Source organism: Achromobacter sp. MFA1 R4 (assembly GCF_900156745.1).
Lineage (GTDB): Bacteria > Pseudomonadota > Gammaproteobacteria > Burkholderiales > Burkholderiaceae_B > Achromobacter.
Genome location: NZ_LT707065.1, coordinates 2,325,814 through 2,381,808, shown reverse-complemented (window position 1 = coordinate 2,381,808; position 55,995 = coordinate 2,325,814). Strand labels below are relative to the sequence as shown.

Genomic DNA, 55,995 nt, shown 5'->3' with positions numbered 1-55,995 from the left:
ACAACGGGTCCGCCTGTCATCACGGCGATTAAACCGTGAATCATAACTTATAATTTCCCCGGAAATAGCGCATAAATGCAGGCTATTCAAGCTTTGTAACGGGTTCGGCGTATGCATACTGCCCGGTCCCGCCCCTCGGCCTTCGCTTATCGATTTTGCAATCCCCCATGGCGCTCAATGACACAGATGTGGCCCGCATTGCCCGGCTGGCCAGAATCGAACTGACCCCCGACCAGCGCACCGTCGCGCAGGCCGAACTCAACGGCATCCTCCACCTGATCGAACGGCTTCAGTCCGTCGATACCCAAGGCGTCGAACCCCTGGCGCATCCCTTGTCCGCCCACGAGGACATCGTATTGCGCCTGCGTGAAGACGCCGTGACCGAAGCCGGTTCGGAAGCCCGCCGCCAGGAACTGCTGGCCAACGCGCCCGACGCCCAGGACGGCCTGTTCCTGGTTCCCAAGGTCCTGGAATAAGTCATGACGAAACCTGCCCTGCACACCCAATTCGAGGGGATCGCCGGCCTGCGCGCGGCCCTCGCCCAGCGCGAAGTCAGCGCCGTCGACCTGGCGCAAAGCGCCCTGTCGGCCGCCGAAGCGGCCAGCGGCCTGAATACCTTTTTACATATTGACGCCGAATTGACGCTGGCCCAGGCGCGCGCGGCCGATGCCGCCCTGGCGGCCGGCACCGCGGGTCCGCTGGCCGGTATCCCTATCGCCCACAAGGACGCGTTCGTCACGCGCGGCTGGCGCACCACCGCGGGCAGCAAGATGCTCGAAGGCTACGTCAGCCCGTTCGACGCCACCGTCGTGGAACGCCTGGGCGCGGCGGGCGCCGTGTCGCTGGGCAAGCTGAACTGCGATGAATTCGCCATGGGGTCCGGCAACGAGAACTCCGCCTACGGCGCCGTGAAGAACCCGTGGGACCACGCTGCCGTGCCCGGCGGCTCGTCGGGCGGCTCCGCCGCCGCCGTGGCCGCGCGCCTGGTGGCCGCGGCCACCGGCACCGACACCGGCGGTTCGGTGCGCCAGCCCGCCGCCCTGTGCGGTGTCAGCGGCATCAAGCCCACCTACGGCACCGTCTCGCGCTACGGCATGGTGGCCTTCGGCTCCAGCCTGGACCAGGCCGGTCCGCTGGCGCCCAGCAGCCGCGACCTGCTCGAGCTGCTGGACGTCATCAGCGGGTTTGACCCGCGCGACGCCACCAGCCTGGAAAAATGCGACGGCGCGGTCAATGCGCCCGGCCGCGTGCGCCGCGACTTCGACGCGGCCCAAGGCCGTTTCGACGCGGCCGGCAGCCAGCCCCTGAAGGGCCTGCGCATCGGCGTGCCGGAAGAATATTTCGGCGCGGGCCTCGCCCCCGACGTGGCGGCCGCCGTGCAGGCCGCGCTGGTGCAGTTCGAGGCGCTGGGCGCCGTGCGCGTGCCGGTCTCGCTGCCGCGCACCGAACTGGCCATCCCCGCCTACTACGTAATCGCCCCCGCCGAAGCGTCCAGCAACCTGGCCCGCTATGATGGCGTGCGCTACGGCCATCGCGCCAAGCAGTACGGCGACCTGAACGAAATGATCAGCCGCTCGCGCGCCGAAGGCTTCGGCGACGAGGTCAAGCGCCGCATCCTGATCGGCACCTACGTGCTGTCCCATGGCTACTACGACGCCTACTACCTGCAGGCCCAGCGCCTGCGCCGCCTGATCGCGCAGGACTTCCAGCGCGCCTTTGCCGGCCAGTGCGACGTCATCATGGGCCCGGTCACGCCCACCGTCGCCAAGAACATCGGCGACAACCGCGACGACCCGACCGCCGACTGGCTGGCCGACGTCTACACGCTGGGCGTCAGCCTGGCGGGCCTGCCCGCCATGTCGGTCCCCTGCGGCTTTGGCGGAGAGCGCGGTTTGCGCCCCATCGGCCTGCAGATCATCGGCAACTACTTCGACGAAGGCCGCCTGCTGGCCATCGCCGACCGCTACCAACACGTGACGGACTGGCATCAGCGTGCCCCTGTCCAGCAAGGCTGAGAACATGAACTGGGAAATCGTCATCGGCCTGGAAACGCACACGCAGCTTTCCACGGACTCCAAGATTTTTTCGGGCAGCAGCACGCGATTCGGCGCCGCGCCCAACACGCAGGCCAATGAAGTCGACCTGGCCCTGCCGGGCAGCCTGCCGGTCATGAACCGCGGCGCGGCCGAACGCGCCATCCGCTTCGGCCTGGCCGTGGGCGCCAAGATCGCACCGCGCTCGGTCTTTGCGCGCAAGAACTACTTCTACCCCGACCTGCCCAAGGGCTACCAGATCAGCCAGTACGAACTGCCGGTAGTGGTGGGCGGTTCGCTGTCGTTCTTTGTCGGCGAAGAGGAAAAGACCGTCAACCTGACGCGCGCCCACCTGGAAGAAGACGCGGGCAAGTCCCTGCACGACGACTTCAGCCTGTCCAATGGCGGCCCGGCCAGCGGCATCGACCTGAATCGCGCCGGCACCCCGCTGCTGGAGATCGTGACCGAGCCCGAAATGCGCTCCGCGGCCGAGGCCGTGGCCTACGCCCGCGCGCTGCACAGCCTGGTCGTCTGGCTGGGCATCTGCGACGGCAACATGCAGGAAGGCTCATTCCGCTGCGACGCCAACGTGTCGGTGCGCCCCGTGGGCCAGAAGGAATTCGGCACCCGCACCGAGATCAAGAACGTCAACTCGTTCCGCTTCCTGGAACGCGCCATCATCTATGAAGCGCGCCGCCAGATCGAGCTGATCGAGGACGGCGGCACGGTCGTCCAGGAAACCCGCCTGTACGACGCCGATCGCGACGAAACCCGCAGCATGCGCAGCAAGGAAGACGCGCACGACTACCGCTACTTCCCCGATCCCGACCTGCCCACGCTGGTGATCTCCAGCGAATGGGTCGACGAGGTCCGCGCCGCCATGCCCGAGCTGCCGGCCGCCCAGCGCGCCCGCTTCGAGTCCGAGTACGGCCTGCCCGCCTACGACGCCGCCCAACTGACCGTCAGCCGCGACCTGGCCGCCTACTTCCAGGCCGTCGCGAACGCGCTGCCGGCCGGCCAGGCCAAGCTCGCGTCCAACTGGGTCATGGGCGAAGTCGCCGCCGCGCTCAACAAGGAAGAAAAGACCATCGCCGAATCGCCCGTCGCGGCGCCGGCGCTGGCGGCCCTGATCGGCCGCATCATCGACGGCACGATCTCCAACAAGATCGCGCGCGAAGTCTTTGGCGCCATGTGGGCCGGCGAAAACGGCGGCGACGCCGACGCCATCATCGAGGCCCGCGGCCTGAAGCAGATCAGCGACACGGGCGCCATCGGCGCCATGATCGACGAGGTGCTGGCCGCCAACCCGGCCATTGTCGATGAGTACCGCGCGGGCAAGCAGAAGGCGTTCAACTCGCTGGTCGGCCAGATCATGAAGGCCGCCCGCGGCAAGGCGAACCCGCAGCAGGTCAACGATTTGCTCAAGCAGAAGCTGGATAGCTGATCGACGGGCCAGCCCGTCACCACGGGGCCGGCGCAATATCAGACCAATCCGAAGGCCGCGGCATCTTGTCGCGGCCTTTTGTTTGGCCAAGAATGGTCAGGTCGAATTCGCCGGAAACTTGGCCATGAATTACATCGAGATCAGCAGCAGCGACTTGCTGCACCGATTCACCGATTACCTGCAGGCCCTCAGCCAGGGCCAGCACTTCATCATCGCTGTTGATGGCGTGCGACGCGCCAGGCTTACGCCCGTCCTGCCCGATACGTCGCTGGACGCCCACGACGCCCTGGAAGCCATGAAGCGCCTGCACACCGCGCCCCCTGTCTCCCACGAAACGATCCGTTCTTGGATAGAAGAAGGGCGGGAATGAATACCATCCATCTGGTGCCAGACGCGTCGGTCGCCCTTGCGTGGCTGCTTGACCGCGTGGACGTCCACGAGTCGCTACTTGCGCGGCACCTGCTGGAAGTCGCCCACGGCTCGCAAAACACCGTGCCGCACATCTGGCGCGTGGAGGTCGCGAATGGCGTGCTTCGGGCCGAGCGCAGCCCGCGCATCTCTAAAGACCAAGTCACCGCGTTCAATCATCTGCTCGATGACCTGCCCATTTCTCCTGACCACGACGACGCGGTTTCCAGCATCGCGCGCACCTGTCAGCTCGCCCGCGCCCACGGCTTGACTGCCTATGACGCCAGCTATCTCGAACTCTCCCTCCGCCATCAGGCCTGCCTGGCCACCTTTGACCGCAAACTGGCGGACGCCGCACGTGCCAGCGGCATCGCGGTGTTTGGGCAGCCCCATGGCGTCGCCGAGCCCGTCGCGTCTTATGCTTCCCAGTGAAGAAAGGGCGGCTCACGGCCGCCCCAAGCACTGCACTTTCAGGCAGTGCGCTTACTTCACCCCGTACTTCGTCCGATAGGCCTGCACGGCATCGCGATGCTCGGCAAACGCCGCGTCGTCCTGCAGCAGCGCCATGATGTCCGCCAGCGACGCAATCGCCACCACCGGAATGCCGTAGGTCTTTGCCACGTCCTGCACGGCCGAATGCGGCGACAAGGCGTCGTCCGGGCCCGCGCGTTCCATGCGGTCCATGGCGATCAGCACCGCGGCCGGCTCCGCGCCAGCCGCGCGGATGATTTCAACCGACTCGCGCACCGAGGTCCCTGCCGTGATCACGTCGTCGATGATGACGACCTTGCCCTTGAGCGGGGCGCCGACCAGCGTACCGCCTTCGCCGTGGTCCTTGGCTTCCTTGCGGTTGTAGGCAAAGGGCACGTCATTGCGGCCCTGCAGGTCCGGATGGCTGGCCAGCGCCACGGCCGTCGCGGTCGACAGGGGGATGCCCTTGTAGGCGGGCCCGAAAAGCATGTCGAACGCCACGCCGGAGTCCAGCAGCGCCTGCGCATAGAACTGCGCCAGCTTGCCAACCGAGCGGCCGCTATTGAAAAGGCCGGCGTTGAAAAAATAGGGACTCATCCGGCCGGACTTGACCTTGAAGCTGCCAAAGCGCAGCACACCCTCGTTCAAGGCGAAGCGGACGAAATCCAGGGCGGTGACGGAGGACGGGGCGGCGGGCATGCAAGTAGATCCGGTAAGGGGAAGACCCCGCATTTTATCCGCTGTCGGCGCACATCCGGACCATCGCCGCCGAGTCGGTTAAATTCCTGGCATTGTCCGCCACCGGCGGCCGCATTACAGGAGTTTCGCTTTGCTGCGCATCACGTCGATCAACCTCAATGGCATCCGGTCCGCCTTCAAAAAGGGCCTGCAACCGTGGATGGAAAAGCACGCCGCCGACGTGCTGTGCCTGCAGGAGATCAAGGTTTCGCACGAGGACCTGACTGACGACCTGCGCCATCCGCCTGGTTATACCGGCCACTTCCACCATGCCGTGAAAAAGGGCTACAGCGGCGTGGGCATCTACCTGCGCGATGCCGCCGAGCGCGTGAACCACGGCCTGGGCTGCGAGGAATTCGACCCTGAAGGCCGCATCATCCGCGCCGACTGGAAGGACCTGTCGATCATCAGCGCCTACCTACCCTCGGGCTCCAGCGGCGACGAACGCCAGCAGGCGAAGTACCGATTCCTGGACCGGTTCGGCCCTTGGATCGACGCCCTGATGCACGAACACAAGACGACCGGCCGCGAATTCGTCATTTGCGGCGACTGGAACATCGCCCACAAGGAAATCGACCTGAAGAACTGGAAGGGCAACATGAAGAATTCGGGCTTTCTGCCCGAAGAACGCGCCTGGCTGACTGACGTCTTCGACAAGCGCGGTTTCGTGGACGTGTTTCGCACCATCGACGACCGGCCCGACCAGTACACCTGGTGGAGCAACCGGGGCCAGGCCTGGGCAAAGAACGTGGGGTGGCGTATCGATTACCAGATCGCCACGCCGGGCATCGCCGCCAAGGCACGCAGCGTCGCCATCTACAAGGACGAACGCTTCTCGGATCACGCGCCCCTGACGATCGATTACGACACGACCTTGCGAGCCTGATTTTTCTCAAGAAATTAATGGGGACACAATTCGTCCCCATTCGCCGCAATGCCACCCGTGCGGGCTCGCCAGCGGCATGCCGCCACGGCAAACCATCGGCCGCTCTCCTATGAGCGTATCGGCCGTTAAAACGGGGACATATTAATTTCCCCTGAAAATTCAAGCCTGACAAGCATCGGCGACCGCTCCCCCCCGATATCCGGGGATACTCCCGCATTATTACGTCCCCATTTATAGGCGTGCAAAAATCCGTTTGATATCAATGCGATGGCGCGATTTTCCGCTTTGCGCAGGGCAACATTTTGCCCCTACAATCTCCGCACCAATTAGGTGCAGTCTTGCACCAAAACAAACTGATAGCGCCCCAATCTGGCGCAATTTCCGCACCTATTCGAAGCACCCCCGAGGAGATCATGGTGAAAGTGCAGAGTCTGGACGACTTCCTGCGTGGCGTCGCCGCGCGCGACCCGCAGCAACCCGAGTACATGCAAGCCGTCCAGGAGGTGATGGTCAGTCTCTGGCCTTTCGTCGAAAAGCATCCCCACTATGCCGAACACGCCCTGCTGGAGCGCCTGGTTGAGCCGGAACGCGTCATCCAGTTCCGCGTCTGCTGGACCGACGACCAGGGCCGCGCCCAGGTCAACCGCGCCTTCCGCATCCAGCACAGTTCCGCGATCGGCCCGTTCAAGGGCGGCATGCGTTTTCATCCCTCGGTGAACCTGTCGATCCTGAAGTTCCTGGCCTTTGAACAGACCTTGAAAAACTCGCTGACCACGCTGCCCATGGGCGGCGGCAAGGGCGGCTCGGATTTCGATCCCAAGGGCAAGTCCGACGCCGAAGTCATGCGTTTCTGCCAGGCGCTGATGATCGAGCTGTACCGCCACCTGGGTCCGGACACCGATGTGCCCGCCGGCGATATCGGCGTGGGCGCGCGTGAGGTCGGCTTCATGGCCGGCATGATGAAGAAGCTGTCCAATTCGACCGCCAGCGTCTTCACCGGCAAGGGCCTGACCTTCGGCGGCAGCCTGATCCGCCCCGAAGCCACGGGCTACGGCACCGTCTACTTTGCCGAGGAAATGCTCAAGCGTGTGGGCAAGTCCTTCGACGGGCTGCGCGTGTCGGTGTCGGGCTCCGGCAATGTGGCGCAATACGCCATCGAGAAGGCGATGTCGCTGGGCGCACGCGTGGTCACGGTGTCGGATTCGAGCGGCACGGTCGTGGACGAGGCGGGTTTCAACCACGAAAAGCTCGTGGCGCTGATGCACATCAAGAATGACCTGCGCGGCCGCCTGGACACCTACGCCCGCCAGTTCGGGCTGCAGTACGAAGCCGGCAAGCGTCCGTGGCACGTGCCCGTCGACGTCGCCCTGCCCTGCGCCACGCAGAATGAACTGGAACTGGCCGATGCGCAGACGCTCATCAAGAACGGCGTGCTGTGCGTGGCCGAAGGCGCCAACATGCCCGCCACGCTGGACGCCGCTAAAGCCTTCATCGCCGCGCGCGTGCTGTATGCGCCGGGCAAGGCCAGCAACGCCGGCGGCGTGGCCGTATCGGGTCTGGAAATGGCCCAGAACTCGGCCCGCCTGTCGTGGACCCGCGACGAAGTCGACGCCCGCCTGCACGCCATCATGCGCGACATCCACGAAAACTGCGTGCGCCACGGCCACACCGAGCGCGAGTACGTCAACTATCTGGACGGCGCCAACATCGCCGGCTTCGTCAAGGTCGCGGACGCGATGCGCCAGCAAGGCCTGTATTGAGCCGGGCCCGTTGATCCGGGCCCGTTGACCCAGGCCCATTCATCCGCGCCCGCGGAGCCCGCACCGCCCGACGGCCCATCCCGGCTTCTCGGGCGGTACATAAGGAAAGGCCGACTCGTGAACTGACCCCCGAAAGTTGGACGTAGATCCAACCTTCGGGGGTTTTTACATGGCGAAGTACGACGTGCATTTCAAATTGGACGCGGTTAGGAGATACCTGGCGCAAGAGGGGGGCAGCAAGGCGATCGCTGCCTCATTGGGGATTGACCATTCCCACCTGCGGCGATGGATCGCGGCATTCCAGAGCCATGGGCAGGCCGGTCTGGCAAGGAAGCACAGCCACTATGACGCGCAGTTCAAATTGCGTGTTTTGAGCCATGCCCGCCGAGAAGGGTTGTCCGATCGCGAGGTGGCCGGGCTCTATGACATTCGCGGTGCTGGCTCTGTAGGCAGGTGGCGGACTCAGTATGATGGACACGGAATGGGCGCGTTGGAGCCCAAGTCGAAAAGAAGAAAGGCCATGCCGCACAAGCCCCCGCCCGAACCCGTATCCGAAGAGATGACGCTGGAAGAACTCCAAAAGGAGTTGGCGTATCTGCGCGCGGAGAACGACTATCTAAAAAAAATGAAGGCCTTAATCGAAGCGGAAAAGACCAAAGCGCTCGCTGGAAAGCGCAAGTAGTCCAAGGATTAAGGCCCAAGCATCCGCTCGAACTGCTGCTACGAGCGGCGAAGCTCTCGCGCAGCACGTTCTACTACCATTTGAAGGCGTCGGCCGCCGTGGACTCGTACGCCGAGCTCAAGCAGCGCATCGGCGCGGTCTACGCACGCCATAAGGGCCGCTATGGCTACCGCCGGATCACGGCGGAGCTGCGCCAGGCGGGCGAACTGGTGAACCACAAGACGGTGCAGAAGCTGATGCAGATGCTGGACTTGAAGTCGCTCGTGCGCGCCAAGAAGTACCGCTCCTACCGAGGCCAGTCGCACCACGTGGCGGTCAACGTGCTAGCGCGCGACTTCGAAGCGGAGCGTCCGAACCAGAAGTGGGTTACCGACGTGACCGAGTTCAACGTGCGCGGCGAGAAGCTGTACCTGTCGCCGGTGATGGACCTGTATAACGGCGAGATCGTGGCCTACGAGACCAGCCGCCGGCCGGTGTTCAAGCTCGTGGGCAGCATGTTGAAGAAGGCGCTGGCGCGGCTGCGGCCGACGGAGCGTCCCGTGCTGCACTCTGACCAGGGCTGGCAATACCAGCAGCCCATCTACCGGCGAATGCTGGCGGCCCGGTCCGTGACCCAGAGCATGTCACGCAAGGGCAACTGCCTGGACAACGCTGCCATGGAAAGCTTCTTCGGCACGCTCAAGGCTGAGTTCTTCCACCTGAACCGCTTCGAGAGCGTCGACCAGTTGCAGGCCGGCATCCGACAGTACATCCGTTACTACAATCACGATCGCATCAAGCTCAAGCTAAAAGGCCTGAGCCCGGTGCAATACCGAGCTCAGGCCTTCGGGCTTTAGCTTCTGACGTCCAACTTCTGGGGGTCAGTTCATCGCTGAGTCGGCCTTCTTTTTTTTGAGACGGCAGGCGCAAGGGGCGTTGCGCCGGCATCCGCGCCCACTGCGCGGCCTTGCCCGCCCGCGCAGATCAGTGCTTCATGGCGCCGTGGTCGTGGCTCATGCCGGGATTGTGCGAAGCCGGCTTGACCTTGAACTCCACGGCGACTTCGCCCGCCTTTTCGAACTTGAGCGTGGCCGGCACAGTGGCGCCATCCTTGAACGGCGCCTTCAGCTTGATGAACATGACGTGGTAGCCGCCCGGGCTGAGCTTGACCCCGCCGTCTGCGGGCAGCGGGATGCCGCCTTCCACCTGGCGCATCCGCGACACGCCGCCCTCGGTCTGCACGGTGTGCAGTTCCACGCGTTCCGCGGCGTCCGAGGTCACCGACAGCAGGCGGTCCGGCGCCTTGGCGTCGTTGTCGATATCCATGTACCCCGCGCCGTTGGCCTGGCCCGGCGCGGAGGCGCGAACCCAGAGGTCATCGACCTCGATCTGGCCTGCCTTGTAGTCCTTGGCCCACGCCGTGCCGGCGGTGCACAGGCCAATAGCGGCAATGGCGACAAACTTGCGGAAGTGCATTGGTGTCCTCCTGAGACGTTAACGACGCCTGACCAGGCTGCGCGCGGCTGACAGAACCGAGTCGGTCAAGGCTTCCATCGCCTCGGAGTTTACCCGCCAATGCTGCCAGTAGAGCGGCACGTCTTCCCAGGCGCGGCCGCGCAGCAGGACCAGTTGACCGGCGTCAAGGTGCTCCTGCACGAGCGGCAGCGGGTTCATCGTCCAGCCCAATCCGCCCAGCGTGGCCTGCACGAAGGCCCGCGTGGAAGGGACCCACCACACCGGCGGCTCCCACGGCGCGGGGTCCGCGATCTTGTGGGCAAAGCGCGCCTGCAGGGCGTCCTTGCGGTTGAACACCAGCACGGGCGCCTGCGCCAGGGTCTGCGCATTGACGCCCGAAGAAAAATAGCGCTTGTGGAAGTCGGGCGTGCACGTGGCCACGTAGCGCATGCTGCCCAGCGCGTGGATGCGGCAACCCTGCACCGGATCGGCCAGCGTGGTCACGGCGCCCAGCACCGACCCGTTGCGCAGCAGCGCGGCGGTGTGGTCCTGGTCTTCGGACAGCATGTCCAGCGTGGCGCGGGTGCGTGTCGAGAACTGCAGGGCGGCATCGACGAACCAGGTTTCCAGGCTGTCGTGATTGACCGCGATGGGAATGCTGGCGTGCGGCACGTCGTCGTCGGCCACGCCCAGCCGGTTCAGCGCGTCGTGCTCCAGCAGCGCGGTCTGTTCGGCCAGCTGGACCAGCACCTGGCCGTCCGCGGTGGCTGCGGCGGGCACGGTGCGCTGGACCAGCAGCCGGCCCATCCGGTCTTCCAGCGCCTTGATGCGCTGCGACACCGCCGACGGCGTCACGCTCAGGGACAACGCCGCCCGTTCGAAGCTGCCTTCGCGCACCACCGCCGCCAACGCGCGCAGGTTCCCGTGGTCGATTTTCATCGGATTAGAAATACTTAATATAGTGAAGGAAAATTAGCTGTATTTCATACACATGGCAAGGGAAAATGACGCATTGCCGAACGCTCCCCGCGTCCGGCCAGCCATCAAGGCGCCGCCACAGGCGTTGCAGTCACAGGTAATCGCATCATGTTCGCCACCTTGTCATCCCCCGCATTCCTCACCGCCTGGGTCAGCGGTACCGCCACCGGCCTGGGCCTGTTCGCCGTGGTGGGCGCGCAAAGCGCGTTCATCCTGCGCCAGGGGTTGATGCGCGCGCACCTCCTGAGCGTCGTCGCCATCTGCGCGCTGATCGACGCCGTCTTCATTTTTGCCAGCGTGTCCGGACTGCAAGCCCTGACGGCCTGGTTCCCCTGGCTGACGACCGCCGTGTTGTGGTTTGGCGTGGCCTTCCTGACCTGGTACGCGGCCCAATCCGCGCGCCGCGCATGGACCGCGACGGGCGGCCTGGCCGCGGCCCGCGACGTCGTGCCCTCGCGCCGCGCCGCCGTGCTGGGCGCCCTGGGCTTTTCGCTGCTCAACCCGCATTTCTGGCTGGACATGGTGGTGGTCGGTTCGCTGGCCCACGGTTTCGAGGATGCGCGCATGGCCTTCGCCGCGGGCGCCTTCACGGCCAGCCTGCTGTGGTTGGCGGTGCTGGGCATCGGCTCGCGGCTCTTTGCCCCTTTCTTTGCCAGCGCCACGGCCTGGCGCGTGCTGGACGGCATCATCGCGGTGGTCATGGCCGGCCTGGCGCTCAGCCTGGCGGTCAAGGGCGTCTGACTCTCTTACCGCCCCTGCGCGTCACCGCCCTCGTCCGCTCGGCACGGGCGGGACGCAAAAAAAGCCCGGCTGATGCCGGGCTATGTCTTCGAATCGCCGGTTCCCGCGGCGCGGCCGCCTGGCCGGAGAGCCAGCGCGGGCGGCGCGCGCCAAAGGGCGAGGTCGGCCTCAGACGATCGTCAGCGTCACGTCGATGTTGCCGCGCGTCGCGTTCGAGTACGGGCAGACGATGTGCGCCGCCGCCACCAGCTTTTCCGCTTGCTCGCGGTCCAGGCCCGGCAGCGAGATCTTCAGTTCGACTTCGATGCCGAAACCGGTGGGGGTCGCGCCGATGCCGACGTTGCCGTTGACCGAGACGTCCGCGGGGATCGCGATCTTGTCGCGGTTGGCGACGAACTTCATGGCGCCCAGGAAGCAGGCCGCGTATCCGACGGCGAACAGTTGTTCCGGGTTGGTGCCCGCGGCGCCGGCGCCGCCCAGTTCGCGCGGCGTGGTCAGCTTGACGTCGAGGTTGCCGTCATCGCTGACGCCACGGCCTTCACGGCCGCCGGTTGCGGTGGCGCTGGCACGGTAGAGGACTTTTTCGATGGACATGGTGCGTTTCCTTTTGGATGAAAAGTGGGACTGCTTGCCTTCTCGGGACCCATTCCCGGTTCGGCGGTTACCGCTGACTTGCCATTGCAATACTGCCATTTCAGTATCGCACGATCATATCGTGCGCTACTTATTAGACCGGACGATGACAGGCATCGTCCTGACCTCTCAAAGACTTTCGACCAGCTTCTCCCGCAGCGCATGCAGCGTCTTCATCATGCCCTGCGCCTCGTCCAGCGAGCACTGCGCGGCCGCGGCGACCGAATGGGGCACGGCTTCGGCCTTTTCCCGCAGGTCGCGGCCCTGTCTGGTCAGGCCCACGATCACCTGGCGTTCGTCGTCCACGGCGCGCTGGCGCGTCACCAGGCCCGCGGCCTCCAGGCGCTTGAGCAGCGGCGTGAGCGTGGCGGAGTCCAGGAACAGGCGGTCGCCGATATCCGTCACCGTGATCTCGTCGCCCTCCCACAGCACCAGCATCACCAGGTACTGCGGGTAGGTCAGATCCAGCCCGCGCAACAGCTTGCGGTACACCTTGTTCATCGCCAGCGAGGTCGAGTACAGGGCGAAGCACAACTGGCTGTCCAGCAGCAGCGGGTTGAAAGCGCCTTTGGTCTTGGTTCTGGATTTCATGGCGCAATATTAAATAGCGCGCGATTTATCGTCAAGCCCTTTTTTGCGTGCCAGACAGCGCGGCTCAGGCCGCCTGCTCTCCTTCCGCCCCGCCGCGGTCCGAGCCGTAGAGCTTCAGGCCGTCCAGGTCCAGCACCCGCACCGCCCCATATTCCACGTTCAGCAGGCCGGCTTCCTCGAGCTTGCGCAGCGCCTGATTGGCGCGCTGACGCGAAACCCGGGCCAGATAGCCGACTTCTTCCTGCGTAATGGTCAGGCGCATGCCCATCCCGGGATACAGCAAAGGGTTGAAGAGCTCGGCCAGACAGCGGGCGACGCGCGCATCGGGGTCCAGCAGGCGGTCGTACTCCGCCTTGCCGATGAACTGCGCGACGCGCTCGTTCAATTGGTGGAGCAGATAGCGGTTGAAGGGAATACTGGTATCCAGCAACCAGTCGAAGGTCGTGCCGGGCAGGCGGGCCACGACCGAATCGCGCAGCGCAACGATGTCGTACTTGCGGACCTCGCGCTTGAGCAGCGACCCCTCGCCGATCCAGCCGCCGGCGGGCACGCCGGTCAGCGAAGCGACCTTGCCTTCGGAATTGCCGACCGACACCTTGACCAACCCCGCGAGTACGCCGATCCAAGCCTGTGCGAGTTCGCCTTTGCGCTCTATGATCGACCCGGCAACCACCTGCTGCACGGAAAGGTCCCGCTCCACGCGCGCTTGCTGTTCGGCGTTGAGCACGCGAAACCAGGCGGCGGCGAGTTGCAGGGAGTCGGATAGCTGCATCGGGAATACCCTAAAAGGTCCTTGAATGTCGCGATGGTGACAGTTGGTAGCAACCCAACCTTATACCTTAACTGCTGCCGTAAATCTAAAACCAACTGGTCAAGCTCGCCGACGCCACCGCCGTTTCATTACGGGCGCCAGGCGCGATGCGCCCAAACCGGAGGAGACAACGTGGCACATTCATCGCCCGCATCTGCACAGATGCCGGCGGCGCCGGACACCTTTCCGGCGCTGCTGCTCGCGCATGCCAACGTTCGCGGGTCGCGGCCCGCGATACGAGAGAAAGACCTGGGTATCTGGCAAACCCTGACCTGGTCCGAAGTGGCGGAGCACGTCCGTCACGTCGCGAACGGTCTCGCATCGCTTGGCATCCAGCCCGGCATGCACGTGGCCGTCATCGGTGAAAACCGTCCCCGCCTGTACATGGCCATGATGGCCGCGCAGTCGCTGGGCGCGATCCCCGTGCCGCTCTATCAGGATGCGGTCGCGCAGGAGATGGTTTACGTGCTGCAGGACGCGGAGGTCAGCGTCGCGGTCGTCGAAGACCAGGAACAGGTCGACAAGATGATCGAGGTGCGCGAGCAATGCCCCGCCCTCAAGCACGTCGTGTTCGACGATCCGCGCGGCCTGCGCCATTACGCCGACCCCATGCTGCTCTCTTATGAGCGCCTGGAAGAGCTGGGCCGCGAATTCGCCGCGCAACACCCTGATTTCTACGCGCGCGCCGTGGCCGCCGTGCAGCCGCACGATGCCGCGGCGATGTTCTACACGTCGGGCACGACGGGCAAGCCCAAGGGCGTGGTGCTGACCCACCATGCGCTGATCGACCGCGCGCGCGCCGTCTCCGACATGGAAAAGCTGACCGACCAGGAAGACGTGCTGGCGTACCTGCCGCCCGCGTGGATCGGCCAGAACATGTTCTCGTACACGCAGCTGCTGGTGACCGGATTCACGGTGAACCATCCCGAGTCGCCCGACACCGTGTCGATCGACATGCGCGACATCGGCCCCACCTATTATTTTGCGCCGCCGCGCGTGCTGGAAGGGCTGCTGACGCATGTGATGATCCGCATGGAGGACGCCGGCTGGCTCAAGCGCAAGCTGTTCGCCGCCTGCATGAAGCTCGCGCGCCGCGTGGGCGCGAAGATCCTGGACGGCGAATCCGTGAACGCCTGGGACCGCATGCGCTACGCGGTAGGCAACGTGCTGATCTATGGCCCGCTGCGCAACGCGCTGGGCATGAGCCGTGTGCGCGTGGCCTACACGGCCGGCGAGGCCATCGGCCCCGACCTCTTCGTCTTCTACCGCTCCATCGGCATCAACCTCAAGCAGCTGTACGGGTCCACCGAGACCTCGGTGTTCGTCTGCGTGCAGCCGGACGGCCACGTGCGCGACGACACGGTCGGCCCGCCCGTCGCGGGCGTGGAAATCCGCGTCGCCGACAACGGCGAGATCCTGGTCAAGAGCCCCGGCCTTTTCAAGGAGTACTACCGCAACCCGGACGCCACCGCCGAGGCGCGCAGCGCCGACGGCTGGTTCCACACGGGCGACGCGGGCTATCTGGACACCGACGGGCAACTGAAGATCATCGACCGCGCCAAGGACGTGGGCAAGCTCGCCAACGGCAGCCTGTTCGCGCCCAAGTACATCGAGAACAAGCTCAAGTTCTTCCAGCACATCAAGGAAGCGGTCGCGTTCGGCGCGGGGCGCGAAGACGTGTGCGCCTTCATCAACATCGACCTGGAAGCCGTGGGCAACTGGGCCGAGCGCCGCGGCCTGCCCTACGCCGGCTACACCGACCTGGCAGGCAAGGACGAGGTCTACCAGCTCATCGCGGAATGCGTGGAACAGGTCAACGCAGACCTGGCCACCGATCCCAAGCTGGCGGCGTCGCAGGTGAGCCGGTTCCTGATCCTGCACAAAGAGCTCGACCCCGACGACGACGAGCTGACCCGCACGCGCAAGGTGCGCCGCGCCTTCATCGCACAGAAGTACGGCGTGCTGATCGATGCGCTCTTTGGCGGCAAGCAGTCGCAGTTCATCGAGACCGAAGTGAAATTCGAAGACGGACGCACCGGCAAGATTGCAGCGGACCTGAAAATCCGCCCGGTCAAGACGTTTCCCGCCATCACCGCCCGAGCCGCGTAGAGACCATGAGCAACAACGACCGCGACCAGCGTATCGGCGATGTCATGCTGGACATGCAGAACATCTCCCTGTCCTTCGGCGGCGTCAAGGCGCTGACGGACATCTCCTTCAACGTGCGCGAACACGAAATCCGCGCCATCATCGGTCCCAACGGCGCCGGCAAGAGCTCCATGCTCAACGTCATCAACGGGGTCTACACGCCGCAGCAGGGCGGCATCCAGTTCCGGGGCGAGCGGTTTTCGAAGATGAACCCGCGGCGCGCCGCCGAAATGGGCATCGCGCGCACGTTCCAGAACCTGGCGCTCTTCAAGGGCATGAGCGTGCTGGACAACATCATGACGGGCCGCAACCTGCGCATGAAGAGCGGCCTGCTGGCGCAGGCGCTGCGCCTGGGACCGGCCGAGCGCGAGGAAATCCAGCACCGCGAGTTCGTCGAGAACATCATCGACTTCCTCGAGATCCAGGCCTACCGCAAGACGCCGGTCGGCCGCCTGCCCTACGGCCTGCAAAAGCGCGTCGACCTGGGCCGCGCGCTGGCGATGGAGCCGCGCCTGTTGCTGCTCGACGAGCCGATGGCCGGCATGAACATCGAAGAAAAGCAGGACATGAGCCGCTTCATCCTGGACGTGAACGACGAATTCGGCACCACCATCGTGCTGATCGAACACGACATGGGCGTGGTCATGGACATCTCCGACCGGGTGGTGGTGCTGGACTACGGCAAAAAGATCGGCGACGGCAAGCCGGACGAGGTCCGTGCCAACGAAGACGTGATCCGCGCCTACCTCGGCGTGTCGCATTAAGGCGGACAGACATGGGATTTTTTCTAGAGACCTTCCTCGGCGGCCTGATGAGCGGCATGCTGTACGCGCTGATCGGCCTGGGCTTTGTGCTGATCTTCAAGGCGTCCGGCGTCTTCAACTTCGCGCAGGGCGCAATGGTGCTGGTGGCCGCCCTGTCCATGGCGCGCTTCTCGGAATGGCTGCCGCAGTGGCTGGGCTTTGACAACATGATCCTGGCCAACGTGCTGGCGTTCATCGTCAGCGCCTTCGTGATGTTCCTGCTGGCGGTGGCGATCGAACGCTTCGTGCTGCGCCACCTGGTCAACCAGGAGGCCACCACGCTGCTGATGGCCACGCTGGGCATCAGCTACTTCCTGGACGGCCTGGGCCAGATCACGTTCGGCAGCTCGGTGTATTCCATCAATGTGGGCATGCCCAAGGATCCCCTGTTGGTCCTGGACTCGGTGTTCGAGGGCGGCCTGCTGATCAACCTGGAGGACCTGACGGCCGCCGTCATCGCGGCGCTCCTGGTGGCGACGCTCGCCCTGTTCTTCCAGTACACCTCCACCGGCCGCGCGCTGCGCGCCGTGGCCGACGACCACCAGGCCGCGCAGTCCATCGGCATTCCCCTGAACCGCATCTGGGTCATCGTCTGGAGCGTCGCGGGCCTGGTCGCCCTGGTGGCCGGGATCATCTGGGGCTCGAAGTTCGGCGTGCAGTTCACGCTGTCCACCGCTGCGCTGCGCGCGCTGCCGGTCGTCATCCTGGGCGGCCTGACGTCGGTGCCGGGCGCCATCCTGGGCGGCCTGATCATCGGCGTGGGGGAAAAGCTGTCCGAGGTCTATCTGGGGTCGCTCGTGGGAGGCGGCATCGAAATCTGGTTCGCCTACGTGCTGGCGCTGGTGTTCCTGCTGTTCCGTCCGCAAGGACTGTTCGGCGAGAAGATCATCGACCGCGTCTAAGCCCGCGGCTCACCAAGGATAAAACATGTTCTATCGCGAAAACGGCCAATTCAAGACCAGCTATCGCGCTGACCAGCAGATCTTCCCGATCCGCCAGGATCGCGTCTTCATCGGGTTGCTGATGGCGGTGGCGTTCATCGCCGTCCCGGCGCTGGCCAGCGACTACCTGCTGCGCGCCATCCTGATCCCGTTCCTGATCCTGGCGCTGGCCGCCGTGGGCCTGAATATCCTGGTCGGCTACTGCGGCCAGATCTCGCTGGGGACCGGCGCATTCATGGCGGTGGGCGCCTATGCCGCCTGGAACTTCGGCGTGCGCTTTCCGGGCATGCCGCTCGTCCTGCAGATCCTGCTGGGAGGATGCTTTGCCACCGTCGTCGGCGTGATCTTCGGCATACCCAGCCTGCGCATCCGCGGCCTGTACCTGGCGGTGGCGACGCTGGCCGCGCAATTCTTCGTGGATTGGGCGTTCCTGCGGATTCCGTTCTTTACCAACTACTCGTCCTCGGGCAGCGTGTCGGTGCCGCCGCTGACGGCCTTCGGGCTGCCGGTGCAGAGCGCCATGGAGAAGTACCTGTTCGTGCTGATCCTGGTGGTGGTCTTCAGCCTGCTGGCCAAGAACCTGGTGCGGGGCGCGATCGGCCGGCAATGGATGGCGATCCGCGACATGGACGTGGCCGCCTCGGTCATCGGCATCCGTCCCATGTACGCCAAGCTGACGGCATTCGCGGTCAGCTCGTTCATCGTCGGCGTGGCCGGGGCGTTGTGGGGCTACATCCACCTCGGTTCGTGGGAGCCGCTGGCATTCGACCTCGGGCGCTCGTTCCAGCTCCTGTTCATGGTCATCATCGGCGGCCTGGGCTCGATCATCGGCAGCTTCTTCGGCGCCGCGTTCATCGTGCTGATTCCCGTGGCCCTGTCGAACATTCCGCACATGCTGGGCCTGCCGCTGTCGGTGGACACCGCGGCCCACATCGAACATATGGTTTTTGGCGCGCTGATCGTGTTCTTCCTGATCGCCGAGCCGCACGGCCTGGCGCGCCTGTGGAGCATCGGCAAGGAAAAGCTGAGGATCTGGCCGTTCCCCCACTGATCGCGTTTCGTTTTGACTTCCGTGGATCCGTCGCGGCACGACCGCCCCGGATCTGCGTCCCGAATACCCGGCTCCAGACCGGGCCAATCCCGGTGTCCCAGGGTCTACTACCCAAGCACCACGCAGGAGGTAAATGGAGATGAAGCGTCTTAACCTGAAGTTGGCGGCAGCCCTGATGGCCGCAGCCGGCGCCGCAAGCGCCGTGGTCACGCCGGCGATGGCGGCCGAAGAGCAGTTCGTTCCGTTGCTGGTGTATCGCACGGGCTCGTTTGCGCCGCTGGGCATTCCCTGGGCCGACGGCAAGCTGGACTACCTGAAGCTCATCAACGAGCGCGATGGCGGCGTGAACGGCGTCAAGATCACGTACGAAGAATGCGAAACCTCCTACGCCACGGACCGCGGCGTGGAGTGCTACGAACGCCTGAAGGGCAAGGGCACTGGCGCGTCGGGCTTCGACACCCAGTCCACCGGCATCACCTTCGCGGTCAGCGACAAGGCGATCATCGACAAGGTGCCGGTCGAAACGATGGGCTACGGCCTGTCGCAGTCCGTGGACGGCAGCGTGTTCCAGTGGAACTTCCCGCTGCTGGGCACGTACTGGACCGCGGCCGACGTGATGATCCAGGACATCGCCAAGAAAGAAGGCGGCATGGACAAGCTCAAGGGCAAGAAGATCGCCCTGGTCTACCACGATTCGCCCTACGGCAAGGAGCCGATCCCGCTGCTGCAGAAGCGCGCGGCCAAGGAAGGCTTCGAACTGCTGCTGTACCCCGTGACCGCCCCCGGCGTGGAGCAAAAGTCCACCTGGCTGCAGATCCGCCAGGCCCGCCCGAACTACGTGCTGCTGTGGAGCGCCGGCATCATGACGCCCACCGCCATCCGCGAGGCGCAGGCCAGCGGCTATCCGCGCGACAAGATGTACGCGATCTGGTGGGCCGGCTCCGAAGGCGACGTCAAGGATCTGGGCGATGTCGCCAAGGGCTACAACGCCATCACGGTCCACAACAGCGGCGCCGACACCGACAAGGTCTACGACGATCTGAAGAAGTACGTATACGACAAGGGCCAGGGCTCGGACAAGACCGGCAACACCACGCTGGGCACCATTGCCCATACGCGCGGCATGATGATCTCGATGCTGCAGGTGGAAGCCATCCGCGCCGCGCAGGAGAAGTTCGGCAAGGGCAAGGCGTTGACGCCGGAACAGGTGCGCTGGGGCTTCGAGAACCTGGACCTGACCCAGGAAAAGCTCGACAAGCTGGGCTTTGGCCAGATCATGCGTCCGGTCAAGACCTCGTGCGCCAATCACATGGGCGACGACTGGGCGCGCATCGTGCAGTGGGACGGTTCCAAGTTCAAGGTCGTTTCCGACTGGTATCAGTCGGACAAGTCGATCCTGGACCCCATGGTCAAGGAATCGGCGGCCAAGTACGCCAAGGAAAAGAACATTACCCCCCGCAAGTGTGAGTGATGCCCCTGGAGCGCCCGTCGCGACAACGCGGCGGGCGCGCAACGCATGTTGATATGAACCGGCGGCCGCCTTGACGGCCGGCCGCCGCCACGCTGCAGGAATGTTTATGAACGACGCCAATATCGCCGCCGCCGACGCGCCCCAGGTGCTGCTCGATGTGAACGGCATCGAGGTGATCTACAACCACGTGATCCTGGTGCTCAAGGGGGTATCCCTGCAGGTGCCGGAAGGCCGCATCGTGGCGCTGCTGGGCGCGAACGGCGCAGGCAAGACCACCACGCTGCGCGCGATCTCGAACCTGCTCAAGGGCGAGCGCGGGGACGTCACCAAGGGCCACATCCAGTACCGCGGCCAGCGCATCGAAAGGTTGACGCCCGCCGAGCTGGTCAAGCGCGGCGTCGTGCAGGTGATGGAGGGCCGGCATTGCTTTGCCCACCTCACCATCGAGGAGAACCTGCTGACCGGGGCCTACACCCGCAGCATGAGCCGCGCCGACACCAGCGCGGCGCTGGAACGGGTCTATCAGTACTTCCCGCGCCTGAAGCAACGCCGCACCAGCCAATCCGGATACACCTCGGGCGGCGAGCAGCAGATGACCGCGATCGGACGCGCGCTGATGGCCAATCCCAACATGATCCTGCTGGACGAGCCGTCCATGGGCCTGGCGCCGCAGATCGTCGAAGAGATCTTCGAGATCGTGCGCGACCTGAACCAGCGCGAGCGCGTGAGCTTCCTGCTGGCGGAACAGAACACCAACATCGCGCTCCGGTACGCCGATTACGGCTACATCCTGGAAAACGGGCGCGTGATGATGGACGGCGCCGCTTCCGACCTGGCGCAAAACGAGGACGTCAAGGAGTTCTACCTGGGCATTTCCAGCGGGGAACGCAAGAGTTTCCGAGACAACAAGTTCTATCGCCGCCGCAAACGCTGGCTGGCCTGATTCCCGACGCGCGCAAGCCAGCGCTTGCCGCATGGCGCTGGCAACGGCGCCGCAAACCGGCACACGAGAAGGTGCGATCCCATGTCCGAGTTTTTCGATGACCTCGAAACCCGCGCGCCCGAGCAACGCGAGCGCGATCTGATGGCCGCCCTGCCTGGGGCGATTGCGCGGGCGGTCGCGCGCGCGCCGGCCATTGCCGAGCAACTGCGCGGCGTCGACCCCGCCATGATCACCTCGCGCGAGGCCCTGGCCCGGCTACCCGTGCTGCGCAAGCATGAACTGCTGGAGCGCCAGCAGCTCAGCCGCGACGACGCAAGCCGTGCCCCGGGCCCCGAAAAGGCCTTCGGCGGCTTTTCCGCCATCGGCTGGGGCCAGGCCATGCGCGTGTTCGCCTCACCCGGCCCGATCTACGAACCGGAAAGCGCGCGGTCGGATTACTGGCGCTTTGCCCGCGCCCTGTACGCCGCGGGCTTTCGCGCCGGCGAGCTGGCCTACAACTGCTTTTCCTACCACTTCACGCCGGCCGGCTCGATGATGGAAACCGCGGCCCATGCCGTGGGCTGCACGGTGTTCCCGGGAGGCACCGGCCAGACCGAACAGCAGGTGCGCGCGATCCAGGACCTGGCGCCTAGCGGCTATACCGGCACGCCGAGCTTCCTGAAGATCATCCTGGAAAAGTCGGACGAACTGGGCGTGAAGCTCGATTCGCTGCGCCGCGCGCTGGTTTCAGGCGAGGCCTTTCCGCCGTCGCTGCGCGACTGGCTGGCCGCGCGCGGGATCGACGGCTACCAGGCCTACGGCAGCGCCGACCTGGGCATGATCGCGTTCGAGACGCCGGCCCGCGAGGGCCTGGTGGTGGGCGAGGACATCATCGTGGAAATCGTGCGTCCGGGCACCGGCGAGCCCGTGCCCGAGGGCGAAGTCGGCGAAGTGGTCGTGACCACGCTGAACCCCGATTACCCGCTGGTGCGCTTCGGCACCGGCGACCTGTCCGCGGTCATGCCCGGCATCTCGCCCTGCGGACGCACCAACACGCGCATCCGGGGCTGGATGGGACGCGCCGACCAGACCACCAAGGTGCGCGGCATGTTCGTGCATCCGTCGCAAGTGGCCGACGTGGCGCGGCGGCACCCGGAGATCCTGCGGGCCCGGCTCGTCATCAGCGGCACCACCGGGTCGGACCGCATGGTGCTGAAGGTCGAAACGCGGGACCAGAGCGAGGCGCTGGCCCGGCGCATCGCCGACTCGGCGCGCGACGTGACCAAGCTGCGCGCCGACGTCGAATGGGTGGCCGAGGGCGGCCTGCCGAACGATGGCAAGGTCATCGACGACATCCGGACGTACGAGTAGCGGGGCTAGGCGCGAGGGGCGGCCGCGTCACTGGCGCGGCGCTGCACGCGCTCGATAACCGAGTAGATCAGCATGCCGGCGATCATGGCCGCCACGAAGACGGCGGCCTCGCCGATGCCCGCCGCCGCGGCGACCAGCGCCGGCCCCGGGCAGAAGCCCGCCACGCCCCAGCCCACGCCGAACGCCAGGCTGCCGCCGGCCAGGCGCCAATCGATCCGCGTGGCCTGCGGCCAGCGCAAGGGTTCGCCCGACAGGCTGTGCGTGCGCCGCCGCAGGAACGCGTAGCCGATGCTGGTCGCCAGCACGGCGCCGCCCATCACGAAGGCAAGCGTGGGATTCCACAGGCCGGCCAGGTCCAGAAAGCCCAGCACGCGCGCGGGATCGGCTAGCCCCGAGACGAGCAGGCCCAGACCAAAGACGAGACCGGCGGCGAAAGCGTAGAGCGCGGCCATGTCAGGCTCCCACGACGTGCCGCAGCACGTAGACCGTTGCAAAGCCCGCGGCCATGAAGATGGCCGTGGCGGCGATCGAGCGTCGCGATCCCCGCGACAGCCCGCACACGCCGTGTCCGCTGGTGCATCCGGAGCCGTAGCGGGTGCCCAGGCCGACCAACAGGCCCGCCACGATCAGGCGCGGCGTGCTGGCATCGACGGTGATGGCCGGCAGTTCGGAGAACGCGCGAAACAGCCAGGGCGCGGCGCACAGCCCCAACAGGAAGGCCAGCCGCCAGCTCCCGCCGCGCTCGGGCGTCAGCAACCCGCCCAGGATGCCGCTGATGCCGGCGATGCGTCCCGCGCCCAGCATCAGCAGCACCGCGCCGGCGCCGATGAGCAGGCCGCCGGCAGTGCCGGCGCCCGGGGTGAAGGCGGACCAGTCCACGTTCATTTGAGTGACTCCATGGCGCGCCCGCAGTACAAACTGGAGAGCGTCTTCATGACCTGGCTGACCTCGAAGCTGGCCATCTGGTAGTAGATGTACTTGCCCTCGCGACGCGTCGCGACCAGCCCTTCGTCGCGCAGCACGCCCAGCTGTTGCGAGAGGGTCGGCTGGCGGATGCCGGTCAACGATTCGAGCTCGCCCACATTGCGTTCGCTCTGGACCAATTGGCACAGCAGCAGCAGGCGGTCTTCATTGGCCAGGGCCTTGAGCAAGGCGCAAGCCTGGGTGGCGGATTCGCGCAGGGCGGCGAGTTCGCAGTCGGTAAGGGGGGCATTCATGATGGGCGGGGCGGTTGCTTTGATTAGCGAAAATGACCATATCATTATATTTTCAAATAAACTATATGCAAATATTATTTAATGTCGTAAATTGATCCTGCCGGGGCGCCCTTGCGCCCCGCTCAAGCCCCGCTCAGGCCCCGCGCCAGTCCCTCACGCGAAGACTCATGAACCCGCAGATCCAGGCATTTTTCGACTCCGTCACCGGCACCGTCACCTACGTCGTCCACGAACCCGGGCCCGGCGGCGCCTGCGCCATCATCGATTCGGTGCTCGACTACGATCCCAAGTCGGGCCGCAGCAGCACGGCCAATGCCGACCGCGTGGCCGACTACGTGCGCGAGCACGGGCTGCGGACCGTCTGGCTGCTGGAAACCCACGCCCACGCGGACCATCTATCCGCCGCCCCCTACCTGCAGCGGCAGCTGGGCGGCGTCATCGCCATCGGCCAGAGCATCCGGACCGTGCAGGGCGTCTTCAAGAAGATCCTGAACCTGGAACCCGAATTCCAGCTCGACGGATCGCAGTTCGGCCACCTGTTCGCCGACGGCGAGACATTCCAGATCGGCACGTTGACCGCCACCGCCATCCACGTGCCCGGACACACCCCGGCCGACATGGCCTACCTGATCGGCGACGCGGCGTTTGTCGGCGACACGCTCTTCATGCCGGACGTGGGCACGGCGCGCTGCGACTTTCCCGGCGGCGATGCGCACCTGCTGTACCGGTCGATCCGGCGCCTGTTGAGCCTGCCGGACGCCACGCGGCTGTTCATGTGCCACGACTATCCGCCGGAAAGCCGCGAGGTCGCCTGGGAAACCACCGTGGCCGAGCAGCGCCGCGCCAACATCCACGTGCGCGACGGCGTGAGCGAGGACGAGTTCGTCGCCATGCGCACCCGGCGCGACGCCACGCTGGGCATGCCCACGCTGATCCTGCCCGCGATCCAGGTCAACATCCGCGCGGGACATTTCCCGCCCGCCGAAGACAACGGCGTGAGATATCTCAAGATTCCCGTCAACGCGCTTTGAGCCGCGGCGCGGCGCACTTGCGCCGCGCAGCCATATCCCGCAAGATCGCCCGATCGCAGCAACCCGATCCGACGTATCCATGTTCGCCGAAGCCGAAGCCGACCCGACCCTATCAAAAGATGAATTCAACGCGCTCGAAGAACGGCTGCGGGTCGCGCTGGTCAACGCGCAATACGAACGGCTCAAGCAGGCCGACAAGACCCTGCTGGTCGTGGTGGCGGGGATCGACGGCGCGGGCAAGGGCGCCACGGTCAATCTGCTCAATGAATGGATGGACCCGCGCCACATCCGCACGCTGGCCTACGGCCCGCGCGAAGGCGACGAACTGGAGCGCCCACCGCTCTGGCGCTACTGGCGCGACCTGCCGCCCAAGGGCAGCACCGGCATCGTGTTCGGCTCCTGGTATGCGCCGCTGCTGATCGAAGCCGCGCGCAAAAAGCCCAATGCGGACGCCATCGAGGCGCACGCGGCCGCCATCATGCGCTTCGAGACCATGCTGGCCTCGGAGGGCGTGCAGATCGTCAAGCTGTGGTTTCATCTGTCGGCCAAGGCCCAGAAGGCGCGCGCGCAGCGCCTCTTGGCCAGTCCGGAGACCGCCTGGCAGGTCAGTCCGGTGGATCTCAAGGTCAACAAGAAATTCGACCGCATCCGGGCCGGCGCCCACGTGGTGCTCAATCACACCGACTGCGGCCATGCGCCCTGGGTGGTGATCCCCAGCGCGGACGAAAACCTGCGAACCGTGCGCACGGCCGAGGCGGTACTGCTTGCCATGCGCCGCCGGGGCGTGCCGCGCCTGCCGCCGGCCTTCGTGGCGCATTCCAGTTCCACCCGCATCGTCGACCGACTGGGCAAACTGGACTACGACGCCAAGGAAGACAAGGACGACTACGAGTCCGAACTCGGCCTGCTGCAGGGCCGGCTGGCCTGCGCCGCCCGGTCCGACAAGTTCCGCAATCGCTCGCTGATCCTGGTGTTCGAAGGCCAGGACGCCGCCGGCAAGGGCGGCGCGATCCGCCGCGTCACGCATGCGCTGGACGCCCGGCAGTTCGACATCACGCCGATCTCCGCGCCCACCACCGAGGAAATGGCCCGGCCCTATCTGTGGCGCTTCTGGCGCCGCCTACCCAGCCATGGCCGCATCGCCATCTTCGACCGCTCCTGGTATGGCCGCGTGCTGGTCGAGCGCGTCGAGAAGCTGATCCCGCCCGCCAAATGGCGCCGGGCGTACGCCGAGATCAATGACTTCGAAGAACAGCTTGCCGCCAGCGGCGCGCTGGTGCTGAAGTTCTGGTTGGCGATCACGCCCCAGGTGCAGCTCGAACGCTTCCGCGAGCGCGAGAAGTCGCCCTTCAAGAATTTCAAGATCACGCCTGACGACTGGCGCAACCGCGACAAATGGCGCGAATATGCGTCCGCCGCCAACGAGATGATGATGCGCACCGATGTGGCGCACGCGCCCTGGCATCTGGTGTCGGCCAACGACAAGCGGTACGCTCGCCTGCAAGTGCTGCGGCATATCGTCGAAGCCATGGAAAACCAACTCTGACCATCGCCAGGAGGCCTCGCGCCATGAGTACCGCCGAAATCCGTCCCATCGTCGCCGCAGACTTCGACGCATGGCTGCCGCTATGGAAGGGCTACCAGGACTTCTACCGCGTCAGCATCGACGACGCCGTGACCCGCAACACCTGGGCGCGCTTCCTGGACCCCGCCGAGCCCGTCCACGCCGCGCTGGCCTATGAAAGCGGCCGCGCCATCGGCATGGTGCACTGGATCTACCATCGCTCGACCTGGACCGCCGGCGATTACTGCTACCTGCAAGACCTCTACGTGGACCAGGACGCGCGCGGCACCGGCGCCGGCCGCAAGCTGATCGAACATGTCTATGCCGAGGCCGCAGCCGCCAACTGCGCGCGCGTGTACTGGCTGACGCACGAAACCAACGCCACCGCCATGCAGCTGTACGACCACATCGCCGACCGGTCCGGCTTCATCCAGTACCGCAAGGTGTTGGCTTGAGCGCGCGCGATCCCAACTGCCCGTTGTGCCAGGAAGACGGCGGCACGTTGCTGTGGCGCGGGCCGCACCTGCGCATCATCGAAGTCGATGACCCTGACTACCCGGGCTTCACCCGGGTCATCTGGAACGGCCACCTGCCCGAGATGACCAGCCTGTCCACGCACGGGCGCGACCTGCTGATGCGGGCGGTGTACGTGGTCGAGGAAACCCAGCAATCGATCCTGACGCCCGACAAGATCAACCTGGCTTCGCTGGGCAACATGGTGCCGCACCTGCATTGGCACGTGATCCCGCGCTGGCGCGGCGACCGGCATTTTCCCGACCCGATCTGGGCGGCGCCGCGCATCGCGCCAGGCACGGAGCCGGCAGCCTGGAAGGCCCGGCAGGCGCAGATCGCGGCGCAGTTGCCGCGTTATCGCGACCGCCTGGTCGAAGCCATGAACGCCCTGCTCTGGCATTGAGCCGCCGGGCGCGGCAAAGACCGCCGCGCCCCCGAAATCGCGTCAATTGCCCCCTGATTGCGCGAAATTCCCCGCAATAAGCATGAACATGCCGACCGTTCAGGTACCATTCAGGTTTCTGACAGCCAAGCCAAGCACCTAGTCCATGCAGCACACTCCCGCCACGCCCGGGGCGCCCCGTCCGCAGCCGCCCGCCTCCTTCCTCCTGGCCTTCCTGCGCTCCGAAGCGCTCGGCGGCTACGTACTGATGGCGGCCGCGCTGGCTGCCCTGGTGGTCGCCAACAGCGGCGTCGCGCCGGCGTACTTCGACCTGCTCGGCACCAAGGTCGGCTTTGAGGCCGGGCCGGTGGTGCTGAAAGAAACGGTGCTGCACTGGATCAATGACGGACTGATGGCCGTCTTTTTCCTGCTGGTGGGCCTGGAGATCAAGCGCGAGATGCTGGACGGGCAGTTGCGCGGCGCGGGCCGCATCGTCCTGCCCGGCGTGGCCGCCCTTGGCGGCATGGCGGTGCCGGCGCTGGTCTACCTGGCGGTCAACCTGGGCAGTCCCGGCACCCTGCGCGGATGGGCCATCCCCGCCGCGACGGACATCGCGTTCGCGCTGGGCATCCTGGCGCTGCTCGGCAGCCGCGTGCCAACGTCGCTCAAGATATTCCTCACCGCGCTGGCCATCCTGGACGACCTGGGCGCCATCGTCATCATTGCGCTTTTCTATACGTCACAGCTCAACCTGTTCGCGCTCGGCATGGCGGGCGCGCTGCTGGCCGGCCTGTTCGTCTTGAACCGCGCCGGCGTCCTGCGCCTGACGCCCTACCTGCTGCTGGGCGCGGTGCTCTGGTATTTCGTGCTGAAGTCCGGCGTGCACGCGACGCTGGCGGGCGTGGCGCTCGCGCTCGCGATTCCCCTGCGGCGGCAGCACCAGGGCGGAACCCGCGTCCCTTCGCCCCTGCACACACTGGAACATGCGCTGCACAAGCCCGTGGCCCTGTTGATCGTGCCGGTGTTCGGTTTTGCCAATGCGGGCGTCTCCTTTGCGGGCATGGGACTGGAAAGCCTGGCCGAGCCCGTGCCGCTGGGCGTGGCGCTCGGCCTCTTCCTGGGCAAGCAGCTCGGCGTGTTCGGCTTTGCCTGGCTTGCCATCAAGGCCGGCATCGCCGCCCTGCCGCGGCACGCCACCTATACCCAGCTCTACGGCGTGGCCCTGCTGTGCGGCATCGGCTTCACCATGAGCCTGTTCATCGGCGCCCTGGCCTTCACCGACGCCGCCACGGTCGACGCCACCAAGATCGGCGTGCTGACCGGGTCGCTGGCGTCCGCCCTGGTGGGATTCGCGGTGTTGCGCATCGCCCGTGCGCGAGATCAAGAATCGGACGCGCGCTGACTGCCTGGCGCGAGGGCTTGCAGTAGACTGGCTGCAACCTCGGCCGCAGGAGTCCGCATGAAATCGTCCCGCATCATCGTGCAGCGCGTCTATGAAGGCACCGGTCCGCAAGGACACTACCTTGCCCTGGTCGACCGCATGTGGCCGCGCGGGCTGCGGCGGGCGGACCTGGGCCTGGACGAGTGGGCCCGCGACATCGCCCCCAGCGCCGAACTATGCAAATGGTTCAGCCATGCCGAGGACCGCTGGGACGCGTTTCGCACCAAGTACCTGGCCGAACTGGCCGCGCCCGAACAGCAGGCGCGCATGGCGGCCCTGCTGGACGCGGCGGGCGATCGTCCCCTGACCCTGCTGTACGGCGCGCGCAATACCGAGCACAACCAGGCCATCGTGCTGCGCGACGCCCTGCTCGACTACGCTCGCGGCCACCGCGCGCGCGCCGCCTGAACGCCCTGAGGGGGCCGGCGCAGCTCGCTCGCGCGTTGTTTCCTCCCTGTTTCCTCCCTGTTTCCCCCCTTGTTACCCTTATGCCCCCGCCCACGGCGCGCACGGTGCGCGCCCCACGGCCACGCCTACGAGGAATTCCATGTCTTTCAGCTCCGACGCCTGGACCCGCAACGCCGCGCTCTATGAGAAGACCCGCGACATGCCGTTCAATCGCGAACTGGCCAGCGGCCAGCTCGACGAGGACGCGTTCAAGCACTACATGATCCAGGACGCGCACTATCTGGTGGCGTTTGGACGCGCCCTGGCCATCGCCGCCGCCAAAGCCGACGATGCCGATGGCGTGGTGCAGTTCGCCGAGGCGGCCAAGGGCGCGGTCGTGGCCGAACGCAGCCTGCACGCGGGGTTCATGAAGCAGTTCGGCATCGACGCGGCGACCTTCGAGGCCACGCCGCTCACGCCCGCCAGCCACCACTACACCAGCTTCCTGATCGCCACCGCCTTCAGCGCGCCCTACCCGGTCGCCCTGGCCGCCCTGCTGCCCTGCTTCTGGATCTACGCCGAGATCGGCCGCGACATCCATGCGCGCGCGGTGCGGCCCAATCCCTATGCGGCGTGGATCGACACCTATGCGGGCGACGAATTCCACGCGCTGGTGCGCGCCGTGATCGCCACCGTGGACCGCGTCGCGGAAGCGGCCGCGCCGCAGACCGTGCAGGCGATGCACCAGGCCTACACGCACGCGGCCCAGCTCGAATGGATGTTCTGGGATTCGGCGCACCGCCAGGCCGGCTGGCCGGTCTGACGCAGGGTTGATGTGGGCTGACATCGGCCGATATGGCCGAGATATCCGGGCAATGGGTGCGGTCGCCTGTGCCAAAATCGCGTCCATGCCGATCGACAACCGCCTCACGCCCAACGCCCTCGCCACCCAGATAGCGCAACTTCCCGCCGCCTGGCAGGCCGCGCTATCCGCCGACCCCGCCGTGGCCGCCGCGCTCGCCGCGGCCGCCGCGCACGTCGAAACGCGCCTCGCGCAGGGCGCGGTGGTGTACCCCGCCACGCCCTTCCGGGCCCTGCACGGCCTGGCGCCTTCGGACGTCCGTGTCGTGATCCTGGGACAAGACCCCTACCATGGCCCCGGCCAGGCGCAGGGATTGGCCTTCTCCGTGCCGGACGACTGCAAGCGCCCGCCGAGCCTGCGCAACATCTTCAACGAGATCGCGCGCGACTACCCGCAAGCCGGCGTCCCGGCCGGAAACGACCTGAGCGCCTGGGCAGACCAGGGAGTGCTGTTGCTCAATACCGCGCTGACGGTCGAGGACGGCCTGCCCGCGTCGCATGCCAGGCGCGGCTGGGAAACGGTGACGGACGCCTTGATCAAACACGTCGCGCTCGATACCTCGCCCAAGGTGTTCATGCTGTGGGGCGCGCACGCGCAGGCCAAGCGGCTGTTGCTTCCGCCCGACAGCGGCCACCTCGTGCTGATGGCCAATCACCCGTCCCCGCTGTCGGCCCGGCGGCCGCCCGTGCCCTTCCTGGGGTGCGGCCATTTCCGGACCACCAATGAATGGCTGCGGAACCAAGGGAAAAACCCTATTGATTGGGCATTGGACAAAAAAATAATTCCCCTGCAAGGCGAATTCGGGTTATGATCGCCGCACTGCACAAAACGAGTTCGGCATTTACCGCCTTGATTTAGCGGAATTTTTTGCAGTCCGCCGGGAAGTCCAAGACCCCGGCCCCATGCCGAACTATCATCGATTCCTGACCCCTTTCCTTTCGCCCTGCGTTCCAATCTGTACAAGAGAACGCGCCACGCGCATGGTTGATCCGGTCGGCACGATGCTCCATCAACCGTCGCCTGGATCCGGCCGCCTAATCCCCTGGCCCGACCAAGCACTGCGTCGCATTGATTGCGGCAAGGGAAAGTAATGTCTTTTGATACCCTGGGCCTCGCGCCCGCTCTGTTGTCGGCCGTTCAAGAAGCTGGCTTCGCCACCCCCACCCCCGTTCAGGCTGCCGCCATTCCGCAAGCGCTGGCCGGCCATGACCTGATGGTTTCCTCGCAGACCGGCAGCGGCAAGACCGCCGCCTTCATGCTGCCCGCGCTGCATCGCATTGCCCAGATGCCCGCCAACAAGGGCGTTGGCGTCCAGGTGCTGGTGCTGACCCCGACGCGCGAACTGGCCCTGCAGGTCACCGAAGCCACCGCCACCTACGGCCGCAAGCTGGCCGACCTGCGCACCGCCACCGTCGTGGGCGGCATGCCCTACGGCGCGCAACTGAAGGCGCTGTCGCGCCGCGTGGACGTGCTGGTCGCCACCCCCGGCCGCCTGATCGACCACCTGCAATCGGGCCGCGTCAAGCTCAACACCGTGCACACGCTGGTGCTGGACGAAGCCGACCGCATGCTGGACATGGGCTTCATCGAAGACATCGAAACCATCGTCGGCCGCCTGCCCGAAGACCGCCAGACGCTGCTGTTCTCGGCCACGCTGGACGGCACGATCGCCAAGCTGGCGGCGCGCATGATGCGCGATCCGCAGCGCATCGAGATGGCCGGCAGCAAGGAAAAGCACACCAACATCACGCAAAGCCTGCTGTACGCGGACGACGCCAGCCACAAGATGCAACTGCTGGATCACGTGCTGCGCGACGCCTCGCTGGACCAGGCCATCGTCTTCACGTCGACCAAGCGCGGCGCGGACGACCTGGCCGACCGCCTGGCCGACCAGGGCTTTGCCGCCGCCGCCCTGCACGGCGACATGAACCAGCGCCAACGCACCCGCACGCTGTCGCAACTGCAACGCGGCCAACTGCGCATCCTGGTGGCCACCGACGTGGCCGCCCGCGGCATCGACGTACAAGGCATCAGCCACGCCGTGAACTTCGACCTGCCGATGCAGGCTGAAGACTACGTGCACCGCATCGGCCGCACCGGCCGCGCCGGCCGCAACGGCCTGGCCTTCACGCTGGCCACGCACTCCGAGCGCCACAAGGTCCGCCGCATCGAGCACTACATCGGCCAGTCGATCACCCCTGAAGTGATTGCCGGCCTGGAGCCCAAGCGCACCCCGCGTCCGTCGACCGGCGCCGCGCCGCGTGGCGGCAAGCCCTTCGGCAAGCGTCCCGGCGGCTTCGGCGGCTCGCGCCATGGCGGCGGCTACCAGGGCAACCGCGACGGCGCGCCCCGCGAAGGCCGTTCGTTCGGCGGTCCGCGTGGCGAGTTCAAGCCGCGCGAAGGTGGCTACCAAGGCGACCGCCCGTTCGGCGACCGTCCCCAGCGTTCCTTCGGTGACCGTCCCAGCTTCGGCGATCGTCCCCAGCGCGAAGGCGGCTACCAGGGCAATCGTCCCTACGGCGACCGTCCCCAGCGTGAAGGCGGCTTCCGCGGCGGCGATCGCGATTCGCGTCCCAGCTTTGGCGACCGTCCCAGCTACGGCGACCGCCCGCAGCGCGATGCGCGCCCGTTCAGCGAGCGCGGCCCGCGTGAAGGCGGCTTCCGCGGCGGCGACCGCGATTCGCGTCCCAGCTTCGGCGATCGCCCCAGCTTCGGCGACCGTCCGCAACGCGAAGGCGGTTTTCGCGGCGGTGACCGTCCCGAAGGCGGCTTCCGTGCCAAGCCCTCGTTCGACAAGCGTCCCGGCGGTCCCGCCAAGCGCTTCGTCAAGTCGAACGATCGCCGCGGCTAAGCAGCCCGACTGATCCCAAGAGCCCGCGGCAAATGCCGCGGGCTTTTTTTTGGGAAAATGCCGTATTACCCACGCCTGAATTCCCCATGCAACGCCCTGCCCCCGCCAATCTGCCCTCGCTTTCCCCCGCCGCGCAGCAACACAGCGATGCCGCCGCCGCGCACCTGCGCGCCGCGATCGCGGCCAATGGCGGCTGGCTGCCGTTTGATCACTGGATGGCCGAAGCCCTGTATGCGCCCGGACTGGGTTACTACGCGGCGGGCAACGTCAAGCTGGCCGACGCGGACGATGGCGGTAAAACGCCCGCCGGCGACTTCGTGACCGCGCCGCAGCTCACGCCCCTGTTTGCGCGCACGCTGGCGCGGCAGGCGGCCGAGGTGCTGCGCCAGACCGGCACGCACGCCGTGCTGGAGTTCGGCGCCGGCACCGGCGCCCTCGCCGAGGGCGTATTACGCGAGCTGGATGCACTGGGCCTGGCGGACACGCGTTATCTGATCCTGGAAGTGTCGGCGGACCTGCGCGCCCGCCAGGCCGAACGGCTGGCGCCCTTTGGCGACCGGGTGCAATGGCTGGACGCCCTGCCCCGCGCGTTCTCGGGCTGCGTGCTGGCCAACGAAGTGCTGGACGCGATGCCGGTGTCGCTCTTTGCCTGGAGCGGCGCGGGCGACGTGCTGGAACGCGGCGTGGCCCTGGATGCCGACGGCGCCTTCATCTGGGAAGACCGCCCGGCGCCTGCGGCGCTGGCAGCCGCCGTCGCAGCGCGCATGCCGGCGCTGCCCGGCTACGTGTCGGAAATCAATCTGCAGGGCGAAGCCTGGATCTCGGCCATGGGCAGCTGGCTGGAGCGCGGCGCGGCCCTGCTGGTGGACTATGGGTTCCCACGCAGCGAGTACTACCATCCGCAACGCGCCGGCGGCACGTTGATGTGCCATCTGCGCCACCACGCGCACGGCGATCCCTTCACCGCGCCCGGCCTGCAGGACATCACCGCCCACGTGGATTTCACGGCGATGGCCGATGCCGCGCTCGCGGCCGGGCTGCAGGTGCTGGGCTACACGTCCCAGGCGCGCTTTCTCATGAATGCCGGCCTGATGGAGCTGCTGGCCGGCCTGGACCCGTCGGATGCGCAGGCCTACGCGCAAGCGGTCGCGCCCGTGCAGAAGCTGCTGTCCGAAGCCGAGATGGGCGAGTTGTTCAAGGTGCTGGCGGTCGGGCGCGGCATGACCGCGCCCCTGTCGGGCTTCTCGCGCGGCGACCGGCTGGGCAAGCTGTAAGCCGGGCGCCGGGCGGGCTGGCGACGCGCCCGCCGGGGAAAACCCGCCTCAGCCCGCCTGCAACCGCGCCAGCCGCGCCTGGCGCACGCTTTCCTTGATGCGCGCCGGCTCGCCGGCGCAGGACTTGGCGATGGCGCAGGCATCCACGCCGCGCACCGCCGCCACCCGCGACTCCCAGGCGGGCTTGTCCACCGGCCGCAAGATCGCGGCGGCATCCAGCAGATCGAAAAAGCGGCCGGGCTTGCGCAAGGCATCGGCGCGCTCCATCAGCGCCAGCTGCGCGTCGGCGCCATCCGGCCCCGTCGGCATGCCGTCCAAGGCGTCCAGCGCGCCGAGCACTTCCGGCAGCAGGCGCGCATAGTCATTGCATTCGGTGGGCACGCGCATGCGCCGGCCCAGGGCCTCGCGCTCGGGCGTCAGCCTGCACATCAGGGCGTAGCGGCTTGCCAGCGGCAGGCCCAGTCCGGCGGCGCGATCCAGCTGCGGGCCGACCTCGTCGGCGCCGCGCAGTTCCGGCATCACGCGCGCCAGCGCGCCGGATGCCTGCAATACGTCCAGCATGCGCGACGGCGCATCGGCCATCAGGCCGCGCGACAGCTCCTTCCAGACCCGTTCGGCCACCAGCGCGTCGGCCTCGCCGGCCTGCACCATGCGGCGGCACAGTTCCATCGTTTCGGGCGCCACGCTGAAGTCGGCAAAGCGCGCGGCGAAGCGGCCCAGGCGCAGGATGCGCACGGGGTCTTCCTCGAAGGCGTCGCCCACATGGCGAAAGATGCGGGCGCGCAGGTCGTCCGCGCCGCCCAGCGGATCCACGAGGTCGCCATCCTCGGTCTGCGCAATGGCGTTGACCGTCAGGTCGCGCCGGCGCAGGTCGTCTTCGAGCGTGACGTCCGCGCCCGTGTAGAAGGTGAAGCCCTTGTAGCCGCGCCCCGACTTGCGCTCGGTGCGCGCCAGGGCGTATTCCTCTTTCGTGCGGGGGTGCAGGAAGACGGGGAAATCGCCGCCGACCGGGATGAAGCCGCGGCGCGTCATGTCTTCGGGCGTGGCGCCCACCACGACCCAGTCGTGGTCGCCGGGGGACAGGCCGAGCAGCGCATCGCGCACCGCCCCGCCCACGACATAGGCGCGCAGGCCCTCGGTGGCCGGGTCCCTGGTCATCGCGCGGCGGCGGTTTCGGTGCCCACCGGCACGACGTTGCCCAGGCGTTCCTTCAGCGATTGGGGTTGTCCACTGAACATCGCCGCGTAATACGTGGCGTTGGACATCACGTTCTTCACGTAGATGCGCGTTTCGGTGAAGGGGATGGTCTCGGCGAAGATGGCGCCTTCGACAGGATGCGAGAAGGTCGAGCGCCAGTTGCGCGGCCGGCCCGGGCCGGCGTTGTAACCCGCGCTGGCCAGCATCTGCGACCCGTTCAGGTCGCGCAACACGATGTTCAGGTAGTTGGTGCCCAGTTCGGTGTTGGTGTCGAAGTCGTTGACGCTCGCGGGCGTGAAATCGCTCATGCCGATCTTGCCGGCGACCCACTTGGCCGTGGCCGGCATGAGCTGCATCAGGCCGGAGGCGCCCACATGCGAGCGCGCATTCATGATGAAGCGCGATTCCTGGCGGATAAGCCCATAGACCCACGCCGGATCGAGGGCGATGGCATTGGCCTTGGCCGTCACCCGTCCCTCGAAGGGCGCGATGAAGCGCTGACTGAAGTCGAACTCTTTCTCGGTGCGGTCCGAGGTGTTGACCACGCGGTCATAGATGTTCTCGGCGCGGGCCAGTTCGGCCGCCGCCATGAGCTGGCGGTCGTTCATGCCGCGCAGCGAGTAGTTCCATTCCGGCACCGCCTCGGCGCGCCAGCCCAGGCGGAACAGCAGGACGGCCCGCTGCAGGCCCGGATTGGCGCGCGCCTCGGCGATCTCTTGGTCGCTGATGGGCGCGGGGCGCGGGGGCACGTCGATGCGGCGGCCCAGCTCTTCGGCCGCGAGCTGGCCGTAGAAGTCGAAACGGTCGGCGATGCTGGCGTAGGCGGCCTGCGCCTTGTCCTTGTGCCCCAGCGCGGCCTGGCCGCGCGCCTTCCAGTACACCCAGGCCGTCTCCGCCTGTTGCGAGGGCGGCATTTCGTCGATGGATTCGACGACCCACTTCCAGTCGATCTTGGGCTGGCGCAAGGCGGCGCGCACCTTCCAGGCCGCGTTGTATTCCGTCATGCGGATGTGGCCGGCCTCGCGGTACCAGTCGTTTGCCCGGCTGTCCAGATCGAGCGCGGCAGCCAGCGCATATTGGCCGCGCACCCAGGCCAGGTTGGACTTGGACATGGACTTGGCCCACTCGCGGCGCAGGTAGGAATCGGCCACGCCGACGTCCGAACGCGCCAGGCGGGCCAGCGCGATGGTGACCAGTTCCTTTTCGTTGCGGCCCACTGGCATGCGGTCCTGGCGGGTCAGCCACTTCATGGGGTCCTTCATGAGGACATCGTAGGTCTTCACGTCGCGCGGCTCGAACATGTACTGCACGAACTTGCGCGCGTCCGTGGTCTTGTTGGCCTCGATGGCGTCACGCAGTTGCGGTTCGAGCTGCTCCCAGCCCAGGATGCCGTCCGCCACGAGCTGGTCGTACAGCGCCCAGCAGGCGCTGCCCGGCGCGAACACGGCCATGGCCTGCTCGGCGGTGGCGCGCTGGCCGGTCATGTGCTTGCCGTCCAGGATGGCGCATTCGATCTGCGAATTGCTGTTCTTGACGGGCGCGAGCTTGCGCACGGTTTCGAAGTCGCCGCTGCGGGCGGCGGCCAGCAGCCAGTCGCCGCGCAGGCGGTCAGCCAGATAGGCGTCGCCGTTGCTGCTGATGAACGTCTGCAGGGCTGCGGTGGGACGGCCGGTGGCGGGCGGGCTCCAGAGCTGATAGCGCAGCAGCCAGTATTCGGGGTACATGCCCAGCGGATCGCCCTTGGCCTGCGGCACGAGCGCGCCCAGCACGGACCATTGCTTGCGATTCATGGCCTCGCGGGCGGCCACGACAGCGGCCAGCGCGGGCGTTTCCGCCGTGGGGGGCAGGCCCGCCAGCACCGCGGGGGGCACGGCGATCATGGGCTGGGCCGCCTGCGGAGCGGGCTGGGGCTGGGTATTGATGGCGGCGCTGCGTTGCTGCGCATCGACCGGGGCACAGGCGGCGGTAAAGAGCGCCAGCAGGGGCAGCCAGCGGCGCAGGCTCGCACGGGCGTCGGCGGCGGCTTGCGGCGGAGAATTCTGATACCGTGAGGGCTGTCGGGTGTCCGTCGTGGGACGCTCCCGCATGCCGAGCCGCATGCTGACACGGGTGCCGATCCGCGCGCCGACGATACGCAAGTTCGTCTTCAGCATGTTTGCCTTCATCTTCAACCCCCCGGTTACAGCCACCGCATGACTACGCAAAATACTCCAGAGGATACCGCAGTCCACCGCACGCGATTGCGCAAATTGCGCGCCGAATTGCCGGAAGATCAGCGCAGCCGCGGCGGATTGCTCATGCGTGCACGGCTCTTCACTTGGCTGAACGTGGCCCGCGACCAGGCCGTGCAGGCGGGCAATCCGGCCCCCACCACCGTCGCCGCCTTCTGGCCCATGGCCGACGAACCCGATCTGCGCCCCCTGCTGACGCAGTGGGCCGAAGCCGGCATGACGGTCGCGCTGCCCGTCGTGCGCGAGCGCAACGCGCCCCTGGCATTCCTGCCGTGGACACCCGAGGCCGAGCTGCGCGCCGGCCCCTACGGGATCCAGGAACCCGTGGCCGGCCCGGAACTGCTGCCCGACGTGGTGCTGGTGCCCACCCTGGGCTATACGGAACAGGGCGACCGGCTGGGCTATGGCGGCGGCTACTACGACCGCACGCTCGCCGCCCTTCGCCAGCGCGGCCACCCCTTTATCGCCATCGGCATCGCCTGGAGCTGCGGCGAGCTCGATGCCGGATACGTCCCCGCCGCGCATGACGTCCGGCTGGACGCGGTGCTGACCCAGGACGGCTGGGTGCCGCAGGCGCCGCTGGAGCAAGGCGGCACGGGCGGCACCACCCTGCATTCCTACCGGCTGAACTGACGCACCAGTTTCGGCCGGCGCCGCGCACCAGGACGGTGCACGGCGTCACGGCGCTGCGAGGCCGCTCGTGGCGGCCCGTCCCCGGATTTGCACGATCGCCCGCCCTGGGGATGGCAATTCCTCCGCCTTCAGCGCATATTGGTCTTGAAATCCCCCGTCTGCCGCAAAAGCTGGCATGAGGGTTGCTTGTAACTCAGGACCAGCCGGCAACGGCCGGACGACGGCCGCGCGCAAGCGGCCGCAAGCATCTGCATCGGAGGAGCCATGAAGGACCGACCCGCCCGTCCCCCCGCGTATGACGAAATGCGCGATGGCGAGAATCGCATACGCTCCCATTACCAGGCCTTCGAGCGCTGGCACAACGAGCAGTCGGACGAGGCCATGGCCGTGCGCCGGCTGGAAGCCGACCTGAGCTTTCGCCGCGTCGGCATCACGTTTTCGGTCGCGGGCGACGCCGCCGGCACCGAGCGCCTCATCCCGTTCGACCTCATCCCCCGCATCATCCCGGCCGAGGAATGGCGGCACCTGGAAGCCGGCCTGAAGCAGCGCGTGCGCGCCCTGAATCTGTTCATCCGCGACATCTACCACGGCCACGACATCGTGCGCGCCGGCATCGTGCCGGCCCAGCAGGTGTTCCTGAATGCCCAGTACCGCCCCGAGATGCAGGACGTCGACGTGGCCGAGGACATCTATTGCCACATCGCGGGCGTGGACATCGTGCGAGCCGGCGCGGGCGAGTTCTACGTGCTGGAGGACAACCTGCGCGTGCCGTCCGGGGTTTCCTACATGCTGGAAAACCGCAAGATGTCGATGCGGTTGATGCCGGACGCCTTCGGCCGCATCAAGGTCGAGCCGGTCGCGCACTACCCCGACCTGCTGCTGGACAACCTGCGCGAAGTCGCGCCGCATGGCGGCGACGACCCCACCGTAGTGGTGCTGACGCCCGGCATGTACAACTCGGCCTACTTCGAACACGCCTTCCTGGCGCAGCAGATGGGCGTGGAACTGGTGGAAGGCCAGGACCTGTTCGTCGAGCAGAACACCGTCTACATGCGCACCACGCGCGGCCCCCGCAAGGTGGATGTGATCTACCGGCGGCTGGACGACGATTTCCTGGATCCGCTGGCGTTTCGCGCCGATTCCGCGCTGGGCGTGCCGGGACTGCTGTCGGTTTACCGCGCCGGCCGCGTCACGCTGGCCAATGCGATCGGCACCGGCATCGCCGACGACAAGTCCACCTATCTGTACGTGCCCGACATGATCCGCTTCTACCTGGGCGAAGAGCCCATCCTGTCGAACGTGCCGACCTGGCGCTGCGGCCGGCCGGACGAGCTGTCCCACGTGCTGGCCAACATGCATGACCTGGTGGTCAAGGAAGTGCACGGCGCCGGCGGCTACGGCATGCTGGTCGGGCCGTCGGCCTCGCGCGCCGAGGTCGATGCGTTCAGGGACCGCGTGCGGGCCAATCCCGCCAACTACATCGCGCAGCCCACGCTGGCGCTGTCCACCACGCCCACCTACGTGGAATCGGGGGTCGCGCCGCGCCACGTGGACCTGCGTCCCTACGTGCTGTGCGGCAAGGAGATCCGCACCGTGCCGGGCGGCCTGTGCCGCGTCGCGCTGACCGAGGGCTCGCTGGTGGTCAACAGCAGCCAGGGCGGCGGCACCAAGGACACCTGGGTGCTGGAGGACTGACCATGCTGAGCCGAACCGCCGACAACCTGTTCTGGATGTGCCGCTATACCGAACGCGCCGAGAACACCGCCCGCATGCTGGATGTGAACCTGCAGATGTCGCTGCTGCCGCAGGACACGCGCACGCGCGAAGGCTCCTGGCTGGGCGTGCTGCGCATTTCCGAGCTGCAGGGCCTGTACCAGAGCAGATACGCGTCGATCTCGCCGCGCGACGTGCTGGAATACATGGTGCGCGATCCCGAGAATCCCTCGTCGATCTATTCCTGCATGCGCGCCGCCCGCGAGAACGCGCGCGCCGTGCGCGGCAGCCTCACGACAGAGGTCTGGGAAACCTACAACACCACCTGGCTGGAGCTGCTCAAGCACCTGCACACCGGCCTGCTGGAGCGCAATCCGGGCGAATTCTTTGAATGGGTGAAGTTCCGCTCGCACCTGGCGCGCGGCGTCACGATCGGGACCATGCTGGAAGACGAGGCGCTGTACTTCATGCGCATCGGCATGCACCTGGAACGCGCCGACAACACGGCGCGGATGCTGGACGTCAAGTTCCATGAGCGCGGCGGCACCAGCACGCAGGACGGCCGCGCCGACCCGGTCAACGCCGCGGGCGTGCAAAGCGAGTTCTACCGCTGGTCGGCCCTGCTCAGTTCCGTGTCGGGCCTGGAGATCTACCGCAAGGTCTACCGCGACGTCATCACGCCCGACCGCGTGGCCGACCTGCTGATCCTGCACGGGGACATGCCGCGGTCGCTGCTGGCCTCGATGCGCGCCGTGGCCGACGACCTGGCGCGCGTCGCGAACCAACGCTCGACCGAGACCGAGCGGCGCGCCGGCATGCTGTGCGCCGAGCTGCAGTACGGCCGCGTCGAAGACATTCTGGCCAGCGGGCTGCATCAATACCTGGACCGCTTCCTGGACCGCATCAACGACCTGGGCAACCGGATCAGCCAGGATTTCCTGGTGCCCCTGTCGGCATAACAAGGAGGCAGCAATGAAGCAGATCATCACGCACGTCACGCATTACCGCTACACCGCGCCGGTGAACTACAGCATCCAGACCCTGCGCCTGACGCCGCGCGACGACGAACACCAGCGCGTGCTGCGCTGGAACATCGAGGCGCCGGGCCACCTGGACAAGCAGGTCGACGCCTACGGCAACATCACGCACACGCTGACCCTGAACCAGCCGCATACCGATATCGCGCTGCGCGTTTCCGGCCAGGTGCTGGTGGCGCCCCTGACGCGCGGCGTCCTGGGCAGCGAAGACAGCCGCCTGCCGGTGCACGCCTATTGCGTGCCGACGCCGCTGACGCAGGCGGACGAGACCATCCAGCAATTCGCGCGCGCGGTGCTGCCGAACGGGCTGACCACGTCGGACGACATCCTGACCCTGGCCGCCGCGATCCACGAGCGCGTCGCCTACGAGCCCGGCACCACGGACGTGACCACCGCCGCCGACCAGGTGCTCGCCCTGGGACACGGCGTGTGCCAGGACCACGCCCACCTGTTCCTGGCGTGCGTGCGGGGCCTGAACGTGCCCGCCCGCTACGTCAGCGGCTATCTGTACACCACCGCGGAACACGCGGCCAGCCACGCCTGGGCCGACGTGTGGTTATCCGACGTGGGGTGGACCAGCGTGGACATCACCAACAGCCAGTTCGCCTCGGAGTGCCATTGCCGGCTGGCGGTGGGACGGGATTACGACTCGGCCTCGCCGGTGCGCGGCGTGCGCACCGGCGGCGGCGAGGAGTCCATGGAAATCACCGTCCAGGTCCAGGCCGGCGCGCAGCAATGACGGCCGGGCGCCGACGTCCGGACGGTAAATCCGGGCCTTGACATCCGGCCCGCCGCGCCGCAATACAATGCGTGGTGGTTTTCCCCTATTTTCGATCATGACCTACTGCGTAGCGGCCCGCCTCGAATCCGGCCTGGTTTTTCTTTCCGACTCCCGCACCAACGCCGGCGTCGACCAGATCAGCGTCTTTCGCAAGATGACCGTCTTTGAACGGCCGGGCGAGCGCGTCATGGTCCTCATGACCTCCGGCAACCTGGCGGTCAGCCAGGCCGTGCTGAACGTGCTGACCCGCCAGCGCGAGGAAGGCGCCGACACCCTCTGGAACGTGCCCGACATGTTCGCGGCCGCGCGCCTGGTCGGCGCCGCCGTGCGCGAGGTCTACCGCAGCGAGGCCGACGCGCTGCACGAGCAGGGCGTGGACTTCAACGTCAGCATGATCTTCGGCGGGCAGATCGGCGCCGAGCAATGCCGCCTGTTCCAGGTGTATTCGGCTGGCAACTTCATCGAAGCCGGCCAGGAATGCCCGTATTTCCAGATCGGCGAGGCCAAGTACGGCAAGCCCATCCTGGACCGCGTGCTGCGGCCCGACACCTCGCTGGACGAGGCCGCCAAGTGCGCGCTGATCTCCATGGACTCCACGCTGCGCTCGAACATCTCGGTCGGCCTGCCGCTGGATCTGCTGGTGTACGACGCCAATTCGCTGCGCGTGACGCACTTTGCCAGCATCGACGAACACAACGAATACTTCCGCATGATCCGCGGCACCTGGGGCGAACGCCTGCGCCAGGTCTTCGCGGAAATCCCGGACCCGCTGTGGACCAACCCGCACGACCCCGCGTCGCTGGTGCCGCCGTCGCGGGTGCATCAGCCGCTGCGCATGGAACCCGTCGATGCGCCCAACGCCGCGTACAACACGCCGCAGGTGCTGGCCGAGGAGCCGGGCAAGGACCAGCCCAACTGAGGCGGTTGTCTCGCGATCTGTCGCGCATGAAGCCTCCCGGTCATGGCGTCCCGCCTATCGCGGCCCGGGTCCGCTTGCCCAGGCCAGGATCTCATCCCGGTTCCCGTCCAGTTCGGGCACCGCCGCCGCCTGTACCGGCAGCGGCTTGGAGAACTTGACCGGAAACGCCACGCGAAGCCCGTCCGGCGTTTCGGCAACCACGCCCCGATTCCGGACGTGCGGATCGTCGAAGACCTCGTCATGCCGAAGCACCGGCGCCCACGGAATGTCGCGGCCGCGGAACACGCCTTCCCAATAATCCAGGCTGCGGCTGGCAAACAATGCCCGCAGCCGGTCGTTCAGCGCCCGCTTGTCGCCCAGCCGTCCCGCCCGCGTTCGGTAGGTCTCGGCGGTCAATTCGGGACAGTCCGCCGCGAGCGCCTCGCAGAGGTTTTGCCAGAAGGCCTCTTCCAGGATGCCCAGGGCAAGATGCCGTCCATCGGCCGTCTCGAACACGTCGTTGTCGGGCATGACATGCGGCAGGTTGTCGATGGCCGCGCCGGCGGGCCCGTTCATCGCCTGCAGGGCCGGCGCCATCCAGGCGGTCAGCGCATCATGGATGGACACGTCCAGATGCTGGCCCACGCCCGAGACGCGCGCGTCGTCGACAGCGGCCAGGATTGCCAGGGCGGCATGCATGGCCGCGCAATAGTCCGACAGGCGCAAACGCGGACGCCCCATCACGTCGCGTACCTGCGAGGGGACGGCCCAGTAGCCGGACAGGGCCAGGTAGTTCACATCGTGGCCGGGTCGCTGCGCGTAGGGGCCGGTCTGGCCAAAGCCCGAGATCGAACACATCACGATGCGTGGATTGGCTTGCGCCAGGCGGGTGTAGTCCAACCCCATCCTGGCCATGACGCCGGGCCGGAAGCCTTCGACCAGCACGTCGCTGCGCGCCGCCAACTGCAAGAGCGTGCGCCGGTCTTCGTCGCGCGTGAAGTCCAGGCAGATGGATTGCTTGCCGCGGTTGTACTTGGCAAACGTCTCCGCGCCAAGCTGGCGCGCCGTGTCGCCCTGCGGCTTTTCCACCTTGATCACGGTAGCGCCAAGCTGGCCGAGCAACATCGCCGTGTACGGGCCCGGGTGCAACTGGCCCAGGTCCAGCACCGTCAATCCGCTGAGATAGCCGCCGCCGCGTGTCATGCCAGGATTCCCTTGGCGATCGTATTGCGCTGGATTTCGCTGGTGCCGGTGACAATGCGGTAAAGGCGCAGGCGGCGGAATATGAACTCCACGGGATGGTTCTTCGTCACGCCCACGTTTCCGTGGATCTGCATGGCCTTGTCGGCAATGTCGAAGCAACGTTCGGACACGAACAGCTTGCACATGGCGGCCTCGTCCCGCACGTCTACGCCCGCGTCGGCCTTGGCCGCCGCGGCCAGCACCATGTGTTCGCAGGCGTACAGCGCAGTCGCCATGTCGGCCAGCATGTGCTGAATGGCCTGGAAGCGGCTGATCGGGCCGCCGAATTGCTGCCGGTGCTTGGCGTAGTCCACCGCCAGCCTGAAGGCCTGACGCGCCAGGCCGATCATCGTCGGACAATGCAGCAACCGGTTTACGCTGATGCGGTTCATGGCGATCTTGAAGCCCTGCCCGGGCGCTCCGATCAGGTTCTTCTTCGGCACGCGGACCTGGTCGAACACGATGTCCGCGTCCACGTATTGGCCCGTCATCGGCACGCAGTCGTGCACAAGCCGCACGCCGGGGCTGTCCAGGTCGATGAATATCGCCGAGATGCCGTCGGTCCCTGCCTGCGGGTCGGTGACGCACATCGTGATGGCGAAGTCCGCGAACATCGACGCCGTGATGTAGTGCTTGGTGCCCGTGACGATGTAGTCGTCGCCGTCCTCGACCGCGGTGGTCTGCAGCCGGGTCGCATCGGAACCCGACTGCGGTTCCGTCATGGCAAAGCAGGCCCCGCGCTCGGCGTGGATCACGGGCATGATGTAGCGTTCCAGCTGATAGGGGGTGGCATGGCGCACCAGATTGCCGATGCGCGACGGGCCGCCCCAGTCGCCCAGCACATGCGGAAACAGGATGGCGCCGGAAGCGGCGACGTCGTCCTTCAGCACGCACAGATCCCGATAGGACAAGCCCTGCCCGCCCAGCGCCACCGGAAGCTGCGGGCCATACAGTCCGAGGGTCCGGCACCGTTTCCAGATGGATTGCACCAGGCTGCGCTCGAACGTGTCTTCGTATCCCAGGTTGAGCGACCGCTCCAGCGGCAGCAGTTCGTCCTGCAGATACTGCCGCAGCCGCTCGCGCAGCTCGGCCAGGGTAAGCGGTGTGTCGTTGGGCATGATGTCTCCTGTCTTGGTAGTGCCCAGCTTGACAGCGCCAACCATCCTCGTGATTATCTTTTCTTCGATCTTGATAACCGTGCGGAATCATGAGACTGGAAGATCTGGACTATTTCCTGGCCGTTGCCCGCCTGGGGCACGTGGGCCGCGCCGCGGACAGCATCGGCATCAGCCAGCCCGCGCTGACCAAGGGAATCCGCCGCCTGGAAGACGAACTGAAGCTGCAGTTGTTCGTGCGCACGCCCAAAGGCATGGAGCTGACCATCCCCGGACGCGCGTTCTATCAACGGTCGGTGCAGGCCCGGCGCGAGCTTGACGACGCGATGCAGGAAGCCGGTGATCTGCATCGGGGCAGCATCGGGCAACTGCGCGCGGGGGTCACCCCGCTGCTGGCCGAGCCGTTCTTCAATCCCGCCTGCATCGAATTGCTGTCGCAGCGGCCGGCGGCCAAGGTGCAGGTCATGGTCAGCCTGAACGACGCCTTGATCCCCGCCCTGCGCCAGGGAGACCTGGACTTTGCGATCAGCTCGCTGTTTGAATCCGCCACCGCGGCCGAATTCGATTGCGAGCCGCTGTTTGCCGACCGGCTGTATGCCGCGGCGTGGCCGGGCCATCCCTTGCTGAGCGGCCGCAAGGTCCGCTTTGCCGACCTTGCTCCCTACAAGTGGATGCTGCCCGGCCCGCAGGCCGCCTCACGGCGCTGGCTGGAAACCCGATTCGAGCAGCACGGCTCGCCCCCGCCCGAAGTGACCATTGAATCCAATGCGTCCGTGTCGAACCTGCTGAGCATCCTGCACGGCACCGACCTGCTGACGCTGGTCAGCGAGATGACCCTGTCGGCGCACGCCGGCCATGACCTTGCCATCGTGCCGCTGGAGGACCTGACCTGGCATCGCCAGATCGGCGTGCTGACGCGGCGCAACAGCTACCAGTCGCCGCTGACCGAGCGGCTGCTGGAGATCCTGCGCCAGCACGCGCAGCGACGCGCGCAGGTGAAGTAACGCCGGGCTGCGTCCGCTATTCGGCCGTCAGGCCTAGGCGCTGGATGAGCGGTCCGTAGCGCGCCGACTCCTGGTCGATGAGCTTGCCCATGTCGGCCGGCGACCCGGCGATGGATTTGAACGACTGCGACTCCAGGGCTTGCAGGACCTGCGGGTCGGCCATGACCCGGCGGATCGCCGCGTTCAGCCGGTCCACCACGGCGGGCGGCGTGCCCTTCGGCACGGCGATGCCCGCCCAGCTTCCGCTGTCAAAGCCCGCGTAGCCCAGTTCGGCAATCGACGGCACGTCAGGCAGGGACGCCGCGCGCTGCTCGCTGGTAACGGCCAGCGCGCGGATTTTCCCCGACGAAATAAATGGCATGGCGGGCGCGACGGCCACGATGCCCAAGTCGATCTGTCCGCCGGCCAGGTCGTTCAACGCGTTGCTGCCCCCGCGGTACGGCACGTGGATGGCATCCAGGCCGAAGTGCTGCTTGATGGTTTCGAACGTCAGGTGCATGGACGAGCCCACGCCGGGGCTGCCATAGCTGAGCTTGCCCGGATGGGCCTTGGCGTACGCCTGCAGTTCGGCGAACGTCTTGATCGGCAACGCGCTGTTGACCAGGACCACGTGGGGCGCAATGCTCAGGCCCGACACCGGCGCCAGGTCGGCGATCGGATCGAACGTCAGCTTGGGCGACAAATGCTTCGCGATGGCAAAGTTGCCGCCATATTCAAGCAGGGTGTAGCCATCGGCCGCCGCGCTGGCGACCTTGCCGCCGCCCAGATTTCCTCCTCCTCCCCCGACGTTCTCGACAATGATGGTCTGCCCCAGTTCCTTGCCCAGCGGCACCGACACCAGCCGGGCGATGTAGTCGAACTGCCCGCCCGCCGTGAACGGAACGATCAGGCGTATGGGCTTTTCGGGATACTTGGCCGCCGCGTCCGCGGCCTGCGCCGGCGCGATGGCGGCCAGGCCTGCCCAGGCAAGTGTCGCCTCGGCCAGGCGACGAACCCCCCGCACTCCGAACCGAATATGTCGTTTGTCCACTGCTGTCTCCTGTTTCTTGTCGGGGTCGGACCGTCGCCTCCCCTTTGGCATAGAGGTAACCCAGCGCCATACGCCGCGTCATGCCACACCCGGTGATCTTCATAACGTACAGGAATCGCGCCGACGCGATAACGCAGCGGCATGAGGTTTTGCGTCCCGGTTATGCGGCCGTGCTCCGCGCCGCGCAGCATAGCGGCAAGCCAAATTCGAAACGGAGCCGTCATGAACCAAGGCCGATACACCACCCGCAATGCGCGCTACTGGCGCGACCGTCCCGCCATCATTTTTGGCGACCGCACCATAAGCTTCGGTCAGTTGGAAACCCAATCCAACCGGCTGGCCAACGCGCTGCTCGGGCTGGGCCTGACCAAAGGCGACCGCGTCGCCATCCAGGCCTGGAACTGCCCTGAAATCATCGAACTGGAATGCGCCCTGTACAAGGCGGGACTGGTCAAGGTGGCCTTGAACGCCCGCTTGTCTCCGCAGGAGATGGTGGACTCGGTCAACAACGCGCAGGCCTCTGTGTTTATCGTGGATCCGGCGCATCTGGAGGAGGCCGAATCGCACCGCAACGCCTTCGAAACCGTTCGCCACCACGTGGTGACCGGAAGCCGGGACGCAGGCGAATGGCGGTCCTACGAACGCCTGCTGGAGGCTGCCGCCGACCGCAACCCCGATGTGCCCATGCAGCCGCAAGACCTGGCGGTTCTGCATTTCACGTCGGGTTCAACCGGCAAGCTGAAGGCTGCCATGCAGACGGTCGGCAACCGCTTGGCGTCGCTGCGCAAGGTCGTCATGGGCCGCATGCGCGCGAATCCGGGCGAAGTCCTGGCGCTGGCCGGGCCGATCACGCACGCCAGCGGCATGTTCATGCAACCGTTCCTGTTTCAGGGCGGCACGATCCTGCTGCACGACCGTTTCGAGCCCGAGGCCTTTCTTGCGTCAGCCGCCCGCCACCGCGCGGCCTTCAGCTTCATGGTGCCCACGATGGTCAACATGCTGATCGCGCATCCGAACCTGCATCGCCATGATCTGTCTGCGCTGCGGCAGATCTCCTATGGCGGCGCGCCCATGGCTCCCGCACGCATCCGCGAGGCCTGGGAAGCGTTGGGACCCAAGCTCAGCCAGGGCTACGGCGCCGGCGAGACGACGGGCGGCCTGGTTCTGCTAAGCGCGTTGGACCACGCCGACGCGATGGCGGGACATCCGGAGCGCCTCTTGTCTTGCGGCCGGCCTTTCGGCGAAAGCGAAGTCCGGCTGGTCGATGAAAATGGCCAGGAAGTGGCGCCCGGTGAAATTGGCGAAATTACCGTCAGCGGTCCGGACGTGTTTGCAGGCTATTGGCAAGCGCCGGAACTGTCGGCGCAGGCGCTGCGCGACGGCTGGCTGCATACGGGCGACCTGGCGCGCACCGACGACGAAGGCTTCATGTACATCGTCGACCGGAAGAAGGACATGATCATCTCGGGCGGCTTCAACATCTACCCGACCGAAGTCGAACAGGCGCTCTACCAGCACCCCGCCGTTTACGAAGCCTGCGTGTTCGGCGTGCCCGACAAACTGTGGGGCGAATCCGTCAAGGCGATGATCGTCCTCAAGCCGGGCGAAACGGCCACCCCGGCCGACCTCATCGAGCATTGCCGCAAGCAGCTGGCCGACTTCAAAAAGCCACGGAGCGTCGAACTGCTGGCCGAACTGCCGAAAAACGCCAACGGCAAGGTCGCCAGAAAGCAGATGCGGGATGCATTCTGGGCTGATGAGGAACGCAAGGTTGGGTGATCGCCAGCCCGGCATCCGACCCGAACGGGCGCGCGTCAGGGGCGGCGCGGGGCCGCGCCCCACGCATCAGCGCCGCTCGAACTTCGGCGCGCGCTTTTCTTCGAATGCCTTGCGGCCTTCCTTGGCGTCGGCCGTGGCGAAGCAGATCGCCTGCAGATCGCGCTCGTATTCCACGGCCTTCTCCAGCGGCATCGACAGCGCGGCGCGCAGATTGACGCGTGCCGTCTCGGCCGCGATCGGCGCGCGCGAGGCGATGGTGGCGGCAAGCGCCTGCGCGCGCTCGCGCAACTGTTCCTGCGGCACCACCTCGCTCACCAGGCCCCAGGCCAGCGCCTGCTCGGCGCGGATGGGATCGCCGGTCATCACCATCATCGCGGCGTTGCTCGGGCCGACCGCATGGACGAGCTGCGCCGTCATGCCGCCGCCCCCGATCCAGCCCAGCTTGATCTCGGGCGCGCCCAGGCGCGCGTTGTCGGCGGCGATGCGGATATCGCAGGCCAATGCCATCTCCAGGCCGCCGCCGAAGGTATAGCCGTTGATCGCCGCCACCGTGGGCTTCTTCAACATGCGCACGCAGTCGCAGTAGTCGAGCCGGTTGCGGAAATCCCAGGGCGTGGCGTAGCGGTCGAGCTCGGTGATGTCCGAGCCGGCGCAGAAGGCCTTGGGGCCCGCGCCGGTCAGGATCACCGCGCGCACCTGCGGGTCGGTATTGCATTGCTCTACCGCCGCGATCAGCAGGTCGGCCATCTCGGGCGTCATCGCGTTCAGCTTCTCGGGACGATTGAGTTCGATGATGGCGACATGGCCATCGATACTGAGATTGACGAGTGCGCTCACGACGAAGTCCTTATGCGGTGGTGTGCTGGGGAGCGGTGGCCAGGCTGGCCCGGAAGCGCTGGGTCAGGCCGCGCGCCAATGCGTGGGAGGAAGCGCGCGCGGCGACGCCCTCGCGCAGGAACTGCGAGGCCTCGGTCTGGAAGGCGATGTAGCCGTCGTGCCGCGGCCGGATCGAGGCGGCTTCGAGCGTGCGGGCCGTGTTGGCATAGAAGTTGCCGCTTGCCGCATTCACGTCCGCATCGGCCCAGCTGCCGCGATGGCTGGGCTGTCCTTCGTGCTGCGGAATGAAGCGGCGTTGGGTATCGGCGGCCAGCAACCACAATAGATGCGCGCGCAGCTCCGGCCCCACGGTGCAGCGCCGCGATATCGCAATGCCCGTACCGCCGAGGATCGAACCCGGCCGGCCGGCATCGGCCTGCGGCGCGTCGCGGAACGTAAGCGGCTTGGCGACTGCGGACGTGGCGTAGTTCACGTAACCATAGACCAGCGGGCAGAGCGTGATGTCGTCGCGCGAGCTCATGTGGCCAAGCAGCGCGATCGGGTTGTAGGCCAGGGCTTGCGCGGGCGTGCGCCGCGCAAGCTCGGCAAGCACGTCGCACGCGTCGGCGAGCGTCGCCTCGTCGTGCCAGGCGCCATGCGGCCGCAGGTCGGTATCGGGCGCGATGGCGGCGGCAATCGACAGCAGCGACAGAAGCGGATGCGGCCCGCCCCAACTGAGCGCGACCGAGCCGCTGCGTTGCGACAGCGCCAGCACCTCGTGCCAGGTGCGCGGCGCGGGACCGTTCAACCGATCCGCGCGCGTGGCCATCACCTGCGTGGCCGCGTCCAGCGGCAGCGCCCATGGGCGACCGGCCATGCGATAGCTGTCGTAAGACAGCCCGATGCTGTCCCGTGCGATCCGCGCCAGCTCGTCGGGCGCGAACACGGTGTCCAGCGCCTGCAGGCAATCGTGCGCCAGGGCTTCGCCCAGATGGGGGTGATCCAGCACCACCAGGTCATAGCGGGCGCAGAGTTCGGCAATGGGCGCCGACTCGAAGCCCTCGAGCGATTGCTTGTCCCAGTGCACCAGCGGCGTGTGGGCGGTGGCCGCGTGCAGGGCGTTGAAGCCGCGCGGATGATCCCAGGTAAGGCCGCGATACGGCAACGCGCGTTCGCTCATTCCGAGGCCCCGCGCAGCACCGCGCCCGAGGCCGCATGCGCGGCGATCTCGTCGGCGCTGAAGCCAAAATCGCGCAGCACTTCGTCGGTATGCTGACCGGTGAGCGGCGCGCCGCGCACCACCTGGCTGGGGGTCTTGGAAAAGCGGATCGGAAAGCCCGGCGTCTTGATGCGGCCTTCGGTCGGATGGTCGTATTCGACAAACGTGCCGTTGTGCGCGATCTGCGGATCGTCGACCAAATCGGCGTAGCCATACACGGGGCTGCACCAGATGCCGGCGGCATCCAGTTTGGCGAACCAGTCGGCGGTCGAGGCCTTTGCCAACGTGTCGCGCACGAGCGCGTAGATCTCGTCGCGCTTTTCCCAACCGTCGCGCTCGCCGGCGTACTCGGCCAGCCGCGGCTCTTCGGTCACGCGCGCCAGCACGTTCATGTCGGGCATGGCCAGCGCCAGATAGCCGTCGCTCGTCGCGAAGGTGCCATAGGGGGCACGGATGTACACGTGGGCATGCGGCTCGGCACTGCGCACCTGCGGCTTGTGCCCCACGGTATACACCGAGAGCTCCTGCATCTGGATCGTGGTGATCGCATCCAGCATGTTGACCTCGACCTTCTGGCCTTCGCCGGTGCGCTCGCGGTGCAGCAGCGCGGCCAGCACGCCTTCGAAGGCGCAATACGCGGTGACGGCGTCGACCACATACTGGCCCGCCGCGCGGGGCGCTTCGCCGGCCCGGCCCGACGACAGCATCGCGCCCGACATCGCCTGCAACAGCAGGTCCTGACCCGGGCGCGTGGCATAGGGGCCGTCTTCGCCGAAGCCCGACATGGACACATAGATGAGGCGCGGGTTCAAGGCCGACAGGGTCTCGTAGTTCACGCCCAGGCGGCCGGCGACACCGGGCCGGTAGTTCTGGATGAACACATCGGCCTGCGCCGCGAGCTTCTGGATGATCTCCTTGCCGCCGGCGCTCTTCAGGTCGATCGCGAGCGAACGCTTGTTGCGGTTCAACGAGAGAAAGGACACGTTGATCTTGTTGCCCGTGATGCCGCCGGCGGGCGCGTGCCGCTGCCATTCGCCGGTGGGCGGTTCGATCTTGATCACGTCGGCGCCCAGGTCGCCCAGGCGTTGCGCCGCGAACGGCCCCGCCATGGCGATGGAGCAGTCCAGAACCTTGTAGCCAGAAAGAATGCTCATTGCTTCTACCCTCTGCGTGGCGCCGATGCGCCTCAATGCATGACCCAGCCGCCGTCCACCGCCAGCGTCTGTCCGGAAATGAAACCCGCCTCGTCCGAGGCCAGGAACAAGATGGCCGCGGCGATGTCGCCGGCGTGCCCGCGGCGCTTAACCGACTGGCGTTCGAGCACCATGCGGTTGTAGCCCTCGGGATCGGGATGGATCTTCTCGGCGTCGGTCGGGAACGCGCCCGGCGAGATGGCGTTGACCGTGATTCCCCACTTGCCGAACTCGCGCGCGAAGGCGCGCGTGGCGCCCACCATCGCGCCCTTGGACTGCACGTAGGGCAGCAGGTTTTCCCATCCGCCCGACAGCGTGATCGACGAGATGTTGATCACGCGGCCCCATTGCTGCGCGCGCATGCCCGGCAGCGCCGCGCGCACGATCTGCACCGCCGCCTCCACGTTGACGCGGTGCACGCGCGCCAGCTCGGCATCGCTGTATTCCTCGAACGGGCGCGAGGGATAGATCGCCGCGTTGTTGATGACCACGTCGATCGCGCCCTCGGCGGTCAGCCGCTCAAGGTGCGATTGCAGCGCGCCGGCGTCGGCGAGGTCGGCCTGCAGGATCTGAAGCTGGCCGGCAAACTGCGCCGGCACGGTGCTGCGCAGGCGGTCGATATGCCCGGCGTGGTTGTCGAGCGCGATCACGCTTGCGCCCGCGTCCAGCAGCGCAAGCGTGGTGTCCACGCCAAAACCGCCCGCCGCGCCCGTGTACAGCACGCGGCGGCCTTGTAATGAAAAGCGCGCGCTCATGGGCGCCCCGCGATGGGCGCAAAACGCCCCGACAACGGCGGATAGTCGGTCTCGGGCTGCACCGCGATCGCGCGGATGCGTGCCTCGCAGGCCGCGATGTCGCCGGCCGAGCCCAGCACGCTGAACGTAGTGTCGTAGCGGCGCTCGTCGCCGTGCTCGAGCCAGATGAGCTCGTTGCGCTCGCGCGCCGCGCCCTGGCCCAGCACGTGGTTGGTGGAGGGCTCGATGCCCATCGCATACTGGCCCGATTGCAGGTTCTGCCATTGGTACTGGCAGGGGAATTGATGCTTGTAGGTGCTGACCTGCATGCCCAGACCCAGCGCATCGTTCACCAGGGCGACCGGCACGCTGCCGTCGGCCGCGGCCGCCATCTCGTGCTGCCACACCTGCTCATGAAAGCCCAGCTGCGGCGCCGGCATGCGGCGGTAGCCCACGCCCTGCTTGCGGTAGTCCTGCTCGTGCGCGGCCCACACCACGTCGCGGATCGGCGCCAGATAGCGCGAGCCGGCGTCCAGCACCGGATAGCCCAGGTTGATGTGATAGCAGAGCATATGCGGCGTGCGGTAAAAGCCCCGATTCACGACGCGATCCGACAGCTTGATGTCGTTGCTGCCCACCTCGATCTCGATGCGGCGGTGCAGTTCCAGATGCTCGCCGAACACGGTGCCCTGGCTCACCACGCCTTCGGCCCACAGCACGCAGCGATCGCCATCCCAGCGTTCGCCGTAGCCGGTCAGCCGCGCGGGAATGGTGCCGACGCGGCCATGGATGGACTGCCTGGCCGTCTTGCGCGGGCCGTACACATAGTTGTCGGCCGGCGCGTCGTACATGAACAGAATGTGGTCCAGCCCGCAGGTGATCATGAGGCCCGAAAACGATCGCATCCAGCCCAGTCCGCCCTCGCCTTCGTAGTCATGCAGTCCGGGATGGCGAAAGCCCGACGGCGATTGCCATCCCAGGGCGTAGCCGCGGTATTCGCAGTCGGCGATGTCCATCGCGCGATCCACCAGCACCGTGAAGCGCAGGCCCGTGCCGCTGCGGAACTCCAGCATGCGGATACCGCGCTCCAGCCCGTCGTCCAGCGTCATCAGGCGTACGCCGGCAAACTGCGCAAGCTGTCCGGTGCGCGCCTCTACGTCGCGGCGCGTCATCCAGGTCCCGTAAATGTCAGGCATGAGTTCTCCCTGGCGCAGGCGCGGGCGCGCGTCCGCCGGTGTCGGTGTTCAGAATCGTGTTCGAGAGGCGCGCCGCGGGCCGTGTTCGATGACGGCTTCGCGGTGCGCGTGCAATCGCGTGCGGCGCCGGCCTACAGGCCGTTCGCGCGCAGCCGCTCGTCGAGGAACCGCTTGGCGCGCGGCACGTCGTCTTCGGTCAGGTGTTCGATGATGATGGGAATGTTGGGGTGCTTCTTTGCCAGGCGCTGCAGATACAGGTCGTAATTGAGCGCGCCCAGGCCCGGCGCCGGCAACTCGATCTCGCCCACCCCGCGGAAGGTATGGCTTTCGGCCGCGCCCTCGTCACCGATGTCGCTGTGCTTTTCGGACTTGTCATCGCCCGAACGTTTCACGTCCTTGGCATGCGCGATGCAGATCTTGTCGGAGAGCGCGTCGAACACTTGGTTGAGCGTGCGGTCCATCTGGTCGATGTTGTGCGCTTCGAAGTAGTTCGTCGGATCCATCAGGAGGCCCAGGCCCGGGTGATCCACTTCGGCGAACATGCGCAGCGTTTCCTCGACCGATCCCACCACGTTGTTCACGTAGGTCTCAAGCAGGAACACCGCGCCATGGTCATAGGCATGTTGCGACAGCTCGGCGATCACCGCGCGGCACTGGTCCCAGCCTTCCTCGGTCTTGTTCCTGGGGTGATGCACCCAGTCGCTGTCGGTGGCGAACGTGCCGGTTTCCGAGATCACGTAGGGCGACCCCAACTGGCGCGCGTGGGTGAGGATCTCTTTGAGGTAACCGTTGCGGCGTTGGCGCTCGGCGGGGTCGGGATGCACGATGTTGGTATAGGCCGAGATGCAGGAGACCGGCAGGTCGTAATTGCGGAAGGTGTCGCGGATCTGCGTGCATTTCTGCGCGGTCAGCTGCCCCGGGCCAAGCTCCATGTCCTTGAAATGCAGGTCCAGCTGCACGGTGTTAAAGCCGTGCGAGCGAATCACCTTGGCCGTGCGCTCCAGCTCATAGGGAAAGTAGCCCGAGAAGATTCCGGTCTGGATCATGATGGTTGTCTCCGTCTGTTTTATCGATCTGGTTATTCGACTGCCGGCAGCCGTACCGTGCGGCCTTCGGCGATGGACGTATACGCGGCCTCGACCAGCGCCATCGTGCGTACGTTGTCGGTCACGCTCAACGCAGGCTCGGTGCCGCTGGCCAGCGCGTACTGCAACTGCTCCATCACGCCGATGAAGGCATGCGGAAACCACATCGTGTCCCACGTGGGCGTCACCCAGCGCCCGTCGGTATGGCCCTGGGCCGCGCGCGAGGCGTAGCTCAGGGTCGACGGCTCGCCGGTGGGCCAGCCGATGGTGCCGCGCGCGACGCCCTCGGTGCCTTCCACGCGCCAGCGGATGTGCTGGTCGTCGGGGTATCCCTCGGCCCGCGGGCCCGACCACACATCTTCGAGCGACAGCGCGAGCAGGCCGTTGCCAAAGCGCAGCGTGGTCGTCACCAGCCCATCCTGATGCGCGAACTCGGTGCGCGGATCCGGGCGGGTGATGCTGGTGATCTCGGTGGGCTCGCCAAACAGATAGCGCAGGACATCGAGGTGATGCACGCTCATGTTCGAGAGCGTCAGCCGGTCATAGCCGCGCAAGAAGTCCTGCCAGTGCGGGATCGCGTGCATGTCGATCTGCGCGAACACCGGCGTGCCCAGCACGCCCTGGTCGAGCAGCTGCTTGAGCGCGCGCATCGATTGGTCGTAGCGCATGTTCTGGTTGACCGACAGGATCTTGCCGGCGGCCCGCGCCTCGTCGCGCAAGGCGCGGGCTTCATCCAGCGAGAGGGCCAGGGGCTTCTGCGCCAGCACGCCGCGCACATGCGGGGCGGCCAATGCGGCGCGAATCAGCGCGGGCTGCTGGTCGGGCGGATACGCGATGTCCACGATCTCGATCTGCGGATCGGCGATCAGGGCCAGAGGATCGTCATGCACACGCGGGATGCCGTAGCGTTCGGCGACCTGGGCCGCCTTGCCGCGGGTGCGCGACGCAATCGCCGCCACCGTGAAGCCGGCCTGCTGGTAAGCCGCCAGATGGCACTCGGCCATGATCATGCCGGCGCCGATGCAGCCGATGCGAAAGCGCCGTTCCCGGACGGGTGGGTCGGGCACCAGGGTAGGGTGCGACATGTGCTCCTCCTGCCGGCTCGGTATGCACTGTCGACTGCCTGGCATCCTGCCGTGCGGTGTTTGATGTAATTGAGCCGCGATAATCACATCAAAACAATCAGGGGTAAAGGCGATTGGCGGTCATAGGACGGCGGCGTTACCTTTTTGATCCTGAATGATTGCAAATGA

At 66.6% G+C, this 55,995-nt stretch carries 54 protein-coding genes; 33 read left to right on the top strand and 21 right to left on the bottom strand.

All coding sequences use genetic code 11. From position 1 onward, the window contains the following. The first annotated feature begins 167 nt into the window (after positions 1-167). The 5 genes from gatC to BXA00_RS10850 all read left to right on the top strand — a co-directional run bounded on the left by gatC (position 168) and on the right by BXA00_RS10850 (position 4,317). Positions 168-476 carry an Asp-tRNA(Asn)/Glu-tRNA(Gln) amidotransferase subunit GatC gene (gene gatC, locus BXA00_RS10870; protein ID WP_076518505.1) on the top strand — a complete coding sequence of 103 codons (309 nt, stop codon included), beginning with the start codon at positions 168-170 and terminating at the stop codon, positions 474-476. 3 nt (positions 477-479) lie between these two features. Next, positions 480-2,015 carry an Asp-tRNA(Asn)/Glu-tRNA(Gln) amidotransferase subunit GatA gene (gene gatA / locus BXA00_RS10865; RefSeq protein ID WP_076518504.1) on the top strand — a complete coding sequence of 512 codons (1,536 nt, stop codon included), beginning with the start codon at positions 480-482 and terminating at the stop codon, positions 2,013-2,015. 4 nt (positions 2,016-2,019) lie between these two features. After that, positions 2,020-3,477, top strand: a complete 1,458-nt coding sequence (gene gatB / locus BXA00_RS10860; protein ID WP_076521903.1) for an Asp-tRNA(Asn)/Glu-tRNA(Gln) amidotransferase subunit GatB — start codon at positions 2,020-2,022, stop codon at positions 3,475-3,477. 124 nt (positions 3,478-3,601) lie between these two features. Next, a complete protein-coding gene (locus tag BXA00_RS10855) occupies positions 3,602-3,847 on the top strand; it encodes a hypothetical protein (protein WP_076521902.1) in 246 nt (81 codons plus the stop codon). Next, on the top strand, positions 3,844-4,317 hold the full coding sequence (locus BXA00_RS10850) for a type II toxin-antitoxin system VapC family toxin (RefSeq protein ID WP_083714240.1): 474 nt from the start codon (positions 3,844-3,846) through the stop codon (positions 4,315-4,317). Before BXA00_RS10855 ends, BXA00_RS10850 begins: the two co-directional genes overlap by 4 nt. A gap of 51 nt (positions 4,318-4,368) precedes the next feature. Here the strand turns inward: BXA00_RS10850 and pyrE are convergent, their stop codons facing one another. Further along, complete coding sequence (gene pyrE / locus BXA00_RS10845; RefSeq protein WP_076518503.1) at positions 4,369-5,055, bottom strand: orotate phosphoribosyltransferase; 687 nt, start codon at positions 5,053-5,055, stop codon at positions 4,369-4,371. A 130-nt stretch (positions 5,056-5,185) separates the two neighbouring features. On the opposite strand from pyrE, the gene BXA00_RS10840 reads away from it, so the two are divergent. From BXA00_RS10840 to BXA00_RS28825, 3 genes are all read left to right on the top strand, one after another. Continuing rightward, positions 5,186-5,980, top strand: coding sequence for an exodeoxyribonuclease III (locus BXA00_RS10840; protein WP_076518502.1), 795 nt, complete (start codon positions 5,186-5,188; stop codon positions 5,978-5,980). A 413-nt stretch (positions 5,981-6,393) separates the two neighbouring features. After that, entirely contained in the window at positions 6,394-7,740 is a 1,347-nt protein-coding gene (gene gdhA, locus BXA00_RS10835) for an NADP-specific glutamate dehydrogenase (protein WP_076518501.1), read from the top strand. A gap of 169 nt (positions 7,741-7,909) precedes the next feature. After that, positions 7,910-9,258, top strand: a protein-coding gene (locus BXA00_RS28825) for an IS3 family transposase (RefSeq protein WP_369825590.1) whose coding sequence is annotated in 2 segments (ribosomal slippage) — positions 7,910-8,393 and positions 8,393-9,258 — 1,350 coding nt in all. Because the reading frame shifts where the segments join, the coding sequence is not laid out codon by codon here. Between the two features lie 127 nt (positions 9,259-9,385). On the opposite strand, the gene BXA00_RS10820 is transcribed toward BXA00_RS28825, so the two are convergent. Together BXA00_RS10820 and BXA00_RS10815 are read right to left on the bottom strand one after the other, a co-directional pair. After that, the gene (locus BXA00_RS10820) at positions 9,386-9,877 is read right to left on the bottom strand and encodes a copper chaperone PCu(A)C (protein ID WP_076518500.1); all 492 of its coding nucleotides are present in this window, start codon (positions 9,875-9,877) and stop codon (positions 9,386-9,388) included. A gap of 18 nt (positions 9,878-9,895) precedes the next feature. Continuing rightward, positions 9,896-10,795 (bottom strand): LysR family transcriptional regulator ArgP, encoded by a 900-nt coding sequence (locus BXA00_RS10815; protein ID WP_076518499.1) that lies wholly within the window; start codon positions 10,793-10,795, stop codon positions 9,896-9,898. 147 nt (positions 10,796-10,942) lie between these two features. Here BXA00_RS10815 and BXA00_RS10810 point away from each other — a divergent pair, with 147 nt between their 5' ends. Next, the gene (locus BXA00_RS10810) at positions 10,943-11,575 is read left to right on the top strand and encodes a LysE/ArgO family amino acid transporter (protein ID WP_076518498.1); all 633 of its coding nucleotides are present in this window, start codon (positions 10,943-10,945) and stop codon (positions 11,573-11,575) included. 168 nt (positions 11,576-11,743) lie between these two features. Here the strand turns inward: BXA00_RS10810 and BXA00_RS10805 are convergent, their stop codons facing one another. The 3 genes from BXA00_RS10805 to BXA00_RS10795 all read right to left on the bottom strand — a co-directional run bounded on the left by BXA00_RS10805 (position 11,744) and on the right by BXA00_RS10795 (position 13,571). Beyond that, positions 11,744-12,169 (bottom strand): organic hydroperoxide resistance protein, encoded by a 426-nt coding sequence (locus BXA00_RS10805; RefSeq protein WP_076518497.1) that lies wholly within the window; start codon positions 12,167-12,169, stop codon positions 11,744-11,746. Positions 12,170-12,337: 168 nt separating this feature from the next. Then, entirely contained in the window at positions 12,338-12,799 is a 462-nt protein-coding gene (locus BXA00_RS10800; RefSeq protein WP_076518496.1) for a MarR family winged helix-turn-helix transcriptional regulator, read from the bottom strand. A gap of 64 nt (positions 12,800-12,863) precedes the next feature. Beyond that, positions 12,864-13,571: a Crp/Fnr family transcriptional regulator gene (locus tag BXA00_RS10795; RefSeq protein WP_076518495.1), complete on the bottom strand. Its 708-nt coding sequence runs from the start codon at positions 13,569-13,571 to the stop codon at positions 12,864-12,866. Between the two features lie 171 nt (positions 13,572-13,742). Here BXA00_RS10795 and BXA00_RS10790 point away from each other — a divergent pair, with 171 nt between their 5' ends. The 7 genes from BXA00_RS10790 (at position 13,743) to BXA00_RS10760 (ending at position 22,317) form a co-directional block, all read left to right on the top strand. Then, positions 13,743-15,719, top strand: coding sequence for a long-chain fatty acid--CoA ligase (locus tag BXA00_RS10790; protein WP_076518494.1), 1,977 nt, complete (start codon positions 13,743-13,745; stop codon positions 15,717-15,719). Between the two features lie 5 nt (positions 15,720-15,724). Beyond that, entirely contained in the window at positions 15,725-16,522 is a 798-nt protein-coding gene (locus BXA00_RS10785; protein ID WP_076518493.1) for an ABC transporter ATP-binding protein, read from the top strand. An 11-nt stretch (positions 16,523-16,533) separates the two neighbouring features. Next, entirely contained in the window at positions 16,534-17,463 is a 930-nt protein-coding gene (locus BXA00_RS10780) for a branched-chain amino acid ABC transporter permease (RefSeq protein WP_076518492.1), read from the top strand. Between the two features lie 25 nt (positions 17,464-17,488). Next, positions 17,489-18,553: a branched-chain amino acid ABC transporter permease gene (locus tag BXA00_RS10775; RefSeq protein WP_076518491.1), complete on the top strand. Its 1,065-nt coding sequence runs from the start codon at positions 17,489-17,491 to the stop codon at positions 18,551-18,553. Positions 18,554-18,686: 133 nt separating this feature from the next. Next, positions 18,687-20,024 carry an ABC transporter substrate-binding protein gene (locus tag BXA00_RS10770; RefSeq protein ID WP_083714239.1) on the top strand — a complete coding sequence of 446 codons (1,338 nt, stop codon included), beginning with the start codon at positions 18,687-18,689 and terminating at the stop codon, positions 20,022-20,024. Between the two features lie 106 nt (positions 20,025-20,130). Beyond that, entirely contained in the window at positions 20,131-20,967 is an 837-nt protein-coding gene (locus tag BXA00_RS10765; protein WP_076518490.1) for an ABC transporter ATP-binding protein, read from the top strand. An 81-nt stretch (positions 20,968-21,048) separates the two neighbouring features. Then, a complete protein-coding gene (locus BXA00_RS10760; protein ID WP_076518489.1) occupies positions 21,049-22,317 on the top strand; it encodes a phenylacetate--CoA ligase family protein in 1,269 nt (422 codons plus the stop codon). Between the two features lie 5 nt (positions 22,318-22,322). Here the strand turns inward: BXA00_RS10760 and BXA00_RS10755 are convergent, their stop codons facing one another. The 3 genes from BXA00_RS10755 to BXA00_RS10745 are packed head-to-tail and all read right to left on the bottom strand — an operon-like array spanning position 22,323 to position 23,534. Beyond that, positions 22,323-22,769, bottom strand: a complete 447-nt coding sequence (locus tag BXA00_RS10755; RefSeq protein WP_076518488.1) for a DUF6691 family protein — start codon at positions 22,767-22,769, stop codon at positions 22,323-22,325. A gap of 1 nt (position 22,770) precedes the next feature. Then, complete coding sequence (locus BXA00_RS10750; protein ID WP_076518487.1) at positions 22,771-23,202, bottom strand: YeeE/YedE family protein; 432 nt, start codon at positions 23,200-23,202, stop codon at positions 22,771-22,773. Continuing rightward, positions 23,199-23,534 carry a helix-turn-helix transcriptional regulator gene (locus BXA00_RS10745; RefSeq protein ID WP_076521899.1) on the bottom strand — a complete coding sequence of 112 codons (336 nt, stop codon included), beginning with the start codon at positions 23,532-23,534 and terminating at the stop codon, positions 23,199-23,201. The genes BXA00_RS10750 and BXA00_RS10745 overlap by 4 nt, the downstream gene beginning before the upstream one ends. 167 nt (positions 23,535-23,701) lie before the next feature. Between BXA00_RS10745 and BXA00_RS10740 the strand changes: the two genes are divergently transcribed. The 10 genes from BXA00_RS10740 (at position 23,702) to BXA00_RS10695 (ending at position 33,839) form a co-directional block, all read left to right on the top strand. Beyond that, positions 23,702-24,565, top strand: coding sequence for an MBL fold metallo-hydrolase (locus BXA00_RS10740; protein WP_076518486.1), 864 nt, complete (start codon positions 23,702-23,704; stop codon positions 24,563-24,565). Positions 24,566-24,644: 79 nt separating this feature from the next. Continuing rightward, the gene (gene pap / locus BXA00_RS10735; RefSeq protein ID WP_076518485.1) at positions 24,645-26,111 is read left to right on the top strand and encodes a polyphosphate:AMP phosphotransferase; all 1,467 of its coding nucleotides are present in this window, start codon (positions 24,645-24,647) and stop codon (positions 26,109-26,111) included. Positions 26,112-26,134: 23 nt separating this feature from the next. Beyond that, positions 26,135-26,584, top strand: coding sequence for a GNAT family N-acetyltransferase (locus BXA00_RS10730; protein WP_076518484.1), 450 nt, complete (start codon positions 26,135-26,137; stop codon positions 26,582-26,584). Further along, positions 26,581-27,045: an HIT family protein gene (locus tag BXA00_RS10725; RefSeq protein ID WP_076518483.1), complete on the top strand. Its 465-nt coding sequence runs from the start codon at positions 26,581-26,583 to the stop codon at positions 27,043-27,045. The genes BXA00_RS10730 and BXA00_RS10725 overlap by 4 nt, the downstream gene beginning before the upstream one ends. Positions 27,046-27,190: 145 nt before the next feature. Then, complete coding sequence (gene nhaA / locus BXA00_RS10720) at positions 27,191-28,426, top strand: Na+/H+ antiporter NhaA (protein WP_076518482.1); 1,236 nt, start codon at positions 27,191-27,193, stop codon at positions 28,424-28,426. Positions 28,427-28,483: 57 nt separating this feature from the next. After that, entirely contained in the window at positions 28,484-28,873 is a 390-nt protein-coding gene (locus BXA00_RS10715) for a DUF488 domain-containing protein (protein WP_076518481.1), read from the top strand. A gap of 139 nt (positions 28,874-29,012) precedes the next feature. Then, positions 29,013-29,675: a thiaminase II gene (tenA, locus tag BXA00_RS10710; protein ID WP_076518480.1), complete on the top strand. Its 663-nt coding sequence runs from the start codon at positions 29,013-29,015 to the stop codon at positions 29,673-29,675. A gap of 85 nt (positions 29,676-29,760) precedes the next feature. After that, on the top strand, positions 29,761-30,525 hold the full coding sequence (locus BXA00_RS10705) for a uracil-DNA glycosylase (RefSeq protein ID WP_076521898.1): 765 nt from the start codon (positions 29,761-29,763) through the stop codon (positions 30,523-30,525). Positions 30,526-30,804: 279 nt separating this feature from the next. Then, positions 30,805-32,565, top strand: a complete 1,761-nt coding sequence (locus BXA00_RS10700) for a DEAD/DEAH box helicase (RefSeq protein ID WP_076518479.1) — start codon at positions 30,805-30,807, stop codon at positions 32,563-32,565. A gap of 86 nt (positions 32,566-32,651) precedes the next feature. Beyond that, a complete protein-coding gene (locus BXA00_RS10695) occupies positions 32,652-33,839 on the top strand; it encodes a class I SAM-dependent methyltransferase (RefSeq protein WP_076518478.1) in 1,188 nt (395 codons plus the stop codon). Positions 33,840-33,887: 48 nt separating this feature from the next. On the opposite strand, the gene BXA00_RS10690 is transcribed toward BXA00_RS10695, so the two are convergent. Both BXA00_RS10690 and BXA00_RS10685 read right to left on the bottom strand, forming a co-directional pair. Then, positions 33,888-34,997, bottom strand: a complete 1,110-nt coding sequence (locus BXA00_RS10690; protein WP_076518477.1) for a CCA tRNA nucleotidyltransferase — start codon at positions 34,995-34,997, stop codon at positions 33,888-33,890. Then, positions 34,994-37,036: a lytic transglycosylase domain-containing protein gene (locus tag BXA00_RS10685; protein ID WP_076521897.1), complete on the bottom strand. Its 2,043-nt coding sequence runs from the start codon at positions 37,034-37,036 to the stop codon at positions 34,994-34,996. The genes BXA00_RS10690 and BXA00_RS10685 overlap by 4 nt, the downstream gene beginning before the upstream one ends. Positions 37,037-37,228: 192 nt before the next feature. Here BXA00_RS10685 and BXA00_RS10680 point away from each other — a divergent pair, with 192 nt between their 5' ends. The 5 genes from BXA00_RS10680 (at position 37,229) to BXA00_RS10660 (ending at position 42,350) form a co-directional block, all read left to right on the top strand. After that, positions 37,229-37,900 carry a 5-formyltetrahydrofolate cyclo-ligase gene (locus BXA00_RS10680; RefSeq protein ID WP_076518476.1) on the top strand — a complete coding sequence of 224 codons (672 nt, stop codon included), beginning with the start codon at positions 37,229-37,231 and terminating at the stop codon, positions 37,898-37,900. A gap of 264 nt (positions 37,901-38,164) precedes the next feature. After that, on the top strand, positions 38,165-39,595 hold the full coding sequence (locus tag BXA00_RS10675) for a circularly permuted type 2 ATP-grasp protein (protein ID WP_076518475.1): 1,431 nt from the start codon (positions 38,165-38,167) through the stop codon (positions 39,593-39,595). 2 nt (positions 39,596-39,597) lie between these two features. Continuing rightward, positions 39,598-40,572: an alpha-E domain-containing protein gene (locus BXA00_RS10670; protein ID WP_076518474.1), complete on the top strand. Its 975-nt coding sequence runs from the start codon at positions 39,598-39,600 to the stop codon at positions 40,570-40,572. Between the two features lie 13 nt (positions 40,573-40,585). Then, positions 40,586-41,389: a transglutaminase family protein gene (locus BXA00_RS10665; RefSeq protein WP_076518473.1), complete on the top strand. Its 804-nt coding sequence runs from the start codon at positions 40,586-40,588 to the stop codon at positions 41,387-41,389. 97 nt (positions 41,390-41,486) lie between these two features. Beyond that, complete coding sequence (locus BXA00_RS10660; RefSeq protein WP_076518472.1) at positions 41,487-42,350, top strand: proteasome-type protease; 864 nt, start codon at positions 41,487-41,489, stop codon at positions 42,348-42,350. 54 nt (positions 42,351-42,404) lie between these two features. On the opposite strand, the gene BXA00_RS10655 is transcribed toward BXA00_RS10660, so the two are convergent. Beyond that, positions 42,405-43,532: a CaiB/BaiF CoA-transferase family protein gene (locus tag BXA00_RS10655; RefSeq protein ID WP_076518471.1), complete on the bottom strand. Its 1,128-nt coding sequence runs from the start codon at positions 43,530-43,532 to the stop codon at positions 42,405-42,407. Next, positions 43,529-44,689 (bottom strand): acyl-CoA dehydrogenase family protein, encoded by a 1,161-nt coding sequence (locus tag BXA00_RS10650; protein WP_076518470.1) that lies wholly within the window; start codon positions 44,687-44,689, stop codon positions 43,529-43,531. The genes BXA00_RS10655 and BXA00_RS10650 overlap by 4 nt, the downstream gene beginning before the upstream one ends. A gap of 89 nt (positions 44,690-44,778) precedes the next feature. On the opposite strand from BXA00_RS10650, the gene BXA00_RS10645 reads away from it, so the two are divergent. Then, the gene (locus tag BXA00_RS10645) at positions 44,779-45,690 is read left to right on the top strand and encodes a LysR family transcriptional regulator (RefSeq protein WP_076518469.1); all 912 of its coding nucleotides are present in this window, start codon (positions 44,779-44,781) and stop codon (positions 45,688-45,690) included. 16 nt (positions 45,691-45,706) lie between these two features. On the opposite strand, the gene BXA00_RS10640 is transcribed toward BXA00_RS10645, so the two are convergent. Next, the gene (locus tag BXA00_RS10640) at positions 45,707-46,720 is read right to left on the bottom strand and encodes a tripartite tricarboxylate transporter substrate binding protein (RefSeq protein ID WP_172805871.1); all 1,014 of its coding nucleotides are present in this window, start codon (positions 46,718-46,720) and stop codon (positions 45,707-45,709) included. A 222-nt stretch (positions 46,721-46,942) separates the two neighbouring features. Here BXA00_RS10640 and BXA00_RS10635 point away from each other — a divergent pair, with 222 nt between their 5' ends. After that, positions 46,943-48,499 (top strand): AMP-binding protein, encoded by a 1,557-nt coding sequence (locus BXA00_RS10635; RefSeq protein ID WP_076518468.1) that lies wholly within the window; start codon positions 46,943-46,945, stop codon positions 48,497-48,499. A gap of 66 nt (positions 48,500-48,565) precedes the next feature. Here the strand turns inward: BXA00_RS10635 and BXA00_RS10630 are convergent, their stop codons facing one another. From BXA00_RS10630 to BXA00_RS10600, 7 genes are all read right to left on the bottom strand, one after another. Next, positions 48,566-49,336, bottom strand: coding sequence for an enoyl-CoA hydratase/isomerase family protein (locus BXA00_RS10630; protein WP_076518467.1), 771 nt, complete (start codon positions 49,334-49,336; stop codon positions 48,566-48,568). Positions 49,337-49,346: 10 nt separating this feature from the next. Further along, the gene (locus BXA00_RS10625) at positions 49,347-50,495 is read right to left on the bottom strand and encodes a hypothetical protein (RefSeq protein ID WP_076518466.1); all 1,149 of its coding nucleotides are present in this window, start codon (positions 50,493-50,495) and stop codon (positions 49,347-49,349) included. Continuing rightward, positions 50,492-51,688 (bottom strand): CaiB/BaiF CoA-transferase family protein, encoded by a 1,197-nt coding sequence (locus BXA00_RS10620; protein WP_076518465.1) that lies wholly within the window; start codon positions 51,686-51,688, stop codon positions 50,492-50,494. The genes BXA00_RS10625 and BXA00_RS10620 overlap by 4 nt, the downstream gene beginning before the upstream one ends. A gap of 32 nt (positions 51,689-51,720) precedes the next feature. Beyond that, a complete protein-coding gene (locus tag BXA00_RS10615) occupies positions 51,721-52,482 on the bottom strand; it encodes an SDR family NAD(P)-dependent oxidoreductase (protein ID WP_076518464.1) in 762 nt (253 codons plus the stop codon). Then, positions 52,479-53,657 carry an aldose 1-epimerase family protein gene (locus BXA00_RS10610; protein WP_076518463.1) on the bottom strand — a complete coding sequence of 393 codons (1,179 nt, stop codon included), beginning with the start codon at positions 53,655-53,657 and terminating at the stop codon, positions 52,479-52,481. The genes BXA00_RS10615 and BXA00_RS10610 overlap by 4 nt, the downstream gene beginning before the upstream one ends. Positions 53,658-53,788: 131 nt before the next feature. Then, positions 53,789-54,703, bottom strand: coding sequence for a sugar phosphate isomerase/epimerase (locus tag BXA00_RS10605; RefSeq protein ID WP_076518462.1), 915 nt, complete (start codon positions 54,701-54,703; stop codon positions 53,789-53,791). A 32-nt stretch (positions 54,704-54,735) separates the two neighbouring features. Continuing rightward, positions 54,736-55,827, bottom strand: coding sequence for a Gfo/Idh/MocA family protein (locus BXA00_RS10600; protein WP_076518461.1), 1,092 nt, complete (start codon positions 55,825-55,827; stop codon positions 54,736-54,738). Positions 55,828-55,995 lie beyond the last annotated feature (168 nt).

Bases quoted from the DNA above. Each gene is read 5' to 3' on its own strand.
- BXA00_RS10670 (WP_076518474.1), top strand. From the start codon at position 39,598: ATGCTGAGCCGAACCGCCGACAACCTGTTCTGGATGTGCCGCTATACC.
- BXA00_RS10650 (WP_076518470.1), bottom strand. From the start codon at position 44,689: ATGCCCAACGACACACCGCTTACCCTGGCCGAGCTGCGCGAGCGGCTG.
- BXA00_RS10700 (WP_076518479.1), top strand. From the start codon at position 30,805: ATGTCTTTTGATACCCTGGGCCTCGCGCCCGCTCTGTTGTCGGCCGTT.
- BXA00_RS10605 (WP_076518462.1), bottom strand. From the start codon at position 54,703: ATGATCCAGACCGGAATCTTCTCGGGCTACTTTCCCTATGAGCTGGAG.
- BXA00_RS10810 (WP_076518498.1), top strand. From the start codon at position 10,943: ATGTTCGCCACCTTGTCATCCCCCGCATTCCTCACCGCCTGGGTCAGC.
- BXA00_RS10855 (WP_076521902.1), top strand. From the start codon at position 3,602: ATGAATTACATCGAGATCAGCAGCAGCGACTTGCTGCACCGATTCACC.
- BXA00_RS10715 (WP_076518481.1), top strand. From the start codon at position 28,484: ATGAAATCGTCCCGCATCATCGTGCAGCGCGTCTATGAAGGCACCGGT.
- BXA00_RS10690 (WP_076518477.1), bottom strand. From the start codon at position 34,997: ATGACCAGGGACCCGGCCACCGAGGGCCTGCGCGCCTATGTCGTGGGC.
- BXA00_RS10675 (WP_076518475.1), top strand. From the start codon at position 38,165: ATGAAGGACCGACCCGCCCGTCCCCCCGCGTATGACGAAATGCGCGAT.
- gdhA (WP_076518501.1), top strand. From the start codon at position 6,394: ATGGTGAAAGTGCAGAGTCTGGACGACTTCCTGCGTGGCGTCGCCGCG.
- BXA00_RS10615 (WP_076518464.1), bottom strand. From the start codon at position 52,482: ATGAGCGCGCGCTTTTCATTACAAGGCCGCCGCGTGCTGTACACGGGC.
- BXA00_RS10620 (WP_076518465.1), bottom strand. From the start codon at position 51,688: ATGAGCATTCTTTCTGGCTACAAGGTTCTGGACTGCTCCATCGCCATG.
- BXA00_RS10780 (WP_076518492.1), top strand. From the start codon at position 16,534: ATGGGATTTTTTCTAGAGACCTTCCTCGGCGGCCTGATGAGCGGCATG.
- BXA00_RS10805 (WP_076518497.1), bottom strand. From the start codon at position 12,169: ATGTCCATCGAAAAAGTCCTCTACCGTGCCAGCGCCACCGCAACCGGC.
- BXA00_RS10795 (WP_076518495.1), bottom strand. From the start codon at position 13,571: ATGCAGCTATCCGACTCCCTGCAACTCGCCGCCGCCTGGTTTCGCGTG.
- BXA00_RS10785 (WP_076518493.1), top strand. From the start codon at position 15,725: ATGAGCAACAACGACCGCGACCAGCGTATCGGCGATGTCATGCTGGAC.
- nhaA (WP_076518482.1), top strand. From the start codon at position 27,191: ATGCAGCACACTCCCGCCACGCCCGGGGCGCCCCGTCCGCAGCCGCCC.
- BXA00_RS10775 (WP_076518491.1), top strand. From the start codon at position 17,489: ATGTTCTATCGCGAAAACGGCCAATTCAAGACCAGCTATCGCGCTGAC.
- pyrE (WP_076518503.1), bottom strand. From the start codon at position 5,055: ATGCCCGCCGCCCCGTCCTCCGTCACCGCCCTGGATTTCGTCCGCTTC.
- BXA00_RS10695 (WP_076518478.1), top strand. From the start codon at position 32,652: ATGCAACGCCCTGCCCCCGCCAATCTGCCCTCGCTTTCCCCCGCCGCG.
- BXA00_RS10740 (WP_076518486.1), top strand. From the start codon at position 23,702: ATGAACCCGCAGATCCAGGCATTTTTCGACTCCGTCACCGGCACCGTC.
- pap (WP_076518485.1), top strand. From the start codon at position 24,645: ATGTTCGCCGAAGCCGAAGCCGACCCGACCCTATCAAAAGATGAATTC.
- BXA00_RS10645 (WP_076518469.1), top strand. From the start codon at position 44,779: ATGAGACTGGAAGATCTGGACTATTTCCTGGCCGTTGCCCGCCTGGGG.
- BXA00_RS10770 (WP_083714239.1), top strand. From the start codon at position 18,687: ATGGAGATGAAGCGTCTTAACCTGAAGTTGGCGGCAGCCCTGATGGCC.
- BXA00_RS10820 (WP_076518500.1), bottom strand. From the start codon at position 9,877: ATGCACTTCCGCAAGTTTGTCGCCATTGCCGCTATTGGCCTGTGCACC.
- BXA00_RS10850 (WP_083714240.1), top strand. From the start codon at position 3,844: ATGAATACCATCCATCTGGTGCCAGACGCGTCGGTCGCCCTTGCGTGG.
- gatC (WP_076518505.1), top strand. From the start codon at position 168: ATGGCGCTCAATGACACAGATGTGGCCCGCATTGCCCGGCTGGCCAGA.
- BXA00_RS10680 (WP_076518476.1), top strand. From the start codon at position 37,229: ATGACTACGCAAAATACTCCAGAGGATACCGCAGTCCACCGCACGCGA.
- gatA (WP_076518504.1), top strand. From the start codon at position 480: ATGACGAAACCTGCCCTGCACACCCAATTCGAGGGGATCGCCGGCCTG.
- BXA00_RS10655 (WP_076518471.1), bottom strand. From the start codon at position 43,532: ATGACACGCGGCGGCGGCTATCTCAGCGGATTGACGGTGCTGGACCTG.
- tenA (WP_076518480.1), top strand. From the start codon at position 29,013: ATGTCTTTCAGCTCCGACGCCTGGACCCGCAACGCCGCGCTCTATGAG.
- BXA00_RS10755 (WP_076518488.1), bottom strand. From the start codon at position 22,769: ATGGCCGCGCTCTACGCTTTCGCCGCCGGTCTCGTCTTTGGTCTGGGC.
- BXA00_RS10665 (WP_076518473.1), top strand. From the start codon at position 40,586: ATGAAGCAGATCATCACGCACGTCACGCATTACCGCTACACCGCGCCG.
- BXA00_RS10705 (WP_076521898.1), top strand. From the start codon at position 29,761: ATGCCGATCGACAACCGCCTCACGCCCAACGCCCTCGCCACCCAGATA.
- gatB (WP_076521903.1), top strand. From the start codon at position 2,020: ATGAACTGGGAAATCGTCATCGGCCTGGAAACGCACACGCAGCTTTCC.
- BXA00_RS10815 (WP_076518499.1), bottom strand. From the start codon at position 10,795: ATGAAAATCGACCACGGGAACCTGCGCGCGTTGGCGGCGGTGGTGCGC.
- BXA00_RS10730 (WP_076518484.1), top strand. From the start codon at position 26,135: ATGAGTACCGCCGAAATCCGTCCCATCGTCGCCGCAGACTTCGACGCA.
- BXA00_RS10625 (WP_076518466.1), bottom strand. From the start codon at position 50,495: ATGAGCGAACGCGCGTTGCCGTATCGCGGCCTTACCTGGGATCATCCG.
- BXA00_RS10660 (WP_076518472.1), top strand. From the start codon at position 41,487: ATGACCTACTGCGTAGCGGCCCGCCTCGAATCCGGCCTGGTTTTTCTT.
- BXA00_RS10745 (WP_076521899.1), bottom strand. From the start codon at position 23,534: ATGAATGCCCCCCTTACCGACTGCGAACTCGCCGCCCTGCGCGAATCC.
- BXA00_RS10635 (WP_076518468.1), top strand. From the start codon at position 46,943: ATGAACCAAGGCCGATACACCACCCGCAATGCGCGCTACTGGCGCGAC.
- BXA00_RS10610 (WP_076518463.1), bottom strand. From the start codon at position 53,657: ATGCCTGACATTTACGGGACCTGGATGACGCGCCGCGACGTAGAGGCG.
- BXA00_RS10765 (WP_076518490.1), top strand. From the start codon at position 20,131: ATGAACGACGCCAATATCGCCGCCGCCGACGCGCCCCAGGTGCTGCTC.
- BXA00_RS10600 (WP_076518461.1), bottom strand. From the start codon at position 55,827: ATGTCGCACCCTACCCTGGTGCCCGACCCACCCGTCCGGGAACGGCGC.
- BXA00_RS10800 (WP_076518496.1), bottom strand. From the start codon at position 12,799: ATGAAATCCAGAACCAAGACCAAAGGCGCTTTCAACCCGCTGCTGCTG.
- BXA00_RS10760 (WP_076518489.1), top strand. From the start codon at position 21,049: ATGTCCGAGTTTTTCGATGACCTCGAAACCCGCGCGCCCGAGCAACGC.
- BXA00_RS10750 (WP_076518487.1), bottom strand. From the start codon at position 23,202: ATGAACGTGGACTGGTCCGCCTTCACCCCGGGCGCCGGCACTGCCGGC.